Below are 57671 nucleotides of genomic sequence, written 5' to 3'. Positions count from 1 at the left end.
CACTATCTAATATAGTTAGTGCTAATATTACGCATTAAGCACAGATGTTTCAAAAGTTTTCTAAACTATTTTTGAACAAAACAAAAAATCAGACAAACCAACTTACACAGTTTAGTTCGAGTTCATGTAAATGTGAGTGAAATCAAAAAAATTTTAAGCCTCTTGCTTATTCCTAGCTGAGGCTACTTAGCTTTTTAGTGTAGGTGTTTTTTGTGACACGTTATTGACGTGGATTCTAGAGTAGTCAGGTTGGCTTGCAAGCATTTAAAAAGGGTAACAAACAACTTGTTACCCTTTTTGTATATTCATTCTGTATCTACCGGTCTGGTCTATCTAGGCCAAAATGCAGATAGGCTCGATCGCTGGCAATCCGCCCTCTTGGGGTTCTTTGTAGATAGCCTTGCTGAATTAGGTAAGGTTCAATCACATCTTCAATGGTATCTTTTTCTTCACCGATCGCGGCTGCAAGGTTGTCTAACCCAACAGGGCCACCAGAGAATTTTTCCATTATGGCTAATAAAAGCTTTCTATCCATGTAATCAAATCCCTGATTATCGACATCCAGCATGTTCAACGCTTTGTCTGCCGTATCAGGACAAATATGACCATTGCCTTTAACTTCCGCATAATCTCGCACGCGGCGTAATAATCGGTTGGCAATACGAGGCGTACCACGAGAACGCTGGGCAACTTCTAGCGCGCCTTCTTCTTCCATCGATAAGCCTAAACAATCAGCACTGCGTTTTACAATGTGTTGTAAGTCTTTCACTTTGTAATATTCTAAACGTTGCACGATACCGAATCGATCACGCAACGGTGAGGTCAGTGAGCCAGCACGCGTTGTCGCCCCAATTAAAGTAAAAGGAGGTAGGTCGATTTTAATTGAGCGAGCCGCTGGGCCTTCACCGATCATAATGTCCAGCTGATAATCTTCCATTGCTGGGTATAATATTTCTTCAACCACTGGACTTAGACGATGGATCTCATCAATAAATAAGATGTCATTTTCTTCTAGGTTTGTCAGCAATGCCGCAAGATCGCCAGCTTTTTCTAGTACAGGGCCAGAGGTCGTACGAATATTCACTTCCATTTCATTGGCAACAATATTCGCTAACGTCGTTTTACCTAAACCTGGAGGACCAAAAACCAACAAGTGATCAAGTGGCTCATGACGCAATTGAGCCGCTTTAATAAAGATTTCCATTTGATCGCGGACATGATCTTGCCCTTGATAATCGGCTAAACGTTTTGGTCGAATAGCGCGGTCGATGATATCTTCATCTTTGAATACTGGACTCTCTGCTGCAATTAAGCGATCCGCTTCTATCATTAAATTAACCTCAAGCTAAGTTCTGATGCGATTAATTGTCGCTATACCATGGATTTTAGCGCTTCACGAATGATCATTTCGCTCGTCATATCAGCACCTGCTACTTGAGAAACCACTTTTGAAGCCATTGGTGGTTTGTAGCCGAGTGAAATCAATGCGCTGACCGCTTCATCTTGTGCATTATGAGTAGTACGTGAATCAGCAATTGAATCCATTGGTGCGGCATCAGTCGCTGGGGTAAATAAATCGTGCGTCACCCAACCTTTCAGGCGATCTTTCATTTCGACGACAAGGCGCTCTGCGGTTTTTTTACCGACACCCGGCAATTTCACTAAAGTACTGACATCTTCATGTTCCACACAAGTAACAAACTGCGACGCGGTCATGCCAGATAAAATCGCCAAACCTAGTTTAGGACCAACACCATTGGCTTTAATCACTTCGCGGAATAACGCACGCTCTTTAACGGTATTAAACCCATAAAGCAGTTGAGCATCTTCACGAACCACAAAGTGAGTATAGATAATCGCTTCTTCGTTTATATTCGGCAATTCATAGAAACAACTCATCGGCATTTGTACTTCATAGCCTACCCCAGAAACTTCAATTAAAACTTCTGGTGGTTGTTTTTCAATTAATATTCCACGTAAGCGACCAATCACTTTATGTTCCTTATTTTTGTTTCATTAAGCTCTACCAGTAAAAGCAAGCTTATCAAGATTCTTATTCGATTTAGATATATACCCAAGTGACTTCAAGATACAGGATTCAGAGCTATCATCCAAATCTTTAGGCAAGGAAGATTGGCGAAGGAATGTAAGCACCTTTCAAACCAATCTGACGCGGCATAAAGGTTTGGATGAAGCTCCCGAAGGGCAAGTTAAAACAAGCTTTATACTGCGTTAAATTGAATAGAGATAGAATAACTATGATCATATTCAATTTGTCTTGTCTAAAGCTTGTTTTAATCTTGCTGAAACTCGCATCTTGAAGTTACTTGGGTATAATAATAATTAACTGGATAAACATCCAGTACTATATATCTTTATTAACGATAACGGCCACGCCTCGCACCACTGGCTTTACCCGCTAATGCAATAAGCGTTTTATTGGTATTGGCATGACAAATCGCTACACCTAGCGCATCTGCTGCATCGGCTTGAGGCTTCGCCGGCAGTTTGAGCATACTTTTTACCATATGCTGAACTTGGGCCTTGTCTGCGCCACCGGTCCCTGTCACCGCTTGTTTAATCAACCGTGCGGCATACTCATAAACCGGTAAATCGGCATTCACCGCGGCAACAATTGCACTGCCACGCGCTTGGCCTAACTTCAGCGCAGAATCCGCATTTTTCGCCATGAAGACTTGTTCAATCGCGAACACATCGGGTTGAAATTGAGTGATAATTTCTGACACCCCAGCATAGATTTGCTTCAAACGGCCAGGTAACGCCTCTTCTGACATACGGATACAACCGCTGCCTAAATAGTGTAAATGCCGCCCTTCTTGGCGAATCACACCGTAACCTGTAATACGTGAGCCTGGATCAATACCAAGTATGATGGACATACTGTCTCTTTATCTATATTCGTAAGTGTTGGAAGTATATACCCAAAACAATCGGAGTTGCAGTTTCAGCCATAGAGGGTATATCTGCGATAAAAACAAAAACACCCACATCATTAAGTGTGGGTGTTTTATTCGCATTATTTATCGCTCAAGATAACTTGCTCGATTATTCTTTTTCTTTCGCTGCGGTGACCGCAATCGCTAATTCTTCTAACGCTGCTGGGTTCGCTAGGCTTGGCGCATTGGTTAACGGACAAGCTGCTGCAGTTGTTTTCGGGAACGCAATCACATCACGAATATTGTCAGTACCACAAAGTAGCATAACCAGACGGTCAAGACCGAATGCTAAACCTGCGTGTGGTGGCGTACCGTATTTTAGAGCATCCAGTAAGAAACCGAACTTCAAGCGTTGTTCTGTTTCATCAATGCCGAGAATATCAAATACCGTTGATTGCATTTCTGCGTTGTGGATACGAACCGAACCACCACCAACTTCATAACCATTTAAAACCATATCGTAAGCGTTCGAATTCGCTGCCGCAGGGTTCGCCTTTAGCTCTTCTGCAGTTACGCCTAATGGAGATGTGAATGGGTGATGCATTGCGTGCAGGTTACCTTCATCATCTTCTTCAAACATTGGGAAATCAACAACCCAAAGTGGTTTCCATGCTTGTAGATCAGTGAGTTCAAGATCTAGACCAAGTTTGATACGTAGAGCGCCCATCGCTTCAGAGACTACATTTGCTTTATCTGCGCCGAATAAAATGATGTCGCCTGTTTGAGCACCAGTGCACTCAAGAATCCCGTTGATCACTTCTTCATTTAGGAACTTAGCCACTGGAGATTGAATACCTTCAACACCTACAGCAAGGTCGTTCACTTTCATCCAAGCAAGGCCTTTCGCGCCATAAATGCCAACAAAGCTACCGTACTCATCAATTTGCTTACGAGATAATGCTGCGCCACCTGGAACACGAATAACCGCAACACGGCCTTTTTCGTCATTTGCAGGGCCAGAGAACACTTTGAATTCAACGTCTTTTACTAAGTCTGCAACATCAACTAACTCAAGTGGGTTACGTAGATCTGGCTTATCAGAACCAAAACGACGAATCGCTTCAGAAAATGTCATGATTGGGAAATCGCCTAGGTCAACGTTCAGTAGCTCTTGCCACATGTCACGAACCATTGTTTCAGTCACGCCACGAACTTGGTCTGCCGTCATGAAAGAAGTTTCGATATCGATTTGAGTAAACTCAGGCTGACGGTCAGCACGTAAATCTTCATCACGGAAACATTTTACAATTTGGTAGTAACGGTCAAAACCCGACATCATCAACAATTGCTTAAACAACTGAGGTGATTGCGGAAGCGCGTAGAAACTACCTTTATGAACACGGCTCGGTACTAAATAGTCGCGCGCACCTTCTGGCGTTGCTTTAGTCAATACAGGGGTTTCGATATCTAGGAAACCGTTATCATCTAGGAAGCGACGAACAAAGCTTGAAGCTTTAGCACGTAGCTTAATACGGTCGCTCATTTCAGGGCGACGTAGATCAATGTAACGATATTTTAGACGCTGCTCTTCCGAGTTGGTTTGGTTGAAATCTAAAGGTAGTGCTTCAGAGCGGTTGATGATTTCAAGGCCCGTTGCGTACACTTCAACTTCACCTGTTGCCATATCTTTATTGATTTGGCTATCAGGACGAGCACGTACTTCACCGGTTAATTTGATACAGAATTCATTACGCAGTTGGTTTGCTTCTGCAAAAATTTCAGTCATATCTGGGTCGATAACAACTTGAACAATACCTTCACGGTCACGCATATCGATAAAAATCAGACCGCCTAGATCACGGCGGCGATTAACCCATCCGCAAAGTTCTACAGTTTGTCCTGCTAGGGACTTGTTCAGGTGACCACAATACTGGGTGCGCATAATGAATTTCCCAATCTCTTATTTAAATAATTAATGATTTCCGGTGGAGGTGGAGCAGATCGCTCAAAAACACCGTATAAAAAACTTTTCCTATTTATACTTGGAAAACAGATAAAAATCGACCACCGAAAGCACAATTTATTGGCTTTTCGCGAGTAAAGGAGTGAAAGGTGTGTTAACCGCTCATAAGTTATCCAATTCAATCAGTAAGCCGACGGGTAGCAAAACATTAATTCACCGAGCCATGCACAATAAGCACGCACAATAAAAAAACCGAATACGGTTAAAAGTCACTCGGTTAGGTCAGTAAATTGAAATAAAATCAAATAACCCACAAACTCAATAGCGATATAGGCCAACTTCCCTTAAAATAAAACCATATCTTCATCTAGCCAATTAATGATTAGGGTTTGTTGACCTAGTGGCTAGTAAACCTATTTTAAAGTGAGTTGTCATGAGCCAGCGTGATGTGATTTTTTCAGCCCCAATAGACAAAATGGGCGATTTTACATTTGATGAAAGAGTGGCAGAAGTTTTTCCCGATATGATCCAACGCTCGGTTCCCGGTTACAGTAATATTATCTCAGCGATTGGCATGTTAGCGGAACGCTTTGCCAAACCAAGCTCGAATGTCTATGACTTAGGCTGCTCTTTGGGCGCGGCGACTTTATCGATGCGTCGCCATATCGAACAAGAAAACTGCCAAATTATTGCAGTAGATAATTCTCCTGCCATGATTGAACGCTGTAAATTACACATCAATGCTTACCGTTCAGACACCCCTGTTAATGTGATTGAAGCCGATATTCGTGACATTGAAATCGAAAATGCTTCCGTTGTGGTTCTGAACTTTACCTTGCAATTTTTATCGCCAGAAGACCGTTATTCTTTACTTGAAAAAATCTATGCAGGGTTGCGCCCGGGTGGCATTTTAATTTTGTCGGAAAAGTACGTGTTCGAAAACCAAACCGCGCACGAGTTATTGATCGATCTACATCATGATTTTAAACGTGCCAATGGTTACAGCGAATTAGAAATTAGCCAAAAACGTAGTGCGATTGAAAATGTGATGCGACCAGACTCGATAGAAAGCCACAAGCAACGATTTGAAAAAATTGGCTTTAGCAGCTACGAAGTATGGTTCCAATGCTTTAATTTTGGTTCAATGTTTGCCATCAAATAGCTTGTTTTTACCCTTAAGATTCAGCTAAATATCCACCGATATCCGTATTTAAAATAGAAAGAGTATTATGTTTAATTTTGCCAATTTTTATCAACTGATTGCTCAAGATGTTCGTCTGCAACCTTGGTTGAATACCCTACCGCAACAACTGACTGATTGGCAGAATGCTGAGCATGGCGACTTTGAACGCTGGGTGAAAGCGCTCAATAAAATTACCGATATCAAACCGGATAATATTGATATTACTTCTCAAGTTAGTATTACCAACAACCAGCCTTTTGCATTAGGCGAACAAAAGAAACTTGAGAGCTTATTGCGTACCTTCCACCCTTGGCGTAAAGGGCCTTATCATGTTCATGGCTTGGATATTGAAACCGAGTGGCGTTCGGATTGGAAATGGGATCGCGTTCTACCGCATATCTCTGATTTAAAACATCGTTCAGTTCTCGATGTTGGTTGTGGTAATGGCTATCACATGTGGCGCATGCTTGGTGCCGGTGCCCGCTTATGTGTTGGTATCGACCCATCTCATTTATTCTTAATCCAATTTGAAGCGATTCGTAAATTGATGGGCGGCGACCAACGTGCTCATCTATTACCGCTTGGGATTGAACAACTACCTGAACTAAAAGCTTTTGATACTGTCTTTAGCATGGGTGTGCTTTACCATCGTCGTTCACCACTTGACCATCTACTCCAACTCAAAAACCAATTAGTGTCTGGTGGTGAGTTAGTGCTGGAAACTTTAGTGATTGAAGGAGATGAAAATGCGGTATTAGTACCTGCAGATCGCTACGCGCAAATGCGTAATGTTTACTTTTTCCCTTCTGCCAAAGCACTAAAAGTGTGGTTAGAAAAATGCGGCTTTATTGATGTGAAAATTGTCGATGAAAACGTCACTTCCACCGAAGAGCAAAGAAGCACCAATTGGATGACCCACAATTCATTACCGGATTATCTTGATCCAAACGATCCAAACAAAACAGTTGAAGGCTACCCTGCCCCACGTCGTGCTATTTTGATCGCCAAAAACCCGTAATGAAAACTAGAGGTGATTCTTCAAATAGTTAAAGATTCTTCTTACATGAGGTGAAAGCGCTTCACGGTCGGATCGAGATACGCTAAACTTTGCACAACAAACACTTAACATGGAATATAACGGTTTAATATGCTCAAAAAATCATTAGGACTTGCAGTTTTTGCCCTAGGTTCACTTTCCGGCTGCGCATATATGACCGGAGAACATTATTCTGAGCAAACCATTGCAGTAATCAATCAAAGCGAAGAAAAGCTTTCCAATCGAATTGAAGAACTTGATTCTAATCTTGATAAACAGACTGACTATATTGCAAGTTTAGAGTCCGAAGTTATTAACTTAAGTAATGAAGTTGAAGTGTTAAAGCACAACCAACAACGCTTTATTGCTACCGCACGTAAAGCACAAACGACTTCTTCTTCACCATCGGCAACCTCAAATATTGTCGTGACTAACCTTGAACCGCAAACTCGTCCTGGCATGGTTACCTTAGGTTCATTAGAAAGTGTTGATATCGATATCGTTAAAAGTGCTTTTGTCGCCAGAGTCGATACCGGAGCCACAACTTCTTCAATTAATGCTGTAGATTTACAAGAATTTGAGCGTAATGGGAAAAAATGGGTTAAATTCCATATATCCGATCAAACAGCCCCCGAAGATCGTAAATGGGTAGAAGCGCCAATTGTACGCCATGTTAAGATTCGGCAATCAAGTACTAATGCTTTAGAACGCAGACCTGTTGTTGAGCTTTGGATCAAGATTGGCAGCGTACATGAAAAAGCTCAATTCACTTTAGCTGATCGTTCTCAAATGGATTATCCTATTTTATTAGGCCGTGAATTTATTCAAGATATTGCTTATGTCGATGTAAGCCGAGAGTTTATCGAATCTAAAGCAGTATCAAATACATCAAAAAATAATATTAATAACAATTAATTTAGACTGGTTAAGGAAAAGTTATGACGTCTAGAGTGCCATTTTATTTTCTCATTGCCATACTTGTCATCACCGGGCTCACTTTGAGCGTCATGCGTCATCAAGATTATGGTGTTCCTTGGGGACCAGGTGAATCTCGACAAATATGGGATATTGAAGCTCGCGTAGAATTTACTGCCACAGGAGGCCCTGCTAAAGTATCCCTAGCCGCGCCACATACTCAAGATGGGTTTACCCTGATTGATGAAAGTGCCTCATCACCTGGCTATGGTTTATCTTACATCAATACGGATACTGGCCGCCGCGCTGAATGGTCAATACGTGATGCGAAAGGTCCACAAACCATTTACTACAAAACTCAGTTCTTAGTGGATCCTCAATCACAAGCAGAAATTTTACCACCGGTAGAAACTGACTTAGTGGCTCCTACCTTTACTGGTCCACAGCAAGCAGCGGTTGATGCGATTACTACCCAAGCTTCTGAGCGTTCGGCAGATAACACGACATTTGCTCGTGAGTTAATCAAACAATTCAACGATCCTGATAACCAAAACGCTTCTCTACTTCTGGATGATTTCAGCAAAGTTGAAGCGATTGGTAAAATCTTAGCGTCATCTGAAATCTACAGTAAAACCGTTGGTGTTATTGAGCTAGAAGATGGTCGTCGTCGTCAGTCGATCATTCCTATGATTGAAGTGTGGGATGGCGAAGTATGGCAACTGTTTAACCCTGACAGTACTGAACAGGGAAAACAAGGCAACATGTTAATTTGGGATGAATCGAACGTTTCACTACTGGATGTTATCGGTGGTAAAAACAGTAAAGTATTCTTCTCTATGCTGGCTCAAGATGTATCACCAAGTAATGCAACTAAGCAAAAAGTGGTTGCTGATAACTTATTGAACTTCTCAATTCATAGCTTACCGCTAGAAGAACAGGCGATGTTTAAAACCATCATGCTGATCCCTATCGGTGCGTTAATCGTTGTATTCTTACGTGTTCTTATCGGTTTGAAAACATCTGGTACTTTTATGCCAGTACTGATTGCAGTGGCCTTTGTTCAGACTCAGCTACTACCTGGTATCATCGGCTTTTTGCTTATTGTCGGTACCGGCTTAATTATCAGGGGTTATCTATCCAAGCTTAACTTACTGCTGGTGTCGCGAATATCGGCGGTGATTATTACCGTAATCTTAATTATTTCTATCTTCACCATCGTGTCATTCAACATTGGATTGACGCAAGGCTTAACCATTACGTTCTTCCCTATGATCATTCTATCTTGGACTATTGAACGTATGTCTATCCTATGGGAAGAAGAAGGCGCGAAAGAAGTATTTATGCAAGGTGGTGGCTCACTACTCACCGCAGTACTTATCTACCTAGCCATGACTAACCCATATGTTCAGCATATTACTTTCAACTTCATCGGTACTCAGTTCATCATCTTAGCGTGTATCTTATCGCTAGGTAACTACACTGGATACCGCCTACTAGAACTGAAAAGATTCAAACCATTAGCGGAGGACTAAACGATGTTTTCAATGTTTACGTCTCCTCAAAAACTACATGCTAAAGGCATTATGGGCATGAACAAACGTAATGGCGCCTACATTGGGCGCTATAACGACCGTTCTAAGTACCCACTAGTGGATGACAAGCTAAAAACTAAAATCATTGCTCAAGAGCACGGTGCAACCGTACCTAAGTTAATTGGTGTTATTGACCAACAAGCTGAAGTAAAGCGTATCCATGCCATGGTTAAAGACTGGCCGGGTTTTGTGATTAAACCGGCTCGCGGTTCTGGTGGTAAAGGAATTTTAGTTATTATTTCACATAAAGACGGGGTTTATATTAAACCATCAGGTCAAGCGATTAATGAGCAAGATGTTGAACGGCATATTAGTAATGCATTGGCAGGTTTATTCTCACTCGGTGGCCAAAATGATGTTGCGGTCGTTGAGAACCTAATTAAATTTGATGATGTTTCGTTTGATGGTTACAGCTACGAAGGTGTGCCTGATATCCGCGTTATCGTGTTTAAAGGTTACCCTGTTATGGCAATGATGCGTTGTTCTACTGCCGCATCGGATGGTAAAGCGAACTTGCACCAAGGTGCGGTTGGCGTAGGTTTAGATATTGCAACGGGCCGTGCAGTACGTGCCGTTCAATTTGACCTCCCTATTACCCACCATCCTGATACGGATAAACCGCTTAGCGGCCTCGTGGTGCCAAACTGGGAAAAGTTACTGGTGTTAGCCTCTAGCGCTTGGGAAATGACCGGATTAGGTTACATGGGCACCGATATGGTATTGGATAAAGAAGAAGGCCCGATGGTATTAGAGCTTAATGCTCGACCTGGTCTTGCGATCCAAATTGCTAATGGCGCAGGTTTACTGCCTCGTTTGCAACATATCGAAAACCTAGGTACGCCGTTAAATTATCCAACACCAGAAGAACGCGTGGCATACGCAGCAAAACAATTTGCCTCAAAACCGCGGTTCTAAGTTTTTTTTGCAAAGAGTAGTTTTAAAAACTAGCTCTACAGCGAATAGCTTTACAGCGTATAGATAACAAAAGGGCCTATAACTCAGTATGAGTCATAGGCCCTAATTTCATGCTTTATAAAGTCATCGCGAGCGTTGGCGATCACTTAACCTCAGTTGAGATTACTTACCTAGTGCTTCTTTATAATGGAGACGACATACTGACTCATAACGGTCATTACCGCCTATTGCCACTTGGTCACCTTCTGCAATCGCTTTACCACGCTCATCCATACGAATCACCATGTTCGCTTTGCGTCCACAGTGGCAAATGGTTTTTAGTTCAACCAGTTTATCTGCCCAAGCAAGCAAGTATTGACTACCTTCAAACAACTCGCCTAAGAAATCGCTACGCAAGCCATAACATAATACGGGGATGTGTAATTTATCCACCACTTCGGTTAATTGATACACTTGTTCTTTGTTTAAAAACTGACACTCATCAATCATGACACAGTGAATCTTTTCCTTTTCACATAAGGCCTTAACCGCACTAAACATATTGGTAGCGGCATTATATAAGTACGCATCTGACTGCAAGCCAATACGAGAGCTCACTTTACCAATACCATCACGGTTATCGATTTCTGCTGTGAAAATAACAGGATTCATGCCACGTTCACAGTAGTTAAAAGAAGATTGAAGCAGTGTGGTTGATTTACCCGCGTTCATCGCTGAGTAATAAAAATACATCTGTGCCAAAGGAAAAAGCCTTTCTAGTTATCAATTTCGAGTTTCAAGAAAAAGGCTTGCAGTATCTCTTTAAATACCACAAGCCCTATTTAATCAATTACCGTTATTCAGGTTTATCTTACTTACGACGCCAAGTAGTACCGTCTGGGCCATCTTCTAGCTCAATGCCAAGCTCGTTTAACTTATCACGAGCAAGATCGGCATTTGCCCAATCTTTTGCGGCGCGAGAGTCATTACGTAGCTTAATTAACGCTTCAATTTCAGCCACTTCGTCATCACTACCCGCTTCACCTTGCAAGAATGCTTCTGGGTCTTGATGCAAGATACCAATCACATCGGCTAATTCACGCATTAAAGCGCCAAGTGCCGAGGCTTTATCCATATCAACGGTTTTCAAACGGTTTACTTCACGAGCCATATCAAATAGCACTGAGTATGCTTCTGGCGTATTAAAGTCATCATTCATTGCCGCGCTAAAACGAGCAACAAATTCTTCTCCACCAGCAGGCGCAACAGATAAATCCAAACCACGTAACGAAGTGTATAAACGCTCTAGTGAAGCACGAGCTTGGTTTAAGTTTTCTTCGCTGTAATTTAACTGGCTGCGGTAGTGACCAGACATTAAGAAATAACGAACGGTTTCAGAATCGTAGTGCTTTAACACATCACGAATCGTGAAGAAGTTGCCTAAAGATTTAGACATTTTTTCACGGTCAACCATCACCATACCACTGTGCATCCAAGTGTTTACGTATGGCGTATCGTGAGCACAGCAAGATTGTGCGATTTCATTTTCATGGTGCGGGAATTGCAGGTCTGAACCACCACCATGAATATCGAAATGGTGACCTAGAATCGATGAGTTCATTGCCGAACATTCGATATGCCAGCCTGGACGACCCGGCCCCCAAGGTGATTCCCATGTTGGTTCACCTGGCTTCGACATTTTCCAAACTACGAAATCCATAGGACTACGTTTCGCGCTTTCAACATCTACGCGAGCACCAGCTTGTAATTGCTCTAAATCCTGACCAGATAGCTTGCCGTATTGTTCGAATTTTTTCACTTCAAACATCACATCGCCATTAGCAGCAACGTAGGCAAAGCCACGCTCGATTAAGCGCTCAACCAATTCGATAATTTCTTTAATATAATGGGTCGCACGAGGCTCTACATCTGGACGTTTAATATTGAGCGCATCAAAATCTGCGTACATTTCTTCAATTAAACGTTCTGTTAATGAGTCACAGCTTTCATTGTTCTCTGCTGCACGTTTAATGATCTTATCGTCAATATCCGTAATATTTCGCACAAAAGTTAGATCATAACCAACAAAACGTAGGTAGCGAGACACCACATCAAACGACACAAAAGTACGCCCATGGCCAATATGGCAGAGATCGTAGATGGTCACACCACAAACATACATGCCAATTTTTCCAGCATGAATGGGTTTAAATTCCTCTTTTTGGCGGGTCAAGGTGTTATATATTTTTAACATGATCTCTTTCTGCGTCTGGTGAATATTATAATTTTTCGATTATACCGAATCAGCTAATTAAGTCGACATTAAGCCTAACTTTAATAGGCTATCCTTAGGTTATATACCCAAGTAGCTTCAAACTGCGTGTTCAGCATTTTGAAATCACTTGGGTATATAGATAAGTTGCTATAAAATCTAACTCTCAATGAGCAATACCAATTAAATCCAATGATAAAGGACCTAACCATGATCATCCTTCACACCAACTTCGGCGATATTAAAATTCAACTTAACGAAGAAAAAGCACCTGAAACAGCGGCTAACTTCCTACAGTATTGCCAAGATGGCTTCTACGACAACACTCTTTTCCACCGTGTTATCGATGGGTTTATGATTCAAGGCGGCGGCATGACTTCTGGTCTTAAAGAGAAGACCACTCGCGCAACTATTAAAAACGAAGCAAATAATGGCCTAAGCAACAAAGTAGGTACATTAGCAATGGCTCGTACAATGGAACCGCATTCTGCAAGCTCTCAGTTCTTCATCAACGTTAATGACAACACTTTCCTAGATTTTAAATCTGAAACTATGAATGGTTGGGGTTACTGTGTGTTTGCTGAAGTCGTTGAAGGCATGGACGTAGTAGAAAAAATCAAAGCAGTAAGCACAGGTTCTTACGGTATGCACCAAGACGTACCACTAGAAGATGTTATGATTACTGGTACAACAATCGAAGCATAATAAACGCATCGAATTTGTAGGGGGCACTGTCCCCCTTTATTTTTCCCTACACAATTTGATAATTCATGACCACCTTATTTATTGCTGATCTCCATTTATCTCCCCTACGTCCAGATATCACCGCTTGTTTTCTTCGTTTTATGCAAGAAGAAGCACCAGCAGCGGAAAAGTTGTATGTACTCGGTGATTTATTTGAGTTTTGGATTGGTGATGATGACAACTCACCTTTTAATGCCACCATTAAAGATGCCTTTAAAGCGTTAACGGCAAGTGGTGTTGACTGCTATTTCATACAAGGTAATCGTGACTTTTTACTAGGAAAGCGTTTTTGTAAAGAAACCGGAATGACGTTACTACCAGAAACTGCTGTCATCGATCTTTACGGCACACCTACCGTAATCTTGCACGGCGATACCCTGTGTACCAAAGATGAGAAATATCAAGAATTTCGTAAAACGGTTCATCAAAAGTGGCTACAGCGGTTATTTCACTGTATCCCATTGTTTATAAGAAAAAAAATCGTATCCAACATACAAAATAAAATCAAACAACAAAAACACTCTAAGCAGATGGAAATCATGGATGTCACTCCTGAAGAGGTAATCAATGTACTTAAATCTAACTATGTGACTCATATGATCCACGGTCATACACACCGACCTAATACTCATAAACATCAAACAGATCAAGGTCCTGCGACTAGAATTGTACTTGGTGATTGGTATACTCAGGGCTCAATATTAGTGTGTGATGATAATGGATGTGAATTACAGCAACGCTCCCTTGGATCAAAGCCGCTCGTATAAAAAACCTTCAAAAATTCAATCCATTGACGGGCTTTTCACTTATTCTTATAGTAGGTATAGCCAAGCCACTTAACTATCGTATGTTTCTATTGAGAATTTATGAGTCCACGAACGAGCTTTTGACTTTGTGTAACTGGAAGCTTAGAAAGCTTTTCTATATTGTTTATACTCAAGTAACTTCAAGATGCGAGTTTTAGCAAGAATAAAACACGCAGTAGGCAAGGAAAATTGGATATAATACATTAATTAATAATAAACCTGAGATTCTAATACTAAGAAATGACTCCGGTTAACTAAGCAAAGAGATTCAAGGATGTATTCTTTTATTGCACGCCAACCCATTGTTAATACCGATAAGCAGATTGTGGCTTATGAATTATTATTCCGTGAAGGGTTTAAAAATGAATTTCCTTCAATGGACCCACAACTTGCCACTAGTCGATTGTTAATCGAACATTTTTTTCTTACTAATGCTCAAGGACATGAGAAAACCTTATATCTTGTCAATTTTCCCTATCAAAGTCTCATTGAACAAATTCCAACGCTTTTTCCTGCAGACTTGTTAATGATCGAAATTCTCGAAGACTGCCAACCTACTGATGAATTATTTTCAGCGATACGCGCTATGCATCAGCAAGGTTATAAAATCGCCTTTGATGACTTTATCCCCTCTCCTAGTTGGGAGCGTTTTCTACCTTACATTTGCACGATTAAATTCGATATACAGCAAGTGAGCATTTCAGATGCGGCCAAATTCATTGAAGCCCATAAAGCCTACGATCTTTATTATTTAGCTGAAAAAATTGAAAACCAGCAAGAGCTAGAAGAAGCTGAAAAAGTCGGTTTTGATTTTTTCCAAGGTTACGAATTGCATGAACCTGAAATCATCAAAAGTAGAAGAATTGAGTCATCGTCATTCACCGTTGAGCAACTAAAAATTGCCATCAATCAGTCTCCAATTGATTATCAGTTAATCGAAAGGCTGATTCGTTATGATATTACGATGTCCTATAAACTGATGCGCTTTATCAACGCTCACTCATCCAAAACCTTTACCTCGTTTGAAGATGCTTTCACTGCGCTCGGCCTTGATAAAATCAAACTCTTTATTGAATTATCCCTTACAGCGGTACATGAATGGACCCCATCAGATTATTATCTCAGTTCAATGCATCGAGCCCATTTCTGTGAACAGGTCGCAGCCTTAGATCAATTCAAAATCAATGCTGAGCACGCCTATTTTGTTGGCATGTTTTCTCAACTCGATAAACTTCTCCAACAACCACTTGCTCACTTGGTGGAGACCTTGCCACTGAACAAAGCAGCAATTAATGCGTTATCACAGCAGCAAGGTATTCTCGGTGATATTTTAGGGTTGGCCATTGCCTTTGAGAAAAAAGATGATTCAAATATTTTGTGGTTTGCTGATAAACTTCAAATCTCCCCTGAGCTAGCTCGTCAGTTTTATGACAATGCGATTAACTGGGTAACCCCTGAAAATTATCACCTTCGCTTAGAAGGCAAGCTTCTTCATCAACAGTAAAGAGAACACTATGCTTTGCCCATGCTGTAGTCAGCAACCTTATGATCTATGTTGTCAGCCTATTCACCAAAATACTGCTAACGCTCAACTGCCGGAACAACTAATGCGTGCCCGTTACTGCGCACATGTACTCAATAATGTAGAGTTTGTCATCCAGACCTACCATTCATCTTGCCAAGCAGCACAAGAAGCCGAAGCCATTGCTCAATCGGTTGAAAGTGACTGGGTACAATTGGAAGTACTTGATGCTCCAACCCCTTCTGATTCTGAAGGTTTCGTGGAATTTAAGGCTTACTTTGCAGAAGACGGCAAACACTATTGCCTACATGAACGCTCAAGATTTGTTAAAGAAGATGGCCAGTGGCGCTATATAGATGGCGTGATGCCAGAAGAGGAAATAGACCCACGCCTTAATCAAACGATTGCCAGCACTAAAATAGGCAGAAATGATCCTTGTTTATGTGGCAGTGGTAAAAAGTTTAAGAAGTGTTGTGGCTAATAGGTTAATAAAAAAGAACAGCCCGAGTATGCTACGACGCATATTCGGGCTTTTTACTATCGAAGGCTATTTAACCTACCGGCTCTTCTTAAACAAGAAAACCATCGGTAGCATGATTAGACATACAAACATCATTAAGCGGTAATCTTGCAAATAACCTAAGATAGCGGCTTGTCGATTGACCTCGGCATCAATCGCATATAAACCAGCTTGGGTAGTAATATCATACATACCCTTTTCTGCTGCCATATGTAATGGGTGGCTGAATGGGGTAATGTATTGAGCAAACACTTCATGGTTATATTGAACTCGATGCGCCAAATAAGTGGTTACCGCAGATATCCCAATACTACTACCTATATTTCGGATCAAACTGTATAGCGCTGTCCCTTCGGTGCGATATTTCGGTGCTAGTGTTGAGAAGGTGGTAGTCGAAAGTGGAACGAACACTAAACCTAAACCTAACCCTTGAACGACACCAGTGCGGATAATGTCCCATGAGCTCACTTCAGCGGTAAATAACGTCATTTCCCATAAAGAGAAAATCATTAAAAATATCCCAATGACCATTAAGTAACGTAGATCGACTTTTCTCGCAAGTCGCCCAACGATCAGCATCCCTGTCATGGTGCCAAAGCCACGAGGCGTTAATAGGAACCCGACATCGAGTACCGGATAGCCCATCAAGCTTTGCATAAATGGTGGTAACAATGCCATGGTAGCCAGCAACACTACCCCCATCATGAAGCCAATTGTTATACCGACCACGAAGTTTCTATCGGCAAACATTTCAGGGTCGAGGAACGGTTTTTTTGCCGTAAACATATGTACGATAAACATATACAGCGCTAATGCCGCAATCGCGGATTCAATCACGATTTCCATACTGGAATACCAGTTTTGTGACTCACCTCGGTCAAGAAATAGCTGTAATGCTCCGATAGCAAAAGCGATAAGCGTGAAACCAAACAAATCAAACTTTCTATCGGCTTCAATCGCCGTTTCTTTTACATAGGCTGCAATACCAAACCAAGCTAGCGCACCAAATGGGATGTTAATGTAGAACACCCAGCGCCAGTTATAATACTCAGTTAACCAACCACCAAGCGATGGACCAAGGATCGGCCCCACCATCACCCCAACGCCCCATAAGGCCATTGCAGAACCATGTTGTTCTTTCGGGTAAGTATCTAGTAGTACTGACTGTGATAATGGTACTAAGCTCGCGCCAAAAATCCCTTGTAATAAACGGAATAAGATAATTTGGTCAAGTGATTGTGCCGCGCCACATAACGCCGATGCGATAGTAAAACCAATCACCGAGTAGATGAATAAACGCTTACGGCCAATGCGTGCAGCTACGAAACCGGTTAAAGGCATCGCGATGGCAGAGGCAACAATATAAGAGGTTAAGACCCACGAGATCTGATCTTGCGTTGCGCCCATTGAGCCTTGCATGTGCGGCAGTGCCACGTTGGCAATGGTAGTATCCAACGCTTGCATGATGGTTGCTAACATTACCGAAAAAGTGATCAGGAGCCTTTTCGCGCCCTCCTCTTTCTCATTAGCTTGTAATGTAACTTCGCTCATAACCTAGCCTTAAAATGACAAGTGACGGGTATGTTTAGTATCAACGGTCACAATGGCACTTAAACCGGCACGTAATGTTGGCATATTTTCTTTTTCTTCAATTGAAATACGAATCGGTAGTCGTTGCGTCACTTTGACCCAGTTACCGGTTGCGTTTTGTGCAGGGATCACGGAGTACTCAGAACCTGTTGCTGGGCTAATGCTGGTTACATGACCTTTCCATTGATGGCCTGGCGCATAATCAATTTCAATATCCACTTCTTGGCCGACTTTGATGTTAGTCATTTCTTTTTCAGTGAAGTTAGCTTCAATCCATAAGTTTTTATCCGCCACTAGCAACATCGTTGTGCTGTTCGAAGTAATGTATTGGCCATCTTCTAATACTTTAGAAACCACACCATCGTTTGGCGCATAAACATTAACGTGCTCTAAATCGTTTTTCGCTTGATCAAGTTCCGCTAACGCCAATTGATATTTAGGATGCAACTCGGTTGGGGCTTCTGGATCACCACCAAGACTTTCGGCAACTTGTTTTAGTGCTTTTTGTAAGGCGTTAATTTGTAGTTCAAACAATAAAGTTTTTTGTCTTGCTGAGTCATACTCGGCTTCAGAAGAATAGTTTTTCTGACGTAAATTATATTGGCGCTTTTCTTCTAGGCGCGCGTAATCTAACTGGCTTTGCGCCACATCGATATTGGCTAATTTACTTTGATATTCTGCTTTTAGGGTTTCTAATTCAGTACGTACATCAGCAAGATTGGCTTTAGCTCGATCAACGGCGTATTCATAAGGGGTAGGATCGATTTGTACTAGTAAGTCGCCTTTTTTAACATGTTGATTTTCTTCAACCGGCACATGAATCACACGGCCAGCCACTTCGGCATTAATGGGCGTTTTATCGGCTTTTACATACGCATTTTCCGTTTCCACATAGCGACCACCATGTAGGTAAAGCACAATACTGCCAGCAATTAAGATCAATGGAACAACAAATAAAAGCAAAAAGCGCTTAGACTTAAACTTTGATTTTTTAGGCGATGGTTGAGGGAGTTCCTCTTCCATTGTTTGAATGGGTTCGTTAGCCATATTATTACCTAAAGTGAATTTTAATTGTCTGATAAGTTTCGGTGGATGTGCTCTAGCGTGGCAATAAATTGCTCACGTTGCTGATCACTTAGCCCTGCCAATCCTAATTCCCATACTTTACTACCGACTTTGTCTACAACAGCAAGACGTGATTTAGCGGCCGGTAATAAATAAATCAAATGAGCTCGTCGATCAGAAGGGCTAGCACAACGCTTCACTAATCCCTCTGCAACGAGTTGGTCAATCACTCTTACGACTGTCATTGGTTTTATTTCCAATAACTCGGCTAACTCAACCTGTTTAATGCCTTCATTACGAGCAATGATGCTTAATGCTTTTGCTTGCGCCAAAGTAATGCAGCCTATCTCTGGATCATTCTGAAATTTTTTGCGAATCAGACGTGATACATCAGACAGTAGAGAGCCAACAGGTGTTTTAGCCATGAGAAACCTTCAATAAGAATCTTATAAGAATAGCTAGAAAGAGTGACACTTTGGTTATGGATAGAAAAAGTACAAAGTGTGAACACTCAAATATAGTAAGCCTTACTTACTATCTTGGCAATAAAATACTGCACAAATGTATAGTAAATTTATATCCGAATGATATATAAGGAAATTAATTTTAAAATCACCAGACACAAAAAAGGCCAGGTAAATACCTAGCCCTTCGTTTCAATTGTTTTTACGATGTACTCTTTATTGATGACGCTCTTTCAGCTTATTAATTACATCATCAAACGATAGACCTTGGTCTTGAAGCAGTACAAACAAGTGATACATCAAATCTGCCGATTCGCACACTAATTCCGCCTTGTCGCCCGACGTTGCCGCAAGCGCGACTTCAACGCCCTCTTCGCCCACTTTCTGCGATATGCGCTTCGTGCCACGAGCATAGAGACTTGCAGTGTAGGAGGATTCTGGATCGGCACTCTTGCGGGCAGCCAATAATTGCTCAAGTTGATGAAGCCACACCAGTTGGCTTTCTTCTTGTTTATCCCCATCGAAACACGTCGTCGTGCCAGTATGGCAAGTTGGGCCAATTGGGTTAACCTTAGCGAGCAAGGTATCGTTATCACAATCGAGCGCTAAGTTCACTAAACCTAGGCTGTTTCCTGATTCTTCTCCTTTTGTCCAAAGGCGCTGTTTGGTACGAGAATAGAAAGTCACTAAGCTGGTATCTGCGGTTTTTTGTAGCGCATCCGCATTCATGTAACCCATCATTAGTACCTGACTAGAAACGTAATCTTGCACGATTACCGGCACTAGCCCATCGACTTTATCCCAATCAATACGCTCACTTAATGCGATAATATCGGACGCTTGAAACGTTGATTGTGTTGTTAATGCTTCACTCATAAACGTATCTCCACGCCTTGTTGTTTTAAGTATTGTTTCAGTTCACCGATGTTGATCACTTGTTTGTGAAAAACCGACGCCGCTAACGCGCCATCAACATTGGTTTTTTGATAGGCTTCGGCAAAGTGCTCCATCGCACCCGCGCCACCAGAGGCAATCAAAGGTACCTGACACACTTCACGCACCATGTTCAATTGATCGATATCGTAGCCATTACGCACGCCATCCTGGTTCATCATGTTAAGTACGATTTCACCTGCGCCACGCTTTTGCACTTCTTGCACCCAATCACGGGTTTCCCACTTGGTGGCTTTAGTGCGCTCTTCATCACCGGTAAATTGGTATACTTGGTATTTGCCAGTTTCTTTGTCGTAGTAAGAATCAATGCCCACTACGATACATTGCACGCCAAATTTGTCTGCCAGTTGGGTGATCAATTCTGGGTTCGCGAGCGCTGGTGAGTTGATTGACACTTTATCCGCTCCAAATTCAAGAATGCGCGCGGCATCTTCAGCGGATTTAATACCACCAGCGACACAGAATGGAATATCAATCACTTCAGCGACGCGAGCCACCCAGCTTTTATCCACTACGCGGCCATCACTCGACGCGGTAATATCATAAAACACTAACTCATCTGCGCCTTCTTCGGCATAACGCTGCGCTAGCGGTACGATATCGCCAATAATTTCATGGTTACGGAATTGAACGCCTTTGACAACTTGGCCATCTCTAACATCAAGACATGGAATTATTCGCTTTGCCAACATGAGAATGCCTCCTCTGCGGTAAATTTACCATCTAGTAATGCACGACCAACGATCACGCCCGCAACACCTGTTCCTTTGAGCGCTGCGATATCATCTAGGCTACCAATGCCACCGGAAGATTGAAATTGCACTTGTGGGTACTGTTTACATAAGTCGATATACAGCTCAACGTTAGAACCCGCTAAAGTGCCATCACGAGAAATGTCGGTACACAGCACGTGTTTCAAGCCAACTGTAAGGTAATCATCAATAAGGGCTTCAATGGTCACGCCAGAGTCTTCTTGCCAGCCAGAAATCGCCACACGACGCACGCCTTGCTCATCAATATTGATATCTAATGCCAGGACAATTTTTTCTGCGCCGTATTTTTCCATCCAGCCTTTGACTAGCTCAGGTTGCTTAACTGCAGTCGAGCCAACCACAACACGCTGTGCGCCAGCTTCAAGCAAATCAATCACATCTTGCTCTGTGCGTACACCACCACCAATTTGAATATTCGCCGGCGTACCTGCAAGCAATTTAGCAATCAAGTCAAGTTGACGCGCTGACGTATCTTTTGCGCCAGTTAAATCCACCAAGTGCAGCCAATTCGCACCGGCTTGATGGTAGAGGTTAAATTGCTCGGCTGGATCGACTTTGTATTCGGTTTTTTGTCCATAGTCGCCTTGAAATAAACGTACGACTTGTCCATCAATTAAATCTAATGCAGGAATTATCATCCTATATTTCCCTTTTATACGTTTAGCTCAAGAAAGTTTTGAATCAGTTTTGCGCCCGCTTTCGAAGAACGCTCCGGGTGAAATTGCACACCGTAATAGTTGCCACTTTGTACTGCTGCGGTAAATGGCTTGCCATAGTCGCAACTTGCAATGGTGTACTCACCGACTTGCATGGCATAGCTGTGTACAAAGTAGAAATAGCTGTCGGCTGGAATATCTTTAAATAGCAGATGGCCATCTTGTGGCTGCACCGTATTCCATCCCATGTGAGGCAAAGGTAAATCACCGGTATCCATTAAGCGCACTTCACCATCACATAGGCCAAGGCAATTGACTTCCGATTTTCCTTGTTGACCTTTTTCTTCAGACAGTTTGCCGAGTAATTGCATCCCAAGACAAATGCCAAGTAACGGTTTCTCTACCTTTTTAACCAAGCTAATTAAATCACGCTCTTCTAGGTTTTTCATTGCCTCAGAAGCGGTGCCAACGCCCGGTAGAAATAATTTATCAGCGGCTAATACCACAGCTGGATCTTTAGAAATCGTAACCGCATAACCCAAACGTTCAATGGCAAATCTTACTGACGACACATTGGCGCAACCAGTATCGATAATCACCACTTTTTGAGCATCATTTGCGACAGGTGTTGACCCCATTACAGCACTCCTTTACTACTTGGCAGTTCGTTACCTTCCACTTTAATCGCTTGACGTAGCGTACGACCAAAGGCTTTAAACAAGCTTTCGATAATGTGGTGATCGTTGTCGCCAGTTGAAGATAAGTGCAGCGTACAAGCCAGCGTATCTGTCAATGAGCGGAAGAAGTGCACCACCATTTCCGTAGATAAATCACCCACTTGATCACGGCTGAATTTAGCATCAAATTTCAAATACGGACGACCCGATAAATCCAAACCACATTGCGCTAAACATTCATCCATTGGCAAGCTAAAGCCAAAGCGACCAATACCACGTTTATCACCAAGCGCTTCTTTTAATGCCTGGCCAAGGGCTAAAGCGGTATCTTCAATGGTGTGATGATCATCAATGTGTAAATCACCTTTAACGTCCACTTTCATTTGGAAACCGCCGTGTGTGGCGATTTGATCTAACATGTGATCAAAGAATCCCATACCGGTTGAGATTTGATTGCCGCCCTGCTCATCTAAATTAACAGCAATACGAATGTCCGTTTCTTTGGTAGTACGAACAACCGTAGATGTACGAGCATTAACGGTTAAGTCTTTTAAGATATCTAACCAATTCATGGTTTTAGGATTGTACTGAATTCCACGGATCGCCATATTCTCTGCAAGCTGCAAATCGGTTTCACGATCGCCGATCACTGCCGAAGTTTTGAAATCCACTTTGCCTTGCTGTAAGTAGTCTTTAACTAAGCCTAATTTCGGCTTACGGCAAGCGCAATTTTCATGATCAAAGTGCGGACAAATCAACACATCATCAAATTTCACACCTTGCGATGTAAAAATATCCATCATCATATTGTGTGGTGCATCGAAATCCGCTTGCGGGTAGCTATCGGTACCTAGACCATCTTGGTTGGTGACCATCACTAAACGATAGCCAGCATCTTGAAGTTTTAATAATACCGGAATGACATTAGGCTCAAATTTTAGCTTGTCTAAACGGTCGACTTGAAAATCTTCCGGTGGCTCAACAATTAAGGTGCCATCACGGTCGATAAAGAGAATTTTATTAGCTTGGCTCACATTGATTTCCTTTCTTAGAGCAGCCACCAATAGGTTTGATGGCTCAAATTATTCATATACTGTTCTTTAATAAGCTACGCAATGGCATTGATTTGATTACGGATAAAGCTTAAGGTTTTTTCACACTCATCACGATTGCCAATGCTAATTCGAACGCAATCTTTAATCGGTGAATTACGTAAAATAATGCCGTTATCCCACGCCGCTTTAAACACCGCATCGCCTTCTGGGAATTGAATCAACAAATAGTTGCCCCAGCCATCGAAAACGGTCACACCTTGCAGCATGGATAAACCCGCTTGCAAATAGGCACGGTTTGCCGATAAATCCAAGACTTGATATTTCATGCGCGCAAGCCCTGCTTCAGAGAGAGCCTGGCAAGCAATTTCAGCCACCGGAATCGGCACAGGATACGGAGCGATCACCTTCAATAGGACATTAATTAATTCTTCATTAGCCAAGGTAAAACCGCAACGTAACCCAGCAAGAGCAAAGGCTTTAGACATGGTTCGAAGAATGGCTAAATTAGGATACTGTTCCAGTAAATCGACTGTTGACGCTTCTGGGCAAAAATCGATATACGCTTCATCCATCACCACAATCGCTTTGTCTTGTGTCATCTCTAATAGAGCAACGATATCTTCACGCTTGATCAGATTGCCGGTTGGGTTATTTGGACTACACACAAATACCAACTTGACGTTATCTAACTGAGCTTGAATACCATCTAAATCAAGCTGCCAATCTTGAGTTAATGGGACGACTTTACGTTCAACGCCGATGGTTTCAGCACTGATCGCATACATACCATAAGTTGGTGGGCAATAAAGGATTGCATCTTGGTTCGGCTCACAAAAAGCGCGAATAAGTAACTCGATACCTTCATCGGCACCGCGAGAAGTTAATACCTGTTCAGCTCTCACTCCAGCATAGGTCGCGTAAGCTTCAATCAAGTCTTTTGGCTGACATTCACTATAGCGATTTAAGCGAGTAAAGTTGGTTTTGTATTCGTTATCAAATGGTGATTCATTGGCATTTAACCAAACATCACCACTGCCACCAATACGGCGAGCCGACAGATATGGTGTTAAAGCTTGAACTTGTTTACGGGCTAACTTTTCCATTATTCTACCTGCCTATTGCTGATTCAATTGTTCGTTACAAATACGGTCGATACGAATGGTGACTGCACGTTTGTGAGCATCAAGACCTTCCGCTTCTGCCATAGTGACCACAGTTTGTGCTAAGCCTTTCAAACCATCTTTAGATAACTCTTGCACCGTCATACGCTTTGAGAAATCAGCTAAACCTAAGCTTGAGTAGGTTTTGGTATAACCATAAGTAGGCAATACATGGTTAGTCCCCGAAGCATAATCCCCTACCGATTCAGGCGACCATTGGCCAAGGAAGATTGAGCCTGCGTTATCTAATAAAGGCAGTAATTCACGTGGATTCTTGGTTTGAACAATTAAGTGCTCTGGCCCATAGAAGTTTGAAATCGACACACATTGGGTCAAAGATTCCGTAATCACAATCAAACTTGAACCTAAAGCTTTTTCTGCAATATCACTGCGAGATAAAGACTTAAGCTGTTTTTGCACCGCTTCAGCGACTTGATCCGCAATCATAGGTGATGGCGTTAATAACACCACTTGCGAATCTGGTCCGTGTTCAGCTTGAGACAATAAATCTGCCGCCACAAAATCCGCATCCGCTGTTTCATCGGCAATCACTAACACTTCGGAAGGACCTGCTGGCATATCAATCGCCGCACCACGGAAGTCATTACTTACTTGACGTTTTGCTTCAGTCACAAAAGCGTTACCCGGCCCAAAGATTTTATCGACTTTAGATACTGTCTCTGTTCCGTAAGCCATTGCTGCAACAGCTTGTGCGCCACCGACATTATAAACTTCATCGATATTACACAGCTTCGCCACATACAAAATTTCATCAGCAATCGGCGGTGGTGAACACAACACCACTTTACGACAGCCCGCAATTTGTGCCGGAACGCCAAGCATTAATACCGTAGAAGGGAGTGGCGCGCTACCACCTGGAATATATAAACCCACTTTGTTGATTGCGCGAGTCACTAGTTCACACACTACGCCTGGTTGCGTTTCGACACTTAACGGTTGGGCTTTTTGCGCTTTGTGGAAAACCGAAATATTCTTGTGCGCCTGTTCTAGCGCTTGCTTCATTTCTTCAGATAAACGTGCTGCGGCTTGATCGATTTCTTGCTCTGACACACAAATCGAATCGGGTGTCGCTTTATCAAACTTGGCGGTTAATTCTTTGATTGCAGCATCACCATCTTGTTTCACTTGATTTAATACATCAGTGACGATTGAGGTGATGTTAGCACCATCGCTAATTGCTGGGCGCTCAAGTACTGCACTTTGTTGCTCTTCGCTTAATGATTGCCAAACGACGGTTTTCATATTGCTTACTCCATCATTTTTTCAATTGGTAGCACTAAGATCGAACTCGCACCAAGCTCTTTTAAGCCTTCCATGGTTTCCCAGAAAAGATTTTCGGTACTAACTAGGTGTACAGCAACACGATTTTTTTCTTGAGATAGAGGTAGAACGGTAGGATCTTCCGCGCCCGGTAATAGTTGCTTGATTTGTTCTAACTTATCAGATGGGGCGTGCAGCATGATGTATTTTGATTCTTTCGCTTGAATAACACCTTGCATACGAGTGAGCAGTTTTTCAATCAAACCATCTTGCTCAGCAGAAAATTCACCAGTGCGTTGAATTAATGTCGCTTTAGAGCGGAAAATTACTTCAGCTTCTTTTAATCCATTGGCTTCTAAAGTAGCACCGGTTGAGACTAAATCCGCAATGGCATCGGCAAGCCCGGCACGAGGCGCAACCTCAACTGAACCGGTTAACATACAAGTGCTAAAGTTAATGCCTTGCTCATCCATGTAGCTTTTTAATAGATGTGGGTAAGTTGTCGCGATACGTTTACCCGCTAGATCTTGTGGGCCGTTGTAAGTTTCATCTTTATTAATAGCGATAGATAAACGACAACCACCGAAGTCTAGGCGACGCAAGGCTTTGAATTCACATGGTGAACCTTCTGCTTTACGATCTAGGCGAACTTCTTCTAGTTCATTCTCACCAATAAAACCAAGGTCAACCACCCCATCCATAATCAAGCCAGGAATGTCATCATCACGAACGAGCAATAAATCGATTGGCATATTTTCACTGTGTACTACCAGCCTTTCACCAGCAATATTAAATTTAACGCCACACTTTTTAAGTAGATCTTGGCATTCTTTGCTCAAGCGGCCTTTCTTTTGAATCGCAATTCTTAATCGTGAATTTGTCATATTTCTATCCCTGTATTTTGAATTTAATAGTCATAGTTGGTTTATTTAGCACATCCAACAATGATTGATTTTTAAAGTGTCCCTAAATGAAAAAACCCTCGGAGAGAAAACTCTTCCGAGGGTTTGAATCTTTTTACTGATTCACGTCCGGAAGAGATATCTTCCGGATGCACACTCTCACCCGCAAGATATAACAGGATGATGGTGATGATGAATGTTAGTATTCAATGTGCGCATATATTTGTTTGCTCAATCAGTTTCAATCACTTCACACTACCCAAGCTCTAATGTTTTTTCAAGCCTTTATTTGAATTATTTTCACCTAAAAAGTTTTATAGAAAAAAGGCTAAGTTATTCACTAACTCAGCCTTTGGTATCACAATCAAAATAAGAAATTAAGCTGCGGCTTTTTTCATTTTTGATTTTGAAATAACAGACATCACGATACAGCAAGCTACAAACGTCACACTTGCAGCACTCAAGCCCACCAGCGAAGAATCGGTCACCCCTAAAACAATGAAGCCAACAGATGAAACTATCGCTGTTGCCAATGCATAAGGTAACTGAGTAGATACGTGGTCGATATGGTTACAACGCGCCCCTGTCGAGGACAAAATCGTGGTATCTGAAATTGGAGAACAGTGGTCACCAAATACAGAGCCAGCAAGTACTGCACTCAACATAGGTAGCATAAGCGCTAAATCCGTTGCACCGGCTAAATCACCTGCAATTGGTAACATAATCCCGAATGTGCCCCATGACGTTCCGGTTGAAAATGCCATTAGACCTGAAAGCAAGAACAACAATACTGGTAGCCAATGTACACCAATATTTCCTTCTACTAGAGTCGATAAGTAAGCACCTGTGCCCATATCTTTAATGACTGCGCCAATTGTCCATGCAAAGGCTAAGATCAAAATCGCACCGAACATTGATTTTGCACCAATCCATAACGTCATTAACACGTCTCTTGCTGGCATTTTTTGCTTTAATACGGTTCCAACCGCACAGATTAAACCAACTAATGCACCATAGAATAAAGACTGGCCAACATTGGTATTTTCAAACGCTTTTAATAAGCTAAATGCCTGACCATCAGAACTTAATACATCCGCACCAGAGCTGATCATGAAATACACGGTCGCAATAATTAAAGCAACGATAGGAAGAATCAAGTTAGAAACCGTGCCCTCTTTGCTTTCTTTAATTTCAGATTCTTCCGTTAAATCTGGTGCATTTTCATCGCGATCATCAGTTTTACCTTGACCCGCTGCAATCTCATGCTTACGCATAGGACCAACATTAAGATCAAACCAGATCATGGCAAATACCATTAATAAAGCAAAAATCGCATAGTAGTTCATCGGAACTAAACGCATATATGCGCCTAGAGCAGAATACTCTGTAATGCCATGTGAAATTAAAATGCCGCTTACTACTGTCATGATATAAGCCCCCCAGCTAGAAGCAGGCATAAGGACACACATAGGTGCAGCAGTTGAGTCTAGAATATAAGCTAATTTAGAACGAGAAACTTGAAAGCGATCGGTCACAGGGCGAGAAATAGCACCTACCGCTAAGCTATTAAAGTAATCATCAATAAAGATAAATACCCCTAGCCAAGCCGCAAGAAGTTGTGCCCCTCTTTTGCTTTTAATACGCTTTTGGGCCCACTCAGCAAAAGCATAGGTACCACCTGATAGCGTTAACAAAGCTGTCATCATGCCAAGAAGAACGAGGAAAAGTAGGATAAAAAGGCTGTCCCAGTTCAATCCGCCATCACTAACAAACACACCCACTACAGTCGAGCTGGTATAGCTTAATGCGCCTAATAATGAAAAATCAGCCAACAAAAATGCACCCAGTAAAATACCAAAACCAAGTGATAAAAGAACACGTCGGGTCAGAATGGCCATCGTCAAAGCGATTGCTGGAGGCAGCAACGATGCCGCGGAAGAAGTAAAATCGATTAAATTCATGATCAAAAAAACCAAAATTGGTTAGAGATCTACTGCAGAAGGGATATTGTTGAAGAGTATAGTCGTAAACAATAAATCATCTTGTTGATAAACGTTGAAAGCCAAATCACTTTCATGTGTCTACAGTAGCGCTCCATAGTAAAAAAACACAGCATGTAATCTTTAAGACTAGCACTCTGCAAACTATGGCAGTGTTACACCTATTAAATGCAACCCCAGCAAGTGGCTCTGATATGCCTAACTAATCAAAACGCACTGATTAGCTCTTACTTCGGCAACATTTCCTTTCGTACGCTCTCACAGGCATCACCCTAAAACGTAGTACTAATAAATATTGCGCCTCTACATCAGACTAAAACATTCGCCTTACAAACAGCCATTTATCAGGACATTTACAAAGGGTTCTAGCAAGATTCGGCTCATTGTAATGATCAAAAAGCAAATGGCAAGACAAAAGTCGAACATTTCCATTTAGCCCAAAAAACAACCAGCACACTTAATTATAAACCTTAGGTAATAAGTTTGGATCAACACCTAAATAACAACATTATTTGTAACAGTATAAATATTAAATCAGCCTAAAATTTCTTTATTTAAACAAATATATTTTTTGACTAAAAAAGATAAGCTATATAAAATTAGTTTAACTTTATCTAACAAAGATATTTATTTTAGATAAAACTTAATTCAGCAATTCTACTGTATAGGATCCACATATGTCAGAAATCAAAAAATCAGCACTATTAAATATTCGTAGCCTTCGCGCTTTTACTCGTGACGAATTTACCCTAGCGGAAGTAGAAGAGTTACTAGAAAAACTGACTACTGTTGTAGCAGAAAGAAAAGAAGTAGAAGAAAAAGAATTAGCTGAACAAGCGGAGCGCGAAGCTAAATTAGCAGAATACGCTAAAATGATCGCTAAAGACGGAATTGATTTAGAAGACCTTATCTCTGCAATGAGCGGTGGTGAATCAAAATCTAAATCTCGTAAGAAGCGTCAACCTCGCCCTGCAAAATATGAATACACTTTAAATGGTGAGCGTAAGACTTGGACTGGCCAAGGCCGTACGCCTTCTGCCATTCAAGAAGCTCTTGATGCAGGCAAATCAATTGATGATTTCCTAATCAAATAATAACCACATCCTTATTGGATTATTAATAAAAAAAGGGAGTAATTAGCTCCCTTTTTTTATTTCTAACAACAAGTTACTGTAAATAGCGGATCCAATAAGTAAGAATAATTAAACCCACCTATTTATTTTTATCCGTTCCTTTGAGCGAATAAAACCACTTAACTAAATAAGCTTATCTTTCCCAGTATGCTTCTTCCAAGCTGTCTTCTTTCTCAGGTAAGCCACGAGATAAACGCGGAGAATGCTGCGCTAATACTTCATAGCTCACACGGTTAGCATATTTACATACTTGAGAGAAAGATGAATAGGTCAAAAATGGATATTCATGCTTACTTGAGTTAGGGATATTTTCTTTATGGTATTTATTGGCCGCCATATCATGCAATATTGCAGATAATGCTGCATCACCTGCCCCATTAGTATTCTTAATTTTCTCTGGCCCACCCATATAAGGGGCAATATGAGAGTACACTTTAATCGGATCTTTACATTGAGAACGAACTGTTGGACGGCTAAATTCATACTGATTAAATTCAGCAATCGAACCAGGTAATAAAGGCAAACTTGTTGGGCGCTTTGCTTCTTCTTCGGTATAGCCAGCCATATATAAACCTACCGGGCCGGCGGTACATAATACTAGATCTACCCAATCCAACGCTTTATCTGAAGCTAATAAAGGATCATGTTCTCCTGTCAAAGCTTCTGCTTCTTCTTCATTCATCGCTAAAACAGAAACATGCTGCTTAACAAAATCACGCCAGTATTCAGGATCATCTTGAACCACATATTTGGTTCCTAGCGTAAGAACCACTGGAACGTCATATTTTTTCGCGTACTCAATCGCTTTCATTGTTGCATCAGGCATAGGATCACCCGGCTTACAACGAACCAAATAAGCGGTTAACACTAAGGCTGAAGCATTTTCAAAAATATGTTCTGGAATACTAGTCGGTAATAACTGGTTCATTTTCCCTTCATTAATTGCGAAGGTACGTTCACCATTATCACTAATTAATGCAAAACAACGACCAATTGGGCCTTCAACGCCTTGTAGATAATTTAAATCCATGCGGCTAGAAGTGTTACAAAGGTAGCGATATCCATAACTGCCAATTTTAATACTATTACTCATCACACCTAATAAGGTAGATTTATCATCGGCTAGTACGGAGTAATTATGTAATGTATTCCCTATTGTTCCACCGGCAAACTCATCGGTAACCAGGTCATATTCCTTTAACTCGTTATATAGTGCTTCTGCTTTTTCATCATCAATAACTAACGAGTGCCCTTTACTCAATTGATATTTTTCAATGAACTCATCACTGACTTTCGCCTCTATATCAACCAACGTTTGGTCAATACCGATAATGTGAGTACGAGACATTCGCTTGCTTTCTTGCGCTTGACTGACAAGCGGATCACGTGCATCGACAGGAAAATAGTGTTTAGATTTACGTTGGCCGGGGAATTTCATAGAGATTATGTAGGTTATGAACAGGGAATTGAATTGTAGCCATCAAATTAGATTGCAGCAATATGACACCGAATAGCAACCGTTTGCCCGGAAAATAAAGTGTTACATTGAACTTTAAATGAAAAAAACGACACTCTGGCCGCTTCTTTCACTATCTATTTTGCTCATTATTTTTGGTCGATTAACCAAACTTGAAAATCTTTTCTTTCTTGCGCATTAGCTTTCAAATACCAAGCTTTCAACTGAGCGACATTTTCACCATCGGGTTTAACTTGCGTATTCACAGGTAGACTCTTGGCTGCAACAGCGCCTGTCGTAATCGCAGCAACACCACCGCGCATGTTGTAATCCATCACATCTTCAATAAAGTTGCGTCCGAGCTGTACTCCTGTCGTTGATAGTGGGTCTTTTTTTATATCAGCCGCTTTATCCTGACTATCGACTAAAGACCATTCAAAATCATTAATTTCATTTCGAGCCTGATTTAAATCTCGATACTCTGGCAACACAAATTTTAATTCATCATCTTGAGCAGAAAACTTCGCAACAATAACATCACTATAAACTCGACGTAATGTATCATTTTCCATCACACCGGGTTGAAACTTGAATACGATCTGGTTTTCACCATCAGGTAAAACTAAAGTATCAGAACCAAACAAACCGCCCTTTTCAATCTCAGGTTTGAGGGAGTTCACAACCAATAAGTTAATGCTATCTGGGATTGGAATTTTAACTTCAGCATGAACCAATTGACTGGCTAATAATGCAATACAGCCTACTGCGGAAATAAACTTCTTACTCATATACATCCCTTATTTAAAAATAAAAAAGCCCGGTAGAAACCGAGCTTTGATATTAACATAACTTTAAACTTTGATTACCAGTAGAAACGAGCACCGATACCAAAGTTGGTTTCACTATCAACCTCAGTAGGACCAACCACTACATCAGTTTGGTTATTCGTGAAGCCTAGAGTCGTACCATCAGAATAGCCTACTTCTGTAAATACACGTGCCCAGCTAGAGAATTTATATTCAAGGCCAAGGTAAGCGTTGTTACCGTGATCACTAGCATCTGAATCGTCATCTTTTTGATGAACGTATTCATACCCAGCATATAATGAAGTTTTCTCAACAAATGTCCAATATGTTCCTAACGAAAGAGCATTCTGATCAATTTTCGAGTCATTGTCAGTATTTTCTAGTTGAGAACCATAATAAGTACCACTCACTTGTAAATTATCAAGCAAGTTATATACAAGTGTTGCTTCATAATAAGTGTTGCTAAGGTCACCGCCAACATCAAAACTATTATCGTTAACATCTGTTACAGTAGTCATAAACTCATGAACACGGTTATAACCACCACCTACGTGGAATGACAAGTCGCCATAAGTTGCACCAACAAATGCTTCAAATAAATCTTGATGATTAGAACTATCATTTAAACCATAAGTTGCTTTAACCCACCAGTTATCAAGATCTAGAGAGTATTTAATTTGTGATTCAGATAATGCACCATTTAATTGGTCATAAAGATTAGCCGTTCCACCAAAGAAGTAAGAATAGTCTGTACCACCTAAATCATCGGATGTAGTCCAATCACGACCAAACTGCACAGTACCATAATCTGTAGCAAAACCGATCAAGTGGCGACGAACTTCTACGTCATTTCCATCTTCATCATCTTGTGCAGGGACACCGACTTCAACAAGACCTAAAACGTCAAAACCTTCCATTACATTATATTTAGCATCAACACCAATACGAGAAGAACCCGTTGATAGATCTGCGTTGTAATCATCTGCATCAGCAAATTTCATTTCGGTACGCAGTTGCCCGTAAAAATCTACTGACCCACCGTCGTTGCTATAAACTTCAGCCGCACTTGCTGCGCCTGTGAATGCTGCTGCTGATACTGCAAGAGCTAAAAGCGATTTTTTCATAATAATCCACTGCCTTTTATTAATTTGAAATTCCCTTTGGGATTCCTTTCTTTTTTTGTTTTATCGCTCGTTAACATTTCGTCAACAAGCGCTACATCTGATTCGCACCCAAAGATTGCAATAAGTTCCCCAAAAGTGTCAAATTTAATAAAAAAAAGTAAATCACAACCCACAAAAGATAAAATACCATTATAAACAGTCAGTTAAAAAAAATAACCAACTCTAATCTTTAAACTTAACCTCAGTTTAAAGATTTTCATAAGTACAACAAAAGATAAAAAGCCAGTCATATAACCTAAAAAAATATAAATAAAACCAATAAATAGCCCAATAAAAAGCCACATCTCAGAATAAAACTCCATACCGAACACAAATCATGCTCCCCATAGTAAGCGATACGTTTTATGCATCAATATGTGATTCCGATCTTATTTTTCATGACAGCACAGTGACTAAGTGGTGTGTTTTCGACCTGTAAGACATTGAGGAAACCTATCTTTACGGTGAAATTAGTGACTCACTTAATAGACCAAAGTCACATTTCCCTACCTATACCAGAGTAATTAGAGTTGTAGTTAGGCAACCAGTGAATGAAGCCCCAATCGCATAGCTTGCCTATGAGATTGGGGTGAATAAGCGCCGACAACAAAGCTGCAGCTTCAAGTACGATGGTATATCTCTTTATATTTAAATAGCCACACTCGGCAGGTTACTTAAGCAAACCACTGTGATAATATCCAGTTGTTCAATTAAGAGACTCAAGCATGCTATCTGCCAATATTCAAAAAGCCATCAAACACAGTTATCAAAATCTTTCTCATCAATTAGATGGCTTTATTCCTCGCCGAGCTCAAAACTACCTAGTTGCAGAAATTGCTAAAACACTGGCAGGTACCTACCATCAATCCAATCGTATTATTGTGGCGGAAGCAGGCACCGGCATTGGTAAATCATTGGCTTACTTAATGGCATCGGTACCTTTCGCTCAGTTTGGTGAGAAGAAAATCATCATTTCTACCGCAACGGTTGCACTACAAGAACAGTTAATTAATAAAGATATGCCGCTTTATCGACGCTTAGTCGATACTCCTTTCACTTTTCTATTGGCTAAAGGACGTCAGCGCTACTGCTGTGCTGAAAAGTTAATGTTGGCTTCTGGTGGGCAACAAGATAGTCAGCAAATGGCTATGTTTGAAAGCAAACCTAAGCAGCAAGATATAAAGCAGCTGCAAGATTTATATGAAGCTTTCTCGACTCAAAAATGGGATGGTGATAGGGATAGCTGGCCAGAGACTATTAACGACGATATTTGGAAAATTATCGTTAGTGATAAGCACAGTTGCAATAATTCGATGCCTTCACATCGTGATTGCCCTTTCCAGAAAGCAAGAGCCGATCTTGATAAAGCCGATATTATTATTGCCAACCACAGCTTAGTGATGGCCGATGCCGATCTTGGTGGCGGCGTGATCTTGCCTGAGCCCGAGCAAAGTATTTATATTTTTGATGAAGCACACCATCTACCGAACGTGGCTCGTGAACATGCTTCCGCCGCTGCAAGCTTAAAAGGTGCCGCTGGTTGGTTAGAGAGCCTCAATAAAGCCGTAGTAAAAATAGCGAATTTGACTGATGCTAAGCGTAGCGCTCGATTTAGAAATGAATTACAAGATGCTATTCAGCAACTGATCCCAGCTCTTACTCAATTAAGCACGCGGTTTAATACCAATGAATTTAAAGAGCGTACATATCGCTTTGAGCACGGAGAATTACCTGCTTGGTTAGAAGAAGAATCTAAAAGCCTAAAAATACTGAGCAAGAAAGCACATCAAGCTATGAATAAAATCGCCGACTTGATTTCAGAACGAGTTAAAGATGGGGAATTATCTTCACGCCTCGCTGAACCGGCACTCGCGGAGTCTGGCTTTTATCTACAACGCTTGGAGAATTTGGCTAAAGTGTGGCATTTAATGGCAGAGCCAAATCATGACAAAGGCGCACCACTTGCCCGTTGGATAGAAGTGAGCCCAGAACGGGAAGATGACTTTATTATTAGTGTGTCGCCTCTAGAGGTTGGCTGGCAACTCGATCGTCAATTATGGAGTCGTTGCGCTGGTGCGGTGCTCGTATCGGCAACCATGAGAGCATTAAACTCATTTCAGTATTTTGCTATCCAGGCCGGCGTTAGCCAAAAAGCCGAAGACGCTACCCAGTTTCTGGCATTAGCATCACCTTTTGATTACCAAAATAATGCTGAGTTACTCATCCCTAATGTAAAATTTGAACCGCAGCACCCTGATTTCACTAAGCACTTGTGTGAGATTCTGCCTGGTTATATTGAAGAAAAGAAAGCGAATTTAATTTTATTTTCTTCCTACTGGCAAATGAATCAAGTGGCAGAAAAACTTGAATCTATCGCATTAAGAGAAAAGTGGAACCTGCAAATTCAAGGCAAGCGTTCACGCACTGAAATACTCAATAAACATAAAGCGTATTGCCAATTTGGCCAAACCAGCGTGATTTTTGGCACGGGGAGTTTTTCGGAAGGACTTGATCTACCGAGTAAGTTGCTTGAAAACTTGATCATTACCAAAATTCCATTTGGTGTTCCGAACTCTCCTGTCGAAGAAGCGCACTCTGAATATATTGTACAAAAAGGTGGAAATCCGTTTTTACAAATTTCCGTTCCCGAAGCAAGTAAAAAACTGATTCAATCTGTGGGACGTTTACTGCGAAAAGAGCAAGATTCTGGTAGAGTCGTGATCCTAGATCGCCGCATCGTCACCAAACGCTACGGTAAATCATTACTCGATGCCCTGCCGCCTTTTAAGCGGAACATAGAATACTAACTAAGAAGATCATTTATGGAAATGTTAGACCCAACGATGCTTATCATTCTGGGCCTTGTTGCTTTTGCTGCTGGTTTTATCGATGCAGTTGCTGGCGGTGGCGGTATGCTGACTGTACCAGCCCTACTTTCCATTGGTCTCCCTCCTCATTTGGCGCTTGGTACAAATAAACTATCCGCAACTTTTGCCTCTTCAACGGCAGCTTTTACTTATTATAAGAAACGATTGTTCACTCCTGAGTTTTGGTATCGCTCCTTTATTGCCACCTTAATTGGCGCAATTAGCGGTACGCTTGTGATCAATGTTATTAGTACCGGTTGGTTAGAAAAATTATTGCCATTAATTATTCTCGCGACGGCGGTTTATACTATTTTTCATAAACCGCCAAAAGAAAATCACAGCGATATGCCTGAGTTTGACGCTAAGACGCATAGGAAACAAATTATTCAAGGATTAACCCTTGGTTTTTATGACGGTGCAATTGGTCCCGGTACTGGCGCATTTTGGACAGTCACTAATATGGCCTTATATCGAATGAATATCTTACTTTCATCTGGTGTCGCCAAAGCCATGAACTTCACCAGCAATTTTACTTCCCTAGTGACCTTTGCCATATTAGGTCACATTAATTGGGCATTAGGTTTAACCATGGGGCTATGCTTAATGGCAGGAGCTTATGTTGGCGCACATTCAGCGATTCGTTTTGGCGCGGCATTTATTCGTCCAGTCTTTGTGACTGTGGTAAGCGTCATGGCAATAAAACTGGCTTATGAAGCCTGGTTTTAATTGAGGTAGAGATGAGTAATTTCAGCGATATAGCAGATAAACTTGATACTTTAGCCAAGCAAGCCGCTCAGCGAGATAGGCAAAAAGGAGAGCATCATCAGCCTTTATTTGATGAGCATCTTTTTAGCTGTAGAGCCCGCTTCTTAGTTCCGTGTGTTTCGGAAGCCCAAGCAACTTATGACAGCATCATTCGAGAGCAGCAAGCAAATAGACTGACTCAGTTGCGCGCTGAACACCTCTCTCAGAAGCTGATAGCGCAACTAGAAGCCATTCAACGTGAATTAGCCACGGGTGCTATTCGCCATAACGAAATAAAGCACAGCAGTCATTACCGCAAGCCTATCAGTGAGCTTTATCAAGATTTATCACAGCACCAAGAGTGGGAAATTCGCTTACAAGATCTAGTGCAACAAAAGACCCATCAAGTTGATCATTGCAGCAGTTTACAGCGTGCAAAAGCGCAACAGGACCTCTTAACAGCAGAACAACGACTAGAACGTTGCCAAGCGGCAAAGTTAAAAATAGAAAAGCAAATCACTTATAGAGAAAGGCATAACCCAAGCAATGACTATTGACAATCAACCTAGCCCACTAGATTCTGCGCCGGAAGAAATAAAATTGGCAGTTGATCTTATTTATTTACTGGAATCGAATGAAATCGAACCGAACATTGCGCTAGAAGCATTGAAAATTGTTGAAGCAGATTTACAGAAGAAAATAGAAAAGAAATAGAATCCTTGTTTAGAAACTAATCCCCTACACGTTGCACTTTCTTATCGAGCAACGAGAAGTGAAACGACCGAGTATCAAGCTACATATAAAAAAGTCGCCTCTTAACACTTTACGCGACAAGAGGCGACAATTGACTCATACAGTAGCTTTTCTATTATGAATTACGTAGAGCATCGATACGCTTATCAAGCGGTGGATGACTCATTAATAATTCCATCATAGTGCGCTTACCATTAATGCCAAACGCCATCATAGAACCTTCTAATTGTGGTTCGTGGCTCATTTTCAAACGTTCAAGAGCGGCAATCATCTTATGCTTGCCGACCAAGTTTGCTGCGCCAGCATCGGCATGGAATTCACGGTGACGGCTGTACCACATCGTAATAAAACTTGCTAAGAAACCAAACACCAATTCAAGCACCATAGAGATCAAAAAGTAGCTCATCATATTCGTGCCACCGCCTTCTTCGCTATCTCTTGAGCTTACAAGGTTTGCAATTGTGCGAGATAAGAAAATAACAAAGGTATTCACTACGCCTTGCATTAATGTCATGGTCACCATATCACCGTTAGAAATATGGCTAACCTCATGAGCAAGTACCGCCTCAGCTTCATCACGAGTCATGTTGTGCAATAATCCGGTAGATACCGCAACCAAAGAATCATCTCGCTTAGCACCCGTTGCAAAAGCATTGATATCTGGCGAATCATAAATAGCTACGGTTGGCATGCCAATACCGACTTGCTGAGCTTGACGACTTACTGTTTGGACTAACCAATGTTCGGTTTCATTTCTTGGGGTTTCAATTACTTGACCACCAACAGAGCGCAATGCCATTTTTTTAGACATTAACAATGAAATGAATGAGCCACCAAAACCAAATAAAGCTGCCATCACCAATAGCCCAGAAAGACTACCTGGCTGCATTCCGGTTACCGCATAAACTATATTTAAAACAACACTTAAAACTAGCACTACTGCTAAGTTGGTTGCTAAAAATAACATCACTCGTTTCATTCTTTCTGTCTCCATTGAGAAACTATTCATTAGTCATCGTAACCTTATGGCTACGGTGAAAAAACAATGTATACCTACACGGTTTAAGTATAGATATAGTCATTCATTTTAAGTTCAAGGTTAAGCGCTAAATTGAAACATTTAGTGTCTTATAACTTTAGCGCGAATGATTGCGTAACTATCACTCTACATACGTATATAAGTCATACTATTTGTGACCAATCACTCAAATTTATACTTAGCTGTTTAATACTCAAGTAAATGAATACTAAGGCTTATATGGTCCGTCACCTGATTCACTCTCACTTAGTTATACTTTAGTCGTATTGCTCATAGCAACTATTATCCTTATTTTAACGATATTACTGTTACAAATAAGGGTGATAACTATGGCGGATAAGGAAAATTACCAAATGGCGATCGATTTATTATCGTGCCATTTAGGTTTATCAGAAGAAGAAGCGAAAGAGCGCTTAGGTTTAGCAGAAAAGAAATCAGAGCAGCCTATGAGGCTGGTTCCTGAAAAATATCAAGCTCAATAATAAGTATACCCATTTAAAATACAAAAGCCGCATATTAGTCATTATGCGGCTTTTGTTTTATTTAAGAATAGACCCAAGTAACTTGGGTATAAGTTATAACTCCATTACTCGAACTTGAACAAGTCTAAATCAATATATTGTTCAACATCCATCATTTCCGATTTTGATAAATAAGGAATTTCAGCTAATTTGGGCGCGGAAATATGACTTTCTAAAAAAGCCACATTCTCATCGTAACAACCAAAATCAGGGTCGACCTTATTCGCCACCCAACCGACCACCTCTAAACCATCATTTCGGATTGACTCTAGAGTAAGCAAAGCATGATTCAAACAACCGAGTCGGATACCAACCACGATAATAACCGGTAATTTTTGTAGCTTTACCCAAGTTGATAAAAATTCGTTATCAGAAACCGGCACTTTCCAGCCACCCGCCCCTTCTACCACTACTATGTCAGATTTCACTTTATGCTGATCTAAGTTTTGATCTAATGAGTCAAAGTCTATAGTGACCGACTCACGTTTAGCGGCAATATGCGGTGATGTAGGTAACAACAAAGCAAAAGGATTAACCTCAGCATAACTTAGCTCAACATTCGAGGCTTTCTGTAACGCTAGAGCATCTTCATTAACCAAACCTTGTTCGCTAACTTCACAGCCCGCCGCGATAGGTTTAAATCCTGAAACTCGATAATCACGCTTAGCAAACGCCTTAATGAATGCTTGAGATACTAAAGTTTTGCCGACTTCGGTATCCGTACCAGTAATAAATACACAATGACTCATTTTGTCAGCTCTCCTAAACAAACCTGATAAGTGGCGGGAAGTTCACCTTTCGAATTTTTATGCACTTGGTAGGCTTGATCGACTTGTAATAAGGTTTTCGGTTTGGTTAACCCTTGTGAGCGCCCAGAAACATGCGTTGCACCAATCCCTTTTAAATCTTTCATTAACTCAATTGCCGAAGAATAGTTAAGTGTTATTTGCAGGTTTTCTAGCTGGCATTGCCTCGCTCCCGATTGCGATGCCGCCGATTTCAAGCTATCTATTTGATGGAATTGATTCACATGTTGATATTGGCGATCGACTTGCTGCCAAGCACTATGTAATTCGACTAATGAACCCTGTAAAAGCGTTGAATATACCAATTTCCCTTGCGGTTTTAATACTTGGATAAGTGATGTCATTAAAGCATCCAACTGATGACACCATTGCAATGCAAGGCTGGAAAAAATCAAATCAAAACTTTGAGGCTCAAACGGTAATTGCTCAGCGTCCCCTTTCAAGTAACTCACCGGCAAATTAGCACAACGAGATTGGCACACCGCCAACATGGCATCGGACAAATCAAAGGCTGTGACTTGGGCGCCACGCAATGCCAGCAATTGAGTGAAATAACCTGTACCGCAGCCAAGGTCCAATACTTTCAATCCAGATAAATCATGCGGTAATTTATCCAGCAAAAGATACCCAACCTGCCTTTGAAAAGCCGCATGTTGATCATAAGTTTTTGCCGCTTTACTGAACGCTTGGGCAACGGCTATTTTATCGGTATCTTTACATTCAGTATCTACTGCTAAGGCCATCAACCGTACCCTCTTAGATTTTCATTCAATTGATAATATTGAATAATGTCTTGAATAAGCTGTGAAACTTGTTGCTGAGAATGACGGCTACTCAAGGTGATCCTTAACCTTGCCGCATTCGCGGGAACCGTGGGTGGACGAATAGCTCCAACCCACATGCCTTTCTGCTTTAAGTAGTTCGACAAATCGATAGCTTGTTGGCTATTGCCACATATCAAAGGCTTAATTGCCGTACTAGTGGCTCTATATCCAGAAAGTGTTGAGAGTGAGTCATGGAAGATTTCAGATAATTCAGCAAGCTTTTCACGCCTCCATGCTTGTTGCTGGATCATCGTAATCGCATGACTAATGGCATAAGCTTGCGCTGGAGGCATTGCTGTTGAGTAAACATAATGCCGCGCAAACTGATTCAAGAATTCGCCCGTACTTTCATCGCATAAGATTGCCGCCCCTGAAAGCCCTACCGCCTTACCGAACGTCACGATTAAGATGTTAGGTTTAATTCCTGATAACTCAGTAATCCCACCGCCGGATGAACCTAGTACCCCTAATCCATGAGCATCATCGATGGCCAGCCAAGCCTGATGTTTTTGGCATTGCTGTGAAAGCTCCTTCAATGGTGCGATATCACCATCCATGCTAAAAACGCCTTCAGAAACCACTAGCTTAGCTTGTGCTGGTGTTGGTGTTGCTGAAAGCTCAGCAAGTTTACGGCTAAGTTCATTCACATCATTGTGCTTAAAGCGAGACATTGACGCAGGACTCAGCATACCCGCTTCCATCAAAGAAGCATGATTCAATTTATCCTGTATAAGATGATCGTGCTTATCCAATAAGGTAAACAACAAGGCTTGATTGGCGCTAAAACCGGAATTAAATAACACCGATCTAGAGTAGCCTAGCCATTCGCACAGCTTAGCTTGCAAACTTTGATGAGCCATAGAGAGCCCGGTGACAGCAGGAGATGCACTACTACCGCAACCGTACTGAGTTAATCCTTGTTGCCAAGCTGAAATTAATTCAGGATCACGAGCAAGACCTAGGTAGTCATTACTCGAAAAATTGATATACGGCCTAGACTCTGCGGCAGAATTCGCGGTAGATACTGAAATCTGATTATCAGCCAGATGCGAAAATACCTGGGTGTTTCTTTGTAGCCCTTTTTCACGCCGTGTTGTCAGAGCTGTTTGGATTTTTTCATCAAATTTATTTTTGCTATTAAACTGTTTTTTTCTATCAAGCTGGTTTTTTATATTAAACATGGCAACTAGCTCTGGGCTTCATAGAACAAGTCATCTTTGGTTGGTCGAATAACAACACGCTCGATAACTTGCTCAATTAAATCACTTTCTTGTACTTCATCCGGTTTCTGGTGCACTTCTGAACGATTAATACCTAACTTTTTAAACAGTTGCAGATCAGTGTCTTCTTCTGGGTTTGGTGTAGTTAGTAATTTGCAGCCGTAGAAAATAGAATTTGCTCCAGCCATAAAACACAACGCCTGCATTTGCTCATTCATGTTTTCGCGTCCTGCCGATAGACGTACCGCAGAATGTGGCATCATGATTCGCGCAATGGCAATTAAACGGATAAAGTCGAATGGTTCGACATCATCCACATTTTCCATTGGCGTGCCTTTTACTTTCACCAGCATATTGATTGGCACACTTTCCGGGTGAGTGGGTAAATTCGCTAACTCAACCAATAAACCAGCGCGGTCGCTGACACTTTCTCCCATACCAATTATGCCGCCTGAACATATTTTCATTCCTGAATCCCTGACATGAGAAAGAGTATCGAGACGGTCTTGGTAGGTTCGAGTAGTAATAATATTGCCGTAAAATTCTGGCGAGGTATCAAGATTATGGTTGTAGTAATCAAGCCCTGCATTTGATAAATCTTGCGCTTGATCCGGCGTTAACATACCTAGTGTCATACAGGTTTCTAACCCCATCTCCTTGACCCCTTTGATCATTTCCATCAAATACGGCATATCACGCTCTTTAGGATTTTTCCAAGCGGCTCCCATACAAAATCTTGTGGAACCTGAATTTTTTGCTTTTTGAGCAGCATCTAAAACTCGCTCAACTTCCATTAAGCGCTCTTTTTCTACATCGGTTCGATAATGGGCACTTTGTGGACAATACTTGCAATCTTCAGGGCAAGCTCCAGTTTTAATTGAAAGTAATGTGCTAACTTGAACATGGTTCGCTTGTTGAAATTTTCGATGTACCAGCTGCGCTTCAAACAACAAATCCATAAATGGTTTATCAAGTAATTCATGCACTTGCTGCACAGTCCAGTTATGCCTTATCTCCACAATTCTTCCTTATCTAAAAAGCATTAATGTAAAAATCTTATGTCAAAAACTTGGCTAGTCTAATCATGCAAGATAGCATGTCAACCAAATAAATATAACAAGGTTTACAATGAGTTTAATAACAAACAATCATGCTATGGAAAACTGCGATCTAGAATTTGACCGTCAGCATATCTGGCACCCCTACACTTCGACGCTTGCTCCGCTAAAGTGTTATCCGGTAAGTAGAGCCCATGGTGTGCATATTGAATTAGAAAGTGGCGAAACGCTGATTGATGGTATGTCTTCATGGTGGTCAGCAATTCATGGTTATAATCATCCGCAACTCAATCAAGCGGCCCATAACCAAATAGACGACATGTCACATGTGATGTTTGGAGGTTTAACCCATCGTCCTGCCATTTCGCTGTGCAAGAGCCTTTTGGAGTTAACACCAGAAAATCTACAGCAAGTATTTCTTGCCGACTCGGGTTCGGTATCGGTCGAAGTCGCGCTAAAAATGGCTTTGCAGTACTGGCACACTAAGCAAACTGAAAAGCCAGAATCACCTAAACGTGCTAAATTTTTAACCCTTTCACACGGTTATCATGGTGATACCTTTGCCGCCATGTCGGTGACTGATCCCGATAATTCGATGCACAAAATGTATAAAGGCTTTTTGCCAGAACATATCTTTGCCAAGTCACCGAGTTGTTATCAAATTCATCAGGGACAATGGCCTGCTTATGATCCGCAAGACATTACCGACTTTAAAGATAAGATCACCACGCATCATCAAGAAATTGCGGCTGTGATCTTAGAGCCAATCGTACAAGGTGCCGGTGGGATGCGGATTTACCATCCTGAGTTTTTAAAAGAAGTGCGTCAGCTATGTGACCAATATGAACTACTATTAATTTTAGATGAAATTGCTACTGGGTTTGGTCGTACTGGCAAGCTCTTTGCGTTTGAACATGCGGGCATTGAACCGGATATATTATGCTTGGGTAAGGCGTTAACCGGTGGTTATATGACACTTTCAGCCACCCTGACGAGCCAAACTATTGCCGATACTATCTGCAGCGGAGAATCTGGTTGTTTTATGCATGGGCCAACCTTTATGGGGAACCCTTTAGCTTGCGCGGTTGCCAGCGCCAGTTTAGATATTATTAAGCAAGGTCAGTGGCAACATCAGGTGGCAACGATAGAATCGATTTTTGAAAGCACACTACCCGAGCTTGAAAACCACCAACGAGTCAAATCAGTGCGCTGGCTCGGTGCCATCGGCGTGGTAGAGACTCACCAGTTAGTCAATATGGAAAATATTCAGCAGCTATTTATTGAAAATGGTGTCTGGATACGGCCATTTGGACAATTGATTTACGTTATGCCACCTTTTATTGCCACACCGGAGCAAATCACTCACTTAGTTAAAACAATAGCATTAGCTCTCAATAACGATGACTGCTTTCAGTATGCTTAAAAGGCAGAGCTAGCAAAGTGATAACAATTGTAAGTAACAAGCAAAATGCGTACTTTGCTTATTCTGTAACATCAAGAGTTTGTGTTAATATTAACCTAAAGATTTTGCCCAATGAATTTAAGGTCTGCTTAATATGTTTAAATGGTTACTTATTGCTTTATTCTCTTGCTCTTTTTCAACAGTAGCAGCAGAAAAAGCGCAACCTGTCAGTCAAGTGACACCAAAAGAAGTTAACGTTGAAACTCACACCTCAAACGGTAACTTGATCTTAGGTGAAAAAGAATGGATTTATATCAAGCCACTTAATCGTAATGTGTTGGCTCGTGTTGATACCGGTGCGACATCATCATCGATTAGTGCTATTGATATCAAGACCTACAAAAAAGATGGCAAAAGCTTTGTTGACTTCAAACTTGCTCATAAGAAATGGGAAAGTAAAACCATGACCTACCCAGTCACTCGTTGGGTCGAAGTGATACAATCGACATCAGAAGAGCCATCGTCATCTCGACCAGTTGTTAAATTAGAAATTCAAATTGGCGATCACAAAACCAAAACAGACTTTACTTTAACTGACCGTACTCATCTTCAATACCCAGTATTGTTAGGTCGTACCTTTATTGACAATGTCGCCTTAGTAGATGTATCGCATAAATATGTACAACCACGTGTCAAACTAGAAAAGGCAACCGCTGAAGACGGTGATAAATCTGCCAAAGCAGAAAAATAATCACGAAATTATACCAATCACACTAATTAGATGGTCAGAAATTGCGTAGAAAAAAGGCTTGAGAACAAGGCGAAAATTTTCGATAAGTAGTTATTCTACAATCAAAATTTCCAACGAAGTTATCGAGACTTTTAGCAAGCAAAAATGATCAGATAATTAGTACGATTGGTATTAATATCACCAAACTTTAAATATAAAAAAAAACCGAAGCATCTGCTTCGGTTTTTTTATACCAACAACAAAGTCTTAACCACCAATATGAGTTAAGCCATTCATGTATGGGCGCAGTACTTGAGGAACTTCAATTGTGCCATCTGCTTGCTGGTTGTTCTCTAAGATCGCCACCATAGTACGCCCTACCGCTAGGCCAGAACCATTCAGTGTATGCAACAATTCTGGTTTCTTTTCACCTTTACGGCGGAAACGCGCCTGCATGCGACGAGCTTGGAAGTCCCCACAGTTAGAACAAGATGAAATCTCACGATAGGTCTCTTGTGCAGGAACCCATACTTCTAAATCGTAAGTCTTAACGGCACCAAAGCCCATATCGCCAGTACATAACACCACTTTACGGTAAGGAAGCTCTAGTAATTGCAGTACTTTTTCAGCATGACCTGTTAGCTCTTCCAGTGCCGCCATTGAATCTTCTGGCTTCACAATTTGTACTAGTTCAACTTTGTCGAACTGGTGCATACGGATCAGACCACGAGTATCACGACCATAAGAGCCCGCTTCAGAACGGAAACATGGTGTGTGAGCGGTCATTTTTACAGGAAGATCCGCTTCATCTGTAATAGTGTCACGCATTAGGTTAGTCACTGGCACTTCCGCGGTTGGAATCAGTGACAATGTTTTCAGAGGCTCATCACTCACTTGCTCTGTTAGAGGACGAGTGTGGAATAGGTCTTCACCAAACTTAGGTAATTGACCGGTTCCAAATAAGCTGTCTGAATTCACTAGGTATGGGACATACAGTTCTGTATAGCCATGTTGCTCAGTGTGTAGATCCAGCATAAATTGCGCGATAGCACGGTGCAGTCGAGCAAATTGCCCCCTCATTACGATAAAACGAGAACCGGTTACTTTTACTGCGCTAGCAAAGTCTAAACCGTCGCCCATCTCACCAAGGTCAACATGATCTTTTAATTCAAATTCATACGCTTTCGGCTCACCCCAACGAGCAACTTCTACGTTGTCGTTTTCATCTTTACCATTTGGTACAGAATCATCTGGTAAGTTTGGAACTGAGAAAGTAATTTCATCTAGCTTATTTTGTAGCTCAGCTAAAGCCGTTTTTGCTGCATCAAGATCAGCGCCTAAGTTACCGACTTCCGCCATAATACGCGCGGCTTCGTCGTGATCACCTTTTGCTTTCGCTTGGCCTATGGATTTCGAACGGGAGTTACGCAATGCCTGCAATTCTTCAGTCTTAATTTGTAAAGACTTACGTTGTTCTTCTAGGCTACGGATGGTTTCTACATCCAGCGTGAAGCCACGACGGGCTAATTTGGCAGCTGTATTATCCAGCTCAGTTCGAAATAATTTAGAATCAAGCATTGCTAATCCTGTTGGTCTAAGTGTGATTAAAGCAGCCTTTAAGCTACTTTTAAGAAGATTTTATAGTGTCTAACGCCATTATCTAAAATAAACTAGGCACTAGGTTAAAAAGATACCCAAAAAGCACTATTTTTGATAGCGCTTTTGTTGGCTTTTTGCATCTAATTCAGCCAAATACTCTAGCTTATCGTTAATTTTTCCTTCTAAGCCACGATTTGTCGGAAAATAGTAACGAGTGTCGGCCATTTCTTCAGGGAAATAATTCTCACCTGCGGCGTAAGCACCGGGCTCATCGTGAGCGTAACGGTATTCTTGTCCATAGCCCATATCTTTCATTAAATTGGTAGGAGCGTTACGCAGATGCAGTGGCACATCAAACTCTGGTTGATTATGAGCATCTGCAAGCGCTTGCTTCCAAGCTGTATAAACTGCATTACTTTTTGGCGCACAAGCTAAATACACAATCGCTTGAGCAATTGCTCTTTCGCCTTCAGCTGGACCAATTCGAGTGAAGCAGTCCCAAGCAGAAATCGCGACTTGCATTGCTCTAGGATCGGCATTACCAATATCTTCAGACGCAATCGCTAATAAGCGTCTGACAATATATAAAGGATCGCAACCCGCCGCCATCATACGCGCCGCCCAATAGAGCGCCGCATCGGGATTAGAACCGCGAATCGATTTATGTACCGCTGAAATTAAGTCGTACCACATGTCGCCTTTATTATCGAAACGGGCAACTTTCTCACCCGCTACTTCCGCTAATAAAGCTAAGGTAATGACTTTTTGATTTTGCGCGTTTTCATCAGCTAAATCGTACAGTAGTTCAAGGTAGTTGAGCGACATGCGAGCATCGCCATTGACTAAATCAACTAACCTCTCAAGTACTTCATCTTCAAATGTCGCAGCAATTTTGCCTAAACCGCGCTCCGGATCTTCGATCGCTTGCTTAAGCACAGCCATAATATCAGCATGATCGAGAGAGGTAAGCTTATACACGCGAGCACGAGATAACAGTGCATTATTTAATTCAAAAGAAGGATTTTCAGTGGTTGCGCCAATAAAGGTCACAGTGCCATCTTCGATATGCGGCAAAAAAGCATCTTGTTGGCTTTTGTTAAAGCGATGCACCTCATCAACAAACAAAACGGTTTTACGGCCAGATAATTTATGCTCTCGCGCCTTTTCAATAGCCAGACGGATATCTTTTACCCCAGACGTTACAGCAGAAATTCGTTCTACTTCCGCATTGGCGTAATTGGCCGCCACTTCTGCAAGTGTGGTTTTGCCGGTACCAGGAGGCCCCCACAAGATCATTGAATGCAAATGACCCGCCTCTAACGCCCTACGTAATGGCTTATTAGGGCCTAGAATATGCTGCTGACCACAGTAGTGATCAATCGACACTGGCCGCATACGAGCGGCCAGTGGGCGAAAGTCTTCATCAGCTGAAAAATCTAAACTAAAATTATTCATTAAAGTTTACCTGATTATTGACGCTGGTCATCAACCTCAACACCTTTAGGAACACTAAAGCTAAAGATTGCAGCATCCGGTTTTTTCATTGAGAAATGGGTAAACTCAAACTGGCTTTTCTGGCCATCTTGTTCAATCACATTAAATTGCTGAACGACACCCTTAGCATTGATTTTGATTTGGAATGTACCAACCGAGCTATCTGCTGCCGTAGGTTTCAAAGTGAAAGTATCATTCGATTGAGTCACATCATAATTTGCCCAATCACTAGCACGATTACGAGTTAGCAAAACAAACGGCGTTTGAGCGGTAGCTTGTTCTTGACTCAAAATCGTCACTTGCTCGACAAATGGGCTGTAGTACCAAACATTTTTACCATCAGACACAAGCAGAGTTTCATCTGGCGCGGATGTTTTCCAACGAAATAAACTTGGACGAGATATATCTGCACTCCCTTCACCATCAAGCAGTACTTCGCCTTCTGGGCTGGTAACTTTTTGGGTGAAGTCAGCACTAAAGCCATCATTTTTACTCAATCGAGCATTCAATTCATCTTTCGGTTCCGCCCAAACACTGGTGCTTGCCAGCAATAATACTAGTAACCAATTTCTCATATCCATCCTCGACATTATAAAACCTGATATCGCAATTTTTGTATTTTCAATCATCGTTGATCGAGCCGTTAATCAAACTGCTTAATCGGTGGTGGAGCAATTACTTCGCGGTTTCCGTTATGCCCCGGTGCACTTACGACACCTTGAGCTTCAAGTTGTTCCACAATTCTTGCGGCACGGTTGTAACCAATTTTAAAACGACGCTGAACGCCCGACACTGAACCTCGGCGAGATTCGGTTACAAATTCAACCACTTGATCGTAAAGTGGATCAGCATCTTCTTCGCTTTCTAATTGCTCACCTGGTAGTAAGCTTTCCGAAGTTGCCTCGCCATGAACAATTTCATCAATATAAACAGGCTTACCACGTGCTTTCCAATCATTCACTACCGCATGCACATCATCATCGGATGCAAACGCACCATGAACACGAGTGGTGTGATTTGAACCTGGTGGTAGATATAGCATATCCCCCATACCAAGCAGTGACTCGGCACCGCCTTGATCCAAAATAGTGCGTGAATCAGTTTTGGTTGATACGGTAAACGCGACACGAGTTGGAATATTGGCTTTAATCAGACCGGTAATCACATCCACCGATGGACGCTGAGTCGCCAATACTAAGTGGATACCTGCCGCACGCGCTTTTTGAGCTAAACGGGCGATCAACTCTTCCACTTTTTTACCCACGACCATAATCAGATCAGCAAATTCATCGACGATCACCACAATGTACGGCAATTTTTCTAAACGTGGTGGCATTTCATCCATACTATCACCCGGTTTCCATAATGGGTCATGAATTGGGTGACCCGCATCAGCTGCCATTTTGAGCTTCTCGTTGTATCCTTTCAGGTTACGGACGCCTAATGCTGACATTAGTTTATAACGACGCTCCATTTCCCCAACACACCAACGAAGCGCGTTTGAGGCATCTTTCATATCCGTTACGACTTCCGATAATAAATGAGGAATACCTTCATAAATCGATAATTCCAACATTTTCGGGTCGATCATAATAAAGCGCACATCTTCTGGGGTCGCTTTATACAAAATACTCAAGATCATCACGTTTACGCCGACCGATTTACCAGACCCGGTGGTACCTGCCACTAATACATGAGGCATTTTAGCTAGATCCGCAATCACCGCTTCACCAGCAATATCTTGCCCCAACACTACGGCTGTTGGCGATTTATTGTTTTGGAATGCTTCTGTACCCACTACATCTGAAAAATAAACCGTTTCACGGCTCATATTCGGTAGTTCTAAACCAACATATGGCTTGCCAGGAATAACTTCTACTACCCTTACAGCCATTGCTGATAGTGCACGAGCAAGATCCATAGATAGGCCAGAAATTCGGCTTACTTTCACGCCTGGCGCTAAATCTAGCTCAAAACGAGTGATCACTGGCCCGGGGAAAATATCAACAACACGCGCTTCAATTTTATAATCGGCAAGCTTAGATTCAACCAAGCGTGCAATCTCTTCCAGTGCATCACGGTCAATGTGGCTTTCACGTTTTTCTGGGTGATACAACAATTCCAATGTTGGCATTGGTGATGTTGGCACCGGTAAATTCACATCTTGTTGCACTAAGAATGGATTTTGTGATGCCAAAGCACTAGCTTGTGCTGCTGTAACCATATTTTGAAACGCTGCGGCATCCTGATCTTCAGGTTGATCTTGTTCTGCTTGAATTGGTTGTTGTGCCGCTTCTTCAGCTGAAATGACAGATTGCTGAACGCTTTCTTGTTGAGCATTGTTTGTTTTATTCTGAGTTGGTGGCTGAGAAATATTCGATGTAGTTGCAGCAAGGTTTTCATTATTTGCCGAACTCGAACCCTGCATAGAAGTAACTGACCCTTGTTGTGAATGAGTTTGAACAGACTCAGCTTCAATTTGCTGATTAGGTTCATCGTCGAGAACAGAATCAAGATTTCCTAATGAAGGGGTATTTTCCTCTAAAGTAATATCATCGATAGCGCTTTCTGGCTTAGCTGCGCTTTGCTCTGCAGCAATCGGTACCGATGGTGCTTCTTGTTGAGCTGTTTGGCTAGGAGCTTGTGTTGGCGCTTGTACTGAAGCAGTAGTGTCACTGTCTTGCTCAACAAAGTCATTTTCAGAAACCGCTCGCTGATCCAATTCTGCAATCGTTGCATTTGGATTTTGATAACGATTTGATGATTCTGTCGCAGAATTATTTTCAATATCAAAAGATGCTGAACTCATTGTCTGCTGAATTTTCACCTCTTGTTCCGTGCTCACTGCAGGTTCTGAGGCTTGAACAGATTTCACTTGCGCGGCTTTTGCAGATGGTGTCGTTGCTGAAGGCGCTGAGAATAACGGATCATCAAGATCTTCTTCGCTAATATCTAGAGCAGGCTCACCATGCGCACTTGGTTCAATCTGAGCTTTCTTGGCTGATTTACGTGGGAAGTGAATATTAAAACGTGGTTTTTTCTTTTGTTCAAAATCAACAGCTGGCTCAGCAGTTTGCGCATCATCTACGATGTCGAACTCTTCATCTTGCTGCAAATCCACTGCTTTTAAAGAAAGTGCATCATCATCAATGCCTTCAATATGCATCTGACTTAATTCAGCTTGTTGATAGTGGTTCGCTGATAATGTAGTTGGTTCTGAGTGACGTGCGCGATTAAATAAACGCTGAGTTAAGCGTAAAGCAGCTTGCCCTAAATGTTCAACAATACTCAACCAAGAAATGCCGGTTAATAAGGTAAAACCTGCGCCCCACAAAAACATGAAAACTAAAGTTGACCCTAAAATATTCAATGCTGGAGTGGCAACAGAGGTTAAAACATCACCGACGACACCGCCCGATGAGAAGTACCAAATGTCATCAAAATTAATATCTGCTAGGCCACAGCTGGTTAATAGCATGATAGTTAGGCCAAGTAGACGTGTACCCCATAGTAGGAAATCAATCCCCTCCCCTTCATCTCGTGAACGGAAGAATGCCCAGCTTGCGCCTAGGATAATAAAAGGTAGTGGGTAGGCAAATACGCCAAAGCTGAAGAATAGAGTATCCGCAAGCCAAGCCCCGATATAACCACCAGCATTATGGACAGTACCGCCCCATGCTGTTTGCGACCACGATGGATCCGCTGGATTAAATGAGAAAAGAGCCACCATCATTAAAATGGCGATCAATAAGCCTAAGATCAAGCCACACTCTTTCAAACGTTGTGAGCCATTAAGACGAGGTTTCGACTTAGTTTCTTTCGCTTTAATGATGGTGACGGTTTTCGACTTGCCTTGCTTGAAAATATTTTTGCTGTACGTAAACAAAACGTTCCCCTATTCCCGAGTGCTTAATGGGCGTACCCATCGTACTTGAAGCTGCAGCTCTAATTACTTTGGGTATATTCTTATTTTAGACATGACGTCAAACCTTATTGCATTGTTGAAAATAGCAAGTTAGGTATGAAAATAAGGATAATTCACTCGGTGGTCCAAAATACGACGAGCGGCCTAAGCCGCTCGGTAGACAACACTCGATAACAATAACCGAAATAGGTGGAAAAACCTATACCCAAACAGCGTCAAAAGGAAGATTTGAACGCATCCTGACACCATTTGGACATATTTTGATTATCGAGTTTGAATCACTAACTGATTTGATTGTTTGACTTCTTCCATTACCACGTAGGTACGCGTGTCATTCACACCAGGAAGGCGTAATAAAGTGTCACCTAATAGCTTACGGTAAGCACTCATATCTGATACACGGGTTTTCAATAAGTAATCGAAATCACCAGAAACTAAATGACATTCTTGGATATCATCTAATTTTTGTACTGCGGTATTGAATTGTTCAAACACATCAGGCGCACCACGGTTTAACGTAATCTCAACAAACACTAGAAGTGATGCATCAAGATACTGTGGATTAAGTAGTGCGGTATAACCGGTAATATAGCCTTGGCGTTCAAGGCGCCTTACACGTTCTAAACAAGGTGTTGGCGATAAACCCACACGCTTTGAAAGCTCTACATTCGAAATTCGACCATCTTTCTGTAATTCATTTAGAATATTACGGTCAATCCTGTCTAAGTCCTTTGATGGCTTTTTATAATTATCTGTCATTGATATTCACCTTAATTACTTCCCTGCAAAAATATATTCTACATTCTCTTTATATTCAGAATCAAATATTACTAAATCATAACTACACTTTACATTAGCCCAATGAATAAGCCTTTAGACAGACATAACAACCACTAATAAAAGAGGGTTCAGAATGAAAATTGGCGTACCAAAAGAAATCAAAAACCACGAATATCGTGTAGGCATGATCCCTGCTAGCGTAAGAGAACTATACTCTCACGGGCATCAAGTGTTTATCGAAAGTCAGGCTGGAGCCGGTATCGGCTTTAGTGACAACGATTACATCGCCGCAGGCGCTTCCATTCTTCCCACTGCAAAAGAGCTCTATTCTACTGCAGATATGATTGTTAAGGTCAAAGAGCCTCAATCCACTGAACGAGCTTTGCTCAAGCCAGGACAAATATTGTTCACTTATTTGCACCTCGCACCAGATTTTCCACAAACGGAAGACCTAATAAAGAGCAAAGCCATCTGTATCGCCTATGAGACTGTAACAGATAATATGGGTCGTCTGCCACTATTAGCGCCAATGTCTGAAGTTGCTGGTCGAATGTCTATTCAAGCCGGCGCGCAAACATTGGAAAAATCCCACGGTGGCAGTGGCTTACTTCTTTCTGGTGTACCAGGGGTGATGCCAGCAAAAGTGCTTATTCTTGGCGGTGGCGTAGTCGGTTCTAACGCTGCAAGAATGGCGGTAGGGTTACGTGCTGATGTGACGATTTTAGATAAAAATATCGACACACTTCGCAAATTGGATGAGGAGTTTCAAGGCACCGCAAAAGTAGCCTACTCGACTCGAGAACTTCTTGACCAACTCGTTACCGAAGCTGACCTCATTATTGGTGCAGTATTAGTTCCCGGAGCGGCAGCGCCAAAACTCATCAATAAGCAACATTTAAAAACCATGAAAGCAGGATCTGCTCTCGTCGATGTTGCCATTGATCAAGGAGGTTGCTTTGAAACCTCTCATGCTACCACTCACGCAGATCCGACTTATGTGGTTGATGATATCGTTCATTATTGTGTCGCTAATATGCCCGGAGCCGTTGCGAGAACCTCAACCTTTGCTCTTAATAACGCCACCCTACCCTATATCCTAAAACTGGCGAACAAAGGCTATCGGCAAGCTTTGTTGGAAGATGCGGGCTTTTTAAAAGGGCTAAATATTATTGATGGTAAATTAACCATTAAAGAAGTCGCTGAGGGATTTGACCTACCCTACATAGATGCAAAGCAGGCGTTAGAGTGATCGGTTCTCAATCGCTTGAATAAGAATATTGCGTGGTGTGATGTCCCGCGGGCAGAAAGTGCTAAGCGAAACATCATATCCCGCTTGTTCTAAACGCAAAGCTTTATCACACACTAACCACATTTCAAGCGGCCTTCGAAAGGCTTGTTGTACTAGACTCAAGCGCTCCATTTGAATAAAGCGTTCTTCACCTCTTTGCTTCCAATAATCTAAATCCTCAAGAGTAACATCCAAGTTTCGCTGCTCTTTCGCCCATTGGCAGAAACTGGCAAACCCTTGGCTTAGCTGTGATTTTTTAATACTTGGAATCGACGTATAACCTTGCTGATTGCTCGCATCTTGCAACAAACAATCGAAGCCTAGGCGATAGGTCATTTCCAATTCACGATGACGCTTCACTCTTTCCCCACCGGTCACGGTTTCTTGCAATGGGATCCTGAGATCTGTTTTGGAAAGGTGAAGTTGAGAGTGCTTGCCTAATGTTGAAAGCGGCTGATAATCGTCATCTTGAATTAAGTGGTAACAACAAGGTGAAAGGGTCACGCCGGATAGCCCCTGCTGACACACATGTTCAATTAAATGAGCATGTAAATCACCACAGGCATGCAATGCCACCGCGTGTTGATTGGGCTTAAATACCTTATGGCAATCATCAGATAGCGCATCGCCCTGAATAAAGGTCATTGGTAATTGATGTTTATCCGCCAAAGCTTGTCCCATTACACACAGGCTGTCTTGCCACTCAAAACTGATCATAGGAAGTTGCGACTGCTGCGCTAACCATTGTCCTAAGTATCCCTTACCGGCACACCATTCCAACCACTCTTGTCCAGGACGGTTAACTCGTAGTGCGGCCTCTCCCATCGCAGTGATCTGTTGCCATTTTCTTCCCGGGATCCCAACACTTAAATGTTGAGTATCATGCTCACCCGTCAATAGTAAACTATCTAATTCACATTGAGCCCATAAACTGGTTAAAGCGGGAATAAAAGGCGTTAAGCACTCAACTAACTTTGAGGTATCCCCTTTTAGCTGCTCAATATCTTCAACTTCCAAGCTAGTCAGAAATTCGCAGAGCGCGGGATGGTTAAGCCAGGGTAAGCTTTCATTGATGCTTGAATGGAACGGTTCCGTCCGCCAAAACTCTTGAGTAGAAATGAGCGCTTTATCTAGTACAGAAAAGCGCTGAGAGAGGGATTCACACATTAACGAACGGGTAACTCAATATCTTTAAACATGGTTTCTATTTCTTGGTTATTCTTCAAGCCAATCGCTTTTTCGACAACCGGACGGGTTAAATGAGGAGCAAAGCGTTCCATAAAATCAAACATATAGCTTCTTAAGAAAGTGCCACGCTTAAACCCAATACTCGTGGTGCTCGCGCCGAAGATATGGCTGGCATCGATGGCCACCAAATCATCATCTTGTTCTTCATCGATCGCCATACTAGCAAAAACACCTACCCCAATACCCAAACGAACGTAAGTTTTAATCACGTCAGCATCGGTGGCAGTAAACACAATTTTAGGTTGTAAGCCCGCCAGATTAAACGCGGTATCTAACTCAGAGCGACCAGTGAAACCAAAGACATAAGTAACCAAAGAATACTTAGCCAACTCTTCAATCGTTACCTTACCTAATTGCGCCAAAGGATGATCTTTTCGGACGACAATAGAACGATTCCAGTGATAACAAGGCAGCATGATGGCATCTTGATATAAATGCAGCGCTTCTGTCGCAATCGCAAAGTTAGCCGTGCCTTTTGACACCGCTTCTGACATTTGACTCGGCGTACCTTGGTGCATATGCAAAGACACTTTTGGATAACGAGCGGTAAAACCTTTAATCACATCTGGTAAAGCGTAACGAGCTTGAGTGTGGGTAGTCGAAATGTTGAGCGTGCCACTTTCAGGGTTAGTGTGCTCACCTGCCACTGCCTTAATGCTTTCTACTCGGGATAAGATTTGTTGAGAAATACGGACAATTTCTTGACCTGCCGGAGTGACTGTCGTTAAGTGCTTGCCACTACGTTCAAAAATCTGAATACCTAGTTCATCTTCTAGCAAACGAACTTGCTTACTAATGCCCGGCTGCGACGTATATAAATTTTCCGCCGTAGCAGAGACATTTAGGTTGTTATTCACCACTTCAACAATATATCTCAGCTGTTGTAACTTCATATGGGCTTCCCTCTCCATCAGCATTTATCTTTGAGGCATCACTTTGCCTTATAAGCATTAGTTATAACGCTTATCGAGTCATTTTCATAGTTCTTCATTGAGATTCGATAACGGAAATAAAGTGTAGTGTGATAAAATTGACCATAATTTCCATTCGAAACCTTTATTGCCATGTATCAAGAATTACTGAAACCTATACACCAATTTCTACATTGTCCAACCCCAGAGGCTTGGATAGAAAAAGCCAAGCAACCAGAACATTTAAACGCCTTGCTGATTGACCACTGCAATTGCGAATTAAAAGCGGCTCAAACGGCCATGTTTATGGTGCGCAAATATGCGGTTGATCAGCAAAGTGGTCAAACACTGATTCAATGGGCTAAACCTTATGAAGATTACGTCTATAAGTGCATTCGTGATGTCGAGTTCCCAGAAAAAAGCATTATGCAATCTGGCAGCCTAACCGTAAAAGATGGCTTTGAGCATGGTCAAGATCTGGTTGATAAAATGGTGCGTTTGATTAAAGAGGAATTCCACCACTTTGAGCAAGTGCTTGAGATTATGGAAAACCGAGGCATCCCTTATCAGAACCTGACCGCTGGAACCTACGCCAAAGGTTTAATGAAAACGGTCAGAACCTACGAGCCTGCTGCCCTCATTGATAAGTTGATTATCGGTGCTTATATTGAAGCGCGATCTTGTGAGCGTTTTGCCAAACTGGCACCGTTTTTAGATGACGAGTTGAATAAGTTTTATGTTTCTTTGTTACGCTCAGAAGCGCGTCATTATCAAGATTACCTAGCGCTAGCTGAAGCGATTGCGGGAGAAGATATTAGTGAACGAATTCGCTTAATTGGCGAGCGTGAAGGTCAACTCATTCAACGAGAAGAAGCGGAATTTCGTTTTCATAGTGGTGTTCCTGTCGAAGTTGAAGCGTGTAGCGTGTAGCGTGTAGCGTGTAGCGTGTAGCGTGTAGCGTGTAGCGTGTAGCGTGTAGCGTA

General features: G+C 41.8%; 51 protein-coding genes, 2 pseudogenes, 1 riboswitch and 1 other annotated feature. Of the genes and pseudogenes, 19 read left to right on the top strand and 34 right to left on the bottom strand.

All coding sequences use genetic code 11. The features are described 5' to 3' along the window. Positions 1 to 316 precede the first annotated feature (316 nt). The 4 genes from ruvB to aspS all read right to left on the bottom strand — a co-directional run bounded on the left by ruvB (position 317) and on the right by aspS (position 4839). Positions 317 to 1330 carry a Holliday junction branch migration DNA helicase RuvB gene (gene ruvB / locus K358_RS0112680; RefSeq protein ID WP_027697176.1) on the bottom strand — a complete coding sequence of 338 codons (1014 nt, stop codon included), beginning with the start codon at positions 1328 to 1330 and terminating at the stop codon, positions 317 to 319. A gap of 41 nt (positions 1331 to 1371) precedes the next feature. Beyond that, a complete protein-coding gene (gene ruvA, locus K358_RS0112675) occupies positions 1372 to 1992 on the bottom strand; it encodes a Holliday junction branch migration protein RuvA (RefSeq protein WP_027697175.1) in 621 nt (206 codons plus the stop codon). Positions 1993 to 2378: 386 nt separating this feature from the next. Beyond that, complete coding sequence (gene ruvC, locus K358_RS0112670) at positions 2379 to 2900, bottom strand: crossover junction endodeoxyribonuclease RuvC (protein ID WP_027697174.1); 522 nt, start codon at positions 2898 to 2900, stop codon at positions 2379 to 2381. A gap of 166 nt (positions 2901 to 3066) precedes the next feature. Then, positions 3067 to 4839: an aspartate--tRNA ligase gene (gene aspS / locus K358_RS0112665; RefSeq protein ID WP_027697173.1), complete on the bottom strand. Its 1773-nt coding sequence runs from the start codon at positions 4837 to 4839 to the stop codon at positions 3067 to 3069. Between the two features lie 454 nt (positions 4840 to 5293). Here aspS and cmoA point away from each other — a divergent pair, with 454 nt between their 5' ends. From cmoA to K358_RS0112640, 5 genes are all read left to right on the top strand, one after another. Next, positions 5294 to 6022: a carboxy-S-adenosyl-L-methionine synthase CmoA gene (gene cmoA, locus K358_RS0112660; protein WP_027697172.1), complete on the top strand. Its 729-nt coding sequence runs from the start codon at positions 5294 to 5296 to the stop codon at positions 6020 to 6022. 67 nt (positions 6023 to 6089) lie between these two features. Further along, positions 6090 to 7061, top strand: coding sequence for a tRNA 5-methoxyuridine(34)/uridine 5-oxyacetic acid(34) synthase CmoB (gene cmoB / locus K358_RS0112655; RefSeq protein WP_027697171.1), 972 nt, complete (start codon positions 6090 to 6092; stop codon positions 7059 to 7061). A gap of 129 nt (positions 7062 to 7190) precedes the next feature. Continuing rightward, positions 7191 to 7994, top strand: a complete 804-nt coding sequence (locus tag K358_RS0112650) for an ATP-dependent zinc protease family protein (RefSeq protein WP_027697170.1) — start codon at positions 7191 to 7193, stop codon at positions 7992 to 7994. A 23-nt stretch (positions 7995 to 8017) separates the two neighbouring features. Next, positions 8018 to 9526 (top strand): inactive transglutaminase family protein, encoded by a 1509-nt coding sequence (locus tag K358_RS0112645; RefSeq protein ID WP_027697169.1) that lies wholly within the window; start codon positions 8018 to 8020, stop codon positions 9524 to 9526. Between the two features lie 3 nt (positions 9527 to 9529). Then, entirely contained in the window at positions 9530 to 10501 is a 972-nt protein-coding gene (locus K358_RS0112640; RefSeq protein ID WP_027697168.1) for an alpha-L-glutamate ligase-like protein, read from the top strand. Between the two features lie 162 nt (positions 10502 to 10663). Here the strand turns inward: K358_RS0112640 and K358_RS0112635 are convergent, their stop codons facing one another. Beyond that, positions 10664 to 11242: a thymidine kinase gene (locus tag K358_RS0112635; protein WP_027697167.1), complete on the bottom strand. Its 579-nt coding sequence runs from the start codon at positions 11240 to 11242 to the stop codon at positions 10664 to 10666. 109 nt (positions 11243 to 11351) lie between these two features. Next, positions 11352 to 12734: a cysteine--tRNA ligase gene (cysS, locus tag K358_RS0112630; RefSeq protein ID WP_027697166.1), complete on the bottom strand. Its 1383-nt coding sequence runs from the start codon at positions 12732 to 12734 to the stop codon at positions 11352 to 11354. Between the two features lie 228 nt (positions 12735 to 12962). On the opposite strand from cysS, the gene K358_RS0112625 reads away from it, so the two are divergent. From K358_RS0112625 to K358_RS0112610, 4 genes are all read left to right on the top strand, one after another. Then, complete coding sequence (locus K358_RS0112625; protein WP_027697165.1) at positions 12963 to 13457, top strand: peptidylprolyl isomerase; 495 nt, start codon at positions 12963 to 12965, stop codon at positions 13455 to 13457. Positions 13458 to 13522: 65 nt separating this feature from the next. Continuing rightward, positions 13523 to 14263 (top strand): UDP-2,3-diacylglucosamine diphosphatase, encoded by a 741-nt coding sequence (gene lpxH, locus K358_RS0112620; protein ID WP_027697164.1) that lies wholly within the window; start codon positions 13523 to 13525, stop codon positions 14261 to 14263. A 313-nt stretch (positions 14264 to 14576) separates the two neighbouring features. Then, on the top strand, positions 14577 to 15806 hold the full coding sequence (locus K358_RS0112615; RefSeq protein WP_027697163.1) for an EAL and HDOD domain-containing protein: 1230 nt from the start codon (positions 14577 to 14579) through the stop codon (positions 15804 to 15806). Between the two features lie 10 nt (positions 15807 to 15816). Then, positions 15817 to 16305, top strand: a complete 489-nt coding sequence (locus K358_RS0112610; protein WP_038150151.1) for a YchJ family metal-binding protein — start codon at positions 15817 to 15819, stop codon at positions 16303 to 16305. Positions 16306 to 16380: 75 nt separating this feature from the next. Here K358_RS0112610 and K358_RS0112605 read toward each other — a convergent pair whose 3' ends face one another. The 12 genes from K358_RS0112605 to K358_RS0112550 form a co-directional block, all read right to left on the bottom strand. Next, complete coding sequence (locus K358_RS0112605) at positions 16381 to 17895, bottom strand: DHA2 family efflux MFS transporter permease subunit (protein ID WP_027697161.1); 1515 nt, start codon at positions 17893 to 17895, stop codon at positions 16381 to 16383. A gap of 9 nt (positions 17896 to 17904) precedes the next feature. Then, positions 17905 to 18981: an HlyD family secretion protein gene (locus K358_RS0112600; RefSeq protein ID WP_027697160.1), complete on the bottom strand. Its 1077-nt coding sequence runs from the start codon at positions 18979 to 18981 to the stop codon at positions 17905 to 17907. Between the two features lie 20 nt (positions 18982 to 19001). Then, positions 19002 to 19424, bottom strand: a complete 423-nt coding sequence (locus K358_RS0112595) for a MarR family winged helix-turn-helix transcriptional regulator (protein ID WP_027697159.1) — start codon at positions 19422 to 19424, stop codon at positions 19002 to 19004. 255 nt (positions 19425 to 19679) lie between these two features. Next, positions 19680 to 20339: a bifunctional phosphoribosyl-AMP cyclohydrolase/phosphoribosyl-ATP diphosphatase HisIE gene (gene hisIE, locus K358_RS0112590; RefSeq protein WP_027697158.1), complete on the bottom strand. Its 660-nt coding sequence runs from the start codon at positions 20337 to 20339 to the stop codon at positions 19680 to 19682. Further along, positions 20336 to 21109: an imidazole glycerol phosphate synthase subunit HisF gene (gene hisF / locus K358_RS0112585; protein WP_027697157.1), complete on the bottom strand. Its 774-nt coding sequence runs from the start codon at positions 21107 to 21109 to the stop codon at positions 20336 to 20338. The genes hisIE and hisF overlap by 4 nt, the downstream gene beginning before the upstream one ends. Next, positions 21091 to 21828 carry a 1-(5-phosphoribosyl)-5-[(5-phosphoribosylamino)methylideneamino]imidazole-4-carboxamide isomerase gene (hisA, locus tag K358_RS0112580; RefSeq protein WP_027697156.1) on the bottom strand — a complete coding sequence of 246 codons (738 nt, stop codon included), beginning with the start codon at positions 21826 to 21828 and terminating at the stop codon, positions 21091 to 21093. Before hisA ends, hisF begins: the two co-directional genes overlap by 19 nt. Before the next feature lie 14 nt (positions 21829 to 21842). Next, a complete protein-coding gene (hisH, locus tag K358_RS0112575) occupies positions 21843 to 22484 on the bottom strand; it encodes an imidazole glycerol phosphate synthase subunit HisH (RefSeq protein WP_027697155.1) in 642 nt (213 codons plus the stop codon). Next, positions 22484 to 23557 (bottom strand): bifunctional histidinol-phosphatase/imidazoleglycerol-phosphate dehydratase HisB, encoded by a 1074-nt coding sequence (gene hisB, locus K358_RS0112570; protein WP_027697154.1) that lies wholly within the window; start codon positions 23555 to 23557, stop codon positions 22484 to 22486. The genes hisH and hisB overlap by 1 nt, the downstream gene beginning before the upstream one ends. A gap of 74 nt (positions 23558 to 23631) precedes the next feature. Continuing rightward, positions 23632 to 24681, bottom strand: a complete 1050-nt coding sequence (gene hisC, locus K358_RS0112565) for a histidinol-phosphate transaminase (RefSeq protein ID WP_027697153.1) — start codon at positions 24679 to 24681, stop codon at positions 23632 to 23634. 12 nt (positions 24682 to 24693) lie between these two features. Continuing rightward, on the bottom strand, positions 24694 to 26001 hold the full coding sequence (hisD, locus tag K358_RS0112560) for a histidinol dehydrogenase (RefSeq protein WP_027697152.1): 1308 nt from the start codon (positions 25999 to 26001) through the stop codon (positions 24694 to 24696). 5 nt (positions 26002 to 26006) lie between these two features. Continuing rightward, positions 26007 to 26903, bottom strand: a complete 897-nt coding sequence (gene hisG, locus K358_RS0112555; RefSeq protein WP_027697151.1) for an ATP phosphoribosyltransferase — start codon at positions 26901 to 26903, stop codon at positions 26007 to 26009. A gap of 86 nt (positions 26904 to 26989) precedes the next feature. After that, positions 26990 to 27117, bottom strand: a sequence feature (His leader region). 181 nt (positions 27118 to 27298) lie between these two features. After that, positions 27299 to 28882, bottom strand: a complete 1584-nt coding sequence (locus K358_RS0112550) for a Na+/H+ antiporter NhaC family protein (protein WP_027697150.1) — start codon at positions 28880 to 28882, stop codon at positions 27299 to 27301. A gap of 118 nt (positions 28883 to 29000) precedes the next feature. Next, positions 29001 to 29235, bottom strand: a riboswitch (Lysine riboswitch). A gap of 363 nt (positions 29236 to 29598) precedes the next feature. Between K358_RS0112550 and K358_RS0112545 the strand changes: the two genes are divergently transcribed. After that, positions 29599 to 30015, top strand: a complete 417-nt coding sequence (locus K358_RS0112545; protein WP_027697149.1) for an H-NS family histone-like protein — start codon at positions 29599 to 29601, stop codon at positions 30013 to 30015. Between the two features lie 172 nt (positions 30016 to 30187). Here the strand turns inward: K358_RS0112545 and K358_RS0112540 are convergent, their stop codons facing one another. The 3 genes from K358_RS0112540 to K358_RS0112530 form a co-directional block, all read right to left on the bottom strand. Next, positions 30188 to 31492: an inosine/guanosine kinase gene (locus tag K358_RS0112540; protein ID WP_027697148.1), complete on the bottom strand. Its 1305-nt coding sequence runs from the start codon at positions 31490 to 31492 to the stop codon at positions 30188 to 30190. A 167-nt stretch (positions 31493 to 31659) separates the two neighbouring features. Then, positions 31660 to 32298, bottom strand: a complete 639-nt coding sequence (locus tag K358_RS0112535) for a DUF2057 family protein (protein WP_027697147.1) — start codon at positions 32296 to 32298, stop codon at positions 31660 to 31662. Between the two features lie 74 nt (positions 32299 to 32372). Further along, positions 32373 to 33440, bottom strand: a complete 1068-nt coding sequence (locus K358_RS0112530) for a porin (protein WP_027697146.1) — start codon at positions 33438 to 33440, stop codon at positions 32373 to 32375. A 764-nt stretch (positions 33441 to 34204) separates the two neighbouring features. Between K358_RS0112530 and dinG the strand changes: the two genes are divergently transcribed. The 4 genes from dinG to rsmS are packed head-to-tail and all read left to right on the top strand — an operon-like array spanning position 34205 to position 37804. Next, positions 34205 to 36286 (top strand): ATP-dependent DNA helicase DinG, encoded by a 2082-nt coding sequence (gene dinG / locus K358_RS0112515; RefSeq protein WP_027697145.1) that lies wholly within the window; start codon positions 34205 to 34207, stop codon positions 36284 to 36286. A gap of 15 nt (positions 36287 to 36301) precedes the next feature. Continuing rightward, the gene (locus K358_RS0112510) at positions 36302 to 37072 is read left to right on the top strand and encodes a sulfite exporter TauE/SafE family protein (RefSeq protein ID WP_027697144.1); all 771 of its coding nucleotides are present in this window, start codon (positions 36302 to 36304) and stop codon (positions 37070 to 37072) included. 11 nt (positions 37073 to 37083) lie between these two features. After that, the gene (locus K358_RS0112505) at positions 37084 to 37647 is read left to right on the top strand and encodes a primosomal replication protein (RefSeq protein ID WP_027697143.1); all 564 of its coding nucleotides are present in this window, start codon (positions 37084 to 37086) and stop codon (positions 37645 to 37647) included. Beyond that, positions 37637 to 37804 (top strand): pleiotropic regulatory protein RsmS, encoded by a 168-nt coding sequence (gene rsmS / locus K358_RS0112500; protein ID WP_027697142.1) that lies wholly within the window; start codon positions 37637 to 37639, stop codon positions 37802 to 37804. The genes K358_RS0112505 and rsmS overlap by 11 nt, the downstream gene beginning before the upstream one ends. Positions 37805 to 37958: 154 nt before the next feature. Here rsmS and htpX read toward each other — a convergent pair whose 3' ends face one another. Next, positions 37959 to 38822 carry a protease HtpX gene (htpX, locus tag K358_RS0112495; protein WP_027697141.1) on the bottom strand — a complete coding sequence of 288 codons (864 nt, stop codon included), beginning with the start codon at positions 38820 to 38822 and terminating at the stop codon, positions 37959 to 37961. Positions 38823 to 39211: 389 nt separating this feature from the next. Here htpX and K358_RS19350 point away from each other — a divergent pair, with 389 nt between their 5' ends. Next, on the top strand, positions 39212 to 39364 hold the full coding sequence (locus K358_RS19350; protein WP_169716296.1) for a hypothetical protein: 153 nt from the start codon (positions 39212 to 39214) through the stop codon (positions 39362 to 39364). 104 nt (positions 39365 to 39468) lie between these two features. On the opposite strand, the gene bioD is transcribed toward K358_RS19350, so the two are convergent. Genes bioD through bioB form a run of 4 tightly spaced genes read right to left on the bottom strand, consistent with a single transcriptional unit; the run spans position 39469 to position 43272 of the window. Continuing rightward, on the bottom strand, positions 39469 to 40152 hold the full coding sequence (gene bioD, locus K358_RS0112485) for a dethiobiotin synthase (protein WP_027697140.1): 684 nt from the start codon (positions 40150 to 40152) through the stop codon (positions 39469 to 39471). Beyond that, positions 40149 to 40952 carry a malonyl-ACP O-methyltransferase BioC gene (bioC, locus tag K358_RS0112480; RefSeq protein WP_027697139.1) on the bottom strand — a complete coding sequence of 268 codons (804 nt, stop codon included), beginning with the start codon at positions 40950 to 40952 and terminating at the stop codon, positions 40149 to 40151. The genes bioD and bioC overlap by 4 nt, the downstream gene beginning before the upstream one ends. After that, positions 40952 to 42214, bottom strand: coding sequence for an 8-amino-7-oxononanoate synthase (gene bioF / locus K358_RS0112475; protein WP_051241301.1), 1263 nt, complete (start codon positions 42212 to 42214; stop codon positions 40952 to 40954). Before bioF ends, bioC begins: the two co-directional genes overlap by 1 nt. 5 nt (positions 42215 to 42219) lie before the next feature. Beyond that, the gene (bioB, locus tag K358_RS0112470) at positions 42220 to 43272 is read right to left on the bottom strand and encodes a biotin synthase BioB (protein WP_027697137.1); all 1053 of its coding nucleotides are present in this window, start codon (positions 43270 to 43272) and stop codon (positions 42220 to 42222) included. A gap of 136 nt (positions 43273 to 43408) precedes the next feature. Here bioB and bioA point away from each other — a divergent pair, with 136 nt between their 5' ends. After that, positions 43409 to 44734 carry an adenosylmethionine--8-amino-7-oxononanoate transaminase gene (gene bioA, locus K358_RS0112465; RefSeq protein WP_027697136.1) on the top strand — a complete coding sequence of 442 codons (1326 nt, stop codon included), beginning with the start codon at positions 43409 to 43411 and terminating at the stop codon, positions 44732 to 44734. A 133-nt stretch (positions 44735 to 44867) separates the two neighbouring features. After that, a complete protein-coding gene (locus tag K358_RS0112460) occupies positions 44868 to 45464 on the top strand; it encodes an ATP-dependent zinc protease family protein (protein ID WP_027697135.1) in 597 nt (198 codons plus the stop codon). 246 nt (positions 45465 to 45710) lie between these two features. On the opposite strand, the gene serS is transcribed toward K358_RS0112460, so the two are convergent. The 6 genes and pseudogenes from serS to lrp form a co-directional block, all read right to left on the bottom strand. Next, positions 45711 to 47021 (bottom strand): serine--tRNA ligase, encoded by a 1311-nt coding sequence (gene serS, locus K358_RS0112455; RefSeq protein ID WP_027697134.1) that lies wholly within the window; start codon positions 47019 to 47021, stop codon positions 45711 to 45713. 126 nt (positions 47022 to 47147) lie between these two features. Continuing rightward, complete coding sequence (locus tag K358_RS0112450) at positions 47148 to 48497, bottom strand: replication-associated recombination protein A (protein WP_027697133.1); 1350 nt, start codon at positions 48495 to 48497, stop codon at positions 47148 to 47150. Positions 48498 to 48511: 14 nt separating this feature from the next. Continuing rightward, on the bottom strand, positions 48512 to 49111 hold the full coding sequence (gene lolA / locus K358_RS0112445) for an outer membrane lipoprotein periplasmic chaperone LolA (protein ID WP_027697132.1): 600 nt from the start codon (positions 49109 to 49111) through the stop codon (positions 48512 to 48514). Between the two features lie 68 nt (positions 49112 to 49179). Next, positions 49180 to 50790 (bottom strand): annotated as a pseudogene (locus tag K358_RS19590) (DNA translocase FtsK); the annotation flags it as partial. Between the two features lie 1004 nt (positions 50791 to 51794). Continuing rightward, a pseudogene (locus tag K358_RS19585) lies at positions 51795 to 52401 on the bottom strand (DNA translocase FtsK 4TM domain-containing protein); the annotation flags it as partial. Between the two features lie 324 nt (positions 52402 to 52725). Then, positions 52726 to 53220, bottom strand: a complete 495-nt coding sequence (gene lrp / locus K358_RS0112435; protein WP_027697130.1) for a leucine-responsive transcriptional regulator Lrp — start codon at positions 53218 to 53220, stop codon at positions 52726 to 52728. A 154-nt stretch (positions 53221 to 53374) separates the two neighbouring features. Between lrp and ald the strand changes: the two genes are divergently transcribed. Continuing rightward, entirely contained in the window at positions 53375 to 54490 is a 1116-nt protein-coding gene (gene ald, locus K358_RS0112430) for an alanine dehydrogenase (protein ID WP_027697129.1), read from the top strand. Here ald and K358_RS0112425 read toward each other — a convergent pair. Further along, positions 54482 to 55696 (bottom strand): methyltransferase, encoded by a 1215-nt coding sequence (locus K358_RS0112425; RefSeq protein WP_027697128.1) that lies wholly within the window; start codon positions 55694 to 55696, stop codon positions 54482 to 54484. The genes ald and K358_RS0112425 overlap by 9 nt on opposite strands. Then, complete coding sequence (gene cysB, locus K358_RS0112420; RefSeq protein ID WP_027697127.1) at positions 55696 to 56670, bottom strand: HTH-type transcriptional regulator CysB; 975 nt, start codon at positions 56668 to 56670, stop codon at positions 55696 to 55698. Before cysB ends, K358_RS0112425 begins: the two co-directional genes overlap by 1 nt. Positions 56671 to 56841: 171 nt before the next feature. On the opposite strand from cysB, the gene miaE reads away from it, so the two are divergent. Then, the gene (miaE, locus tag K358_RS0112415) at positions 56842 to 57618 is read left to right on the top strand and encodes a tRNA isopentenyl-2-thiomethyl-A-37 hydroxylase MiaE (RefSeq protein ID WP_038150150.1); all 777 of its coding nucleotides are present in this window, start codon (positions 56842 to 56844) and stop codon (positions 57616 to 57618) included. The last annotated feature ends 53 nt before the right edge of the window (positions 57619 to 57671 follow it).

The sequence above is a fragment of the Vibrio litoralis DSM 17657 genome (assembly GCF_000426765.1).
Classification (GTDB): domain Bacteria; phylum Pseudomonadota; class Gammaproteobacteria; order Enterobacterales; family Vibrionaceae; genus Vibrio; species Vibrio litoralis.
This window is presented reverse-complemented; position numbering and strand designations above follow the sequence as displayed.

Excerpts from the sequence above, each read along its gene's own strand:
- K358_RS0112595 (WP_027697159.1), bottom strand. The coding sequence starts at position 19,424 with ATGGCTAAAACACCTGTTGGCTCTCTACTGTCTGATGTATCACGTCTG.
- hisD (WP_027697152.1), bottom strand. The coding sequence starts at position 26,001 with ATGAAAACCGTCGTTTGGCAATCATTAAGCGAAGAGCAACAAAGTGCA.
- K358_RS0112505 (WP_027697143.1), top strand. The coding sequence starts at position 37,084 with ATGAGTAATTTCAGCGATATAGCAGATAAACTTGATACTTTAGCCAAG.
- hisG (WP_027697151.1), bottom strand. The coding sequence starts at position 26,903 with ATGACAAATTCACGATTAAGAATTGCGATTCAAAAGAAAGGCCGCTTG.
- K358_RS0112550 (WP_027697150.1), bottom strand. The coding sequence starts at position 28,882 with ATGAATTTAATCGATTTTACTTCTTCCGCGGCATCGTTGCTGCCTCCA.
- K358_RS0112615 (WP_027697163.1), top strand. The coding sequence starts at position 14,577 with ATGTATTCTTTTATTGCACGCCAACCCATTGTTAATACCGATAAGCAG.
- cmoA (WP_027697172.1), top strand. The coding sequence starts at position 5,294 with ATGAGCCAGCGTGATGTGATTTTTTCAGCCCCAATAGACAAAATGGGC.
- K358_RS0112625 (WP_027697165.1), top strand. The coding sequence starts at position 12,963 with ATGATCATCCTTCACACCAACTTCGGCGATATTAAAATTCAACTTAAC.
- hisF (WP_027697157.1), bottom strand. The coding sequence starts at position 21,109 with ATGTTGGCAAAGCGAATAATTCCATGTCTTGATGTTAGAGATGGCCAA.
- ald (WP_027697129.1), top strand. The coding sequence starts at position 53,375 with ATGAAAATTGGCGTACCAAAAGAAATCAAAAACCACGAATATCGTGTA.
- cysS (WP_027697166.1), bottom strand. The coding sequence starts at position 12,734 with ATGTTAAAAATATATAACACCTTGACCCGCCAAAAAGAGGAATTTAAA.
- bioF (WP_051241301.1), bottom strand. The coding sequence starts at position 42,214 with ATGTTTAATATAAAAAACCAGCTTGATAGAAAAAAACAGTTTAATAGC.
- K358_RS0112540 (WP_027697148.1), bottom strand. The coding sequence starts at position 31,492 with ATGAAATTCCCCGGCCAACGTAAATCTAAACACTATTTTCCTGTCGAT.
- htpX (WP_027697141.1), bottom strand. The coding sequence starts at position 38,822 with ATGAAACGAGTGATGTTATTTTTAGCAACCAACTTAGCAGTAGTGCTA.
- hisIE (WP_027697158.1), bottom strand. The coding sequence starts at position 20,339 with ATGAGTGAAGCATTAACAACACAATCAACGTTTCAAGCGTCCGATATT.
- miaE (WP_038150150.1), top strand. The coding sequence starts at position 56,842 with ATGTATCAAGAATTACTGAAACCTATACACCAATTTCTACATTGTCCA.
- K358_RS0112535 (WP_027697147.1), bottom strand. The coding sequence starts at position 32,298 with ATGAGTAAGAAGTTTATTTCCGCAGTAGGCTGTATTGCATTATTAGCC.
- K358_RS0112610 (WP_038150151.1), top strand. The coding sequence starts at position 15,817 with ATGCTTTGCCCATGCTGTAGTCAGCAACCTTATGATCTATGTTGTCAG.
- lrp (WP_027697130.1), bottom strand. The coding sequence starts at position 53,220 with ATGACAGATAATTATAAAAAGCCATCAAAGGACTTAGACAGGATTGAC.
- K358_RS0112425 (WP_027697128.1), bottom strand. The coding sequence starts at position 55,696 with ATGTGTGAATCCCTCTCTCAGCGCTTTTCTGTACTAGATAAAGCGCTC.
- lolA (WP_027697132.1), bottom strand. The coding sequence starts at position 49,111 with ATGAGAAATTGGTTACTAGTATTATTGCTGGCAAGCACCAGTGTTTGG.
- K358_RS0112450 (WP_027697133.1), bottom strand. The coding sequence starts at position 48,497 with ATGAATAATTTTAGTTTAGATTTTTCAGCTGATGAAGACTTTCGCCCA.
- bioD (WP_027697140.1), bottom strand. The coding sequence starts at position 40,152 with ATGAGTCATTGTGTATTTATTACTGGTACGGATACCGAAGTCGGCAAA.
- ruvB (WP_027697176.1), bottom strand. The coding sequence starts at position 1,330 with ATGATAGAAGCGGATCGCTTAATTGCAGCAGAGAGTCCAGTATTCAAA.
- K358_RS0112510 (WP_027697144.1), top strand. The coding sequence starts at position 36,302 with ATGGAAATGTTAGACCCAACGATGCTTATCATTCTGGGCCTTGTTGCT.
- K358_RS0112530 (WP_027697146.1), bottom strand. The coding sequence starts at position 33,440 with ATGAAAAAATCGCTTTTAGCTCTTGCAGTATCAGCAGCAGCATTCACA.
- lpxH (WP_027697164.1), top strand. The coding sequence starts at position 13,523 with ATGACCACCTTATTTATTGCTGATCTCCATTTATCTCCCCTACGTCCA.
- dinG (WP_027697145.1), top strand. The coding sequence starts at position 34,205 with ATGCTATCTGCCAATATTCAAAAAGCCATCAAACACAGTTATCAAAAT.
- K358_RS0112605 (WP_027697161.1), bottom strand. The coding sequence starts at position 17,895 with ATGAGCGAAGTTACATTACAAGCTAATGAGAAAGAGGAGGGCGCGAAA.
- bioC (WP_027697139.1), bottom strand. The coding sequence starts at position 40,952 with ATGGCCTTAGCAGTAGATACTGAATGTAAAGATACCGATAAAATAGCC.
- hisA (WP_027697156.1), bottom strand. The coding sequence starts at position 21,828 with ATGATAATTCCTGCATTAGATTTAATTGATGGACAAGTCGTACGTTTA.
- cysB (WP_027697127.1), bottom strand. The coding sequence starts at position 56,670 with ATGAAGTTACAACAGCTGAGATATATTGTTGAAGTGGTGAATAACAAC.
- K358_RS0112640 (WP_027697168.1), top strand. The coding sequence starts at position 9,530 with ATGTTTTCAATGTTTACGTCTCCTCAAAAACTACATGCTAAAGGCATT.
- K358_RS0112460 (WP_027697135.1), top strand. The coding sequence starts at position 44,868 with ATGTTTAAATGGTTACTTATTGCTTTATTCTCTTGCTCTTTTTCAACA.
- hisC (WP_027697153.1), bottom strand. The coding sequence starts at position 24,681 with ATGGAAAAGTTAGCCCGTAAACAAGTTCAAGCTTTAACACCATATCTG.
- serS (WP_027697134.1), bottom strand. The coding sequence starts at position 47,021 with ATGCTTGATTCTAAATTATTTCGAACTGAGCTGGATAATACAGCTGCC.
- hisH (WP_027697155.1), bottom strand. The coding sequence starts at position 22,484 with ATGGGGTCAACACCTGTCGCAAATGATGCTCAAAAAGTGGTGATTATC.
- K358_RS19350 (WP_169716296.1), top strand. The coding sequence starts at position 39,212 with ATGGCGGATAAGGAAAATTACCAAATGGCGATCGATTTATTATCGTGC.
- aspS (WP_027697173.1), bottom strand. The coding sequence starts at position 4,839 with ATGCGCACCCAGTATTGTGGTCACCTGAACAAGTCCCTAGCAGGACAA.
- cmoB (WP_027697171.1), top strand. The coding sequence starts at position 6,090 with ATGTTTAATTTTGCCAATTTTTATCAACTGATTGCTCAAGATGTTCGT.
- rsmS (WP_027697142.1), top strand. The coding sequence starts at position 37,637 with ATGACTATTGACAATCAACCTAGCCCACTAGATTCTGCGCCGGAAGAA.
- bioA (WP_027697136.1), top strand. The coding sequence starts at position 43,409 with ATGGAAAACTGCGATCTAGAATTTGACCGTCAGCATATCTGGCACCCC.
- ruvC (WP_027697174.1), bottom strand. The coding sequence starts at position 2,900 with ATGTCCATCATACTTGGTATTGATCCAGGCTCACGTATTACAGGTTAC.
- K358_RS0112600 (WP_027697160.1), bottom strand. The coding sequence starts at position 18,981 with ATGGCTAACGAACCCATTCAAACAATGGAAGAGGAACTCCCTCAACCA.
- K358_RS0112645 (WP_027697169.1), top strand. The coding sequence starts at position 8,018 with ATGACGTCTAGAGTGCCATTTTATTTTCTCATTGCCATACTTGTCATC.
- K358_RS0112650 (WP_027697170.1), top strand. The coding sequence starts at position 7,191 with ATGCTCAAAAAATCATTAGGACTTGCAGTTTTTGCCCTAGGTTCACTT.
- K358_RS0112545 (WP_027697149.1), top strand. The coding sequence starts at position 29,599 with ATGTCAGAAATCAAAAAATCAGCACTATTAAATATTCGTAGCCTTCGC.